This is a genomic window from Acinetobacter sp. AKBS16, from assembly GCF_002899995.1.
GTDB classification, from domain to species: Bacteria; Pseudomonadota; Gammaproteobacteria; order Pseudomonadales; family Moraxellaceae; genus Acinetobacter; species Acinetobacter baumannii.
On record NZ_POYH01000040.1, the window covers coordinates 1 to 57,671 of the forward strand.

Genomic DNA, 57,671 nt, shown 5'->3' on the forward strand with positions numbered 1-57,671 from the left:
GCATAGCTCAGCGTTGCTAAAATTACAACTTGCATGGCCGATTTTGCACCTAAAACCGAGAGGCTCATGAGTGGAATGATCGCCAAGAAAAACGCTGCACTGTACCAAGGGCGGCGACCGACTTTATCAATCATTAATGCACAGATAATAGAGGCAATCACACCCACGCCCGAAGTAATCCAGCCATAACCTAAACTGGTTTGCAGCGACAGGCCAAAGTGTTGTTTGTAAAGAGATGGCAGCCAAGTCACCATGGCATTATTCACCATATACACGCAAAACCACATGCCCCACAGGGTAAAGGTACGTTTACGGTAGATGCCACGGAACAGCTCACGCCAGTCGGTTTTTGCCATGCCTTGCGGGTTAATTTCTTTAACCACAGGTTCAGGCAAAGTTTTACCGCTTTTAATGGCACCATCTTCAAAGCTTGTAACCACTTGATCGGCTTCTTTAAAACGACCTTTTGAAGCAAGCCAACGCGGTGACTCAGGCAAGAAAAACCGTAAAGGAATGACCAGTAAAGATGGAATTAAGCCAACAATAAACATGACTTTCCAACCGTAAATTGGCATCAGAAAAAATGCCGCCATGCCTGCAAACATAAGACCAAGTGGGAATAAAACTTCATAGAGCAAGAAAAACTTACCGCGCTTTTCTGCACCAATAAACTCATTAATATAGGCACTCGCTACAGGTACTTCGCCACCTGTACCAACGCCTTGTAAGAAACGGAAAATTAACAGTGACATTCCGCTCCACGCAAACAAACAAGAAATGTCCATTGCCACAAACAGTAAAATGGTAAAAGACAGCACTTTTAAACGACCGACTTTTTCGGCAAGAGAACCAAAGAAGATTGCACCGACCAGTTGCCCAACATAGCCCGCGGCAATGATCGCGCCGACATAGGCAGGCGTCAGGTGCCATTCGGTAATGAGTTGGGGTAAAGCAAAGGCAATCGCAAGAACAGTATAAGCGTCGAAAAAGGTCGCGATCCCGATGGTAATTCGCATAAATTGCAATCGTCCGGTGACGGGTAGTCGTTCGAGTCTTGCAATAATTTCCGCATTTTTTTGATGATGACTAATTTGTTCTACATCCGCTAGATTTGTCATCTTATATCTCCTTATCACTACATTCCTCGTAGTTTTGTTGTTCTATTTCGCACTACCTGTTCACCACAGTTTGCATGCTTTTTATTATTGTTTTTAAGAGACATGCCCGATGTTTGGCCTCAGGCAGCGTACAGGAAAAAAAGGCTAGCGTATATGCTAGCCCGAATAGAATTTAAGCAACGGCTTGGGTTAAATCGACCTTGCCAATTCCGGCTTGACGCATTGCATCATGAATTTCTTGCTCAGCACCATCAGGGAGTGGAAGCAGTGGTGAACGGACAGTGGCATGGTCCAAAATTCCGCGAGCAACCAGTGCATGTTTAAGCGCGACCGTGCCTTCCATGTGTGAACCGCGGTGATAAACATTGCGAGTTACTGGTAATAATTGGTCGTGAATAGCACGAGCTTTAGCATAATCTTTGGCTTTACCTGCTTTAATCATTTCAATTAACAGTTCAGGGGCAATGTTGCCGTAGCCCACCAATGCGCCGTCTACATCAAACATGGTGTGAAGCAAATATTCATCGTGGCAGGTCAATACCTGTAAGTCTGGTCGTTCACGGCGAATAATCGGAATTTCGACATCCCAACGGCGCATGTTACGCACACCATTTTTCATGGCAAATACGCCTGGCTGCGCAGAAATATCGAGTAGAGTCTCTAGGTCGTAAGTGGCCTTCGTTGCATCTGGATATTGGAATAAAATAGATGGCAAACCACTTTCTTCATAAATTGCTTTATAGCGGTCTTGCGGTGCGCCTTTTTGATAGCCAAAACGCAACCAGCCATGTGAAGGGTAAATCAAACCTGCCGAAGCACCAGCGCTGACTGCACGTTTTGCTTCTTCTGCTGCAACCGAAGTACCTTCGAGCGTAATCCCTGCGATTACCGGAATTTTGTCATCTACCGATTTAACAAAGCTTTCGATGACCTGCATTTGTTCTTTTTGCGACAAGAATGTTCCTTCACCTGCATGCCCAAGAACAACCAAGCCTTTCACACCATCAATACTGCCTAACCATGAACCTAAACGTTGAATTGCATCATGGTCCACTTGTCCGTCACGGGTAAAAGGAGTCACAGGTGCTGGGGTTAATCCACGTAAATCTAAACTCATAATCGTACTTCCTATACAGTGTAATTAAATATTCTCTGGTTCTTAATCTGACTTAAATCGTGTTGTAGAGAACATGATTGGAGTATAGAAATAGGTGAGCTATGTAGGAATTACCAATTCTTGAATTTCAGTTATACTGAAAATGTATGGCTCAAAATGCTGCCTATTTACGATTTAGGAAGAATCGATGAATTATGAATTATGGAAAATATTTTTAGATGCGGTGGAACTCGGTAGTTTAAGCAAAGTCGCCATGCTGAATAACACCAACCAACCGCAAATCAGTCGGCAAATGAACGAGCTTGAAGCGCAGTGTGGCGGACGTTTGTTTAACCGAACTGGACGCGGTGTCGAACTCACCGATTTAGGCCAGCATTTACTTCCTAAAATTCGTTCATGGCTGAACGTAACCGATCAACTCAATAATGAAATTTTGCACTCGACCGATACCCCGATTGGTACGGTTCGTATTGCCAGTTTGCCGTCTACTGCACATCCGTTGTTATCGACTCTGTATAAAGTCCTTCAAGAGAAATATCCCCTAATTAAGCTGTCGGTGCGTGAAGGGCAAGGGGTGCATTTAGAAAAATGGCTAGAAGATGGCAGTGTCGATTTAGCCATACTCTATCGCTTTAACCCAACGCCTAAACAGGGCGATGTTTACCTTACCCAAGCCGATACCTATTTGGTCGGCTGCGAAGGAGATGCACTCACTCAGGCCAGTGAAGTCGACTTTAAAGAGGTAAGTGAGTTACCGCTGGTCACCTTTTGCAGGCCAAGTAACTGGCGCAATTTTTTAGACCACATGGCCTATGAAAATGGGGTAGAACTAAACATTGTGTTTGAAGCCGACTCGATTAGTTTGCAAACCCATTTGGTTTCCGAGTCTCGCATGTATACCATGCTGGGGCCGCAAGCTTTAAAAAAAGCCAGCCAATACACCTCAATTCAAGCTGCAAAAATTATTAACCCTGCACTCAAGCGTTATATTTCTTTGTCTATTTCTAAACATGGCTATTTAACGCCTGCATGTAAGGCGGTGATGGAAGAAATTAGAAATCTTGCCGATTTGCTCTAAGAGAAGTGCAGCAAAATGAGCGGACAATTAATTCAATTTATTAAACAGTGATTTAAGTTTTACTTGAATTATTGCTTGACTTGTTTAAATGATAATTATTATCATTTGTGAGTTCCTTGTTTTGAGTCCAATTGCTGTGAACAAAACTTCTTTGCTTGTAGATCAGTTATATAGAAGTCACCAAAGCTGGCTTCACCAATGGTTGAGACAAAAATTAGGTAATACTGATCAGGCCGCAGATCTGGTTCAGGACACATTTATTAAACTGCTACAAACGCGAGACGAGCTATTTGGCATTAAGGAACCGCGTGCCTATTTAACGTCGATTGCTAAAAACCTGCTGATTGACCAAGTGCGCCGTAAACGCATTGAACAAGCCTATTTAGATGGCTTGAGTCAAATGGAATATATGCTTGATGCAGTGGCTTCACCCGAAGACCAGATGCAAATTATTCAAGCAATTAACCAGCTTTGCAAAGCACTCGAAGGGGTTTCTGAAAAAGCACAACAAGCTTTTATTTTGCATTACCTCGAAGGCTATACCCATAAAGAAATTGCCGAGCGTTTAAATGTGTCGACCAAAATGATTCAAAAATATTTGGCGAGCTGCTTAATTCAGTGCTACCAAAACAGACCAGACATGGACGCTTGCATTTAAATGGCCATGGATAAAAGCAAACATCACCAATTGGTTGAAGAAGCCGCGCATTGGATTGTTCAACTGAGTTCGGATGATGAAAGCTCACGAAAAACCGCCAAGCAAAAATTTGAAGAGTGGAAAAAAACCAGTGAGCAACACCGCCAAGTGGCTGCCGACATTGAACAGTGCATTGGTTCAATTCAAAAACTTTCTCAAACCAGCGGACATAAAAAAGTCACTAAAGTTGCTCTTAAAGCTGGCCTAAACTCAGGCAAAGCCTATAAACATTTACGTGCAGGAACAGCTTTTGCCGTTGTGTTTGTTGCCATGAGTGGGGCGTTATTTTATTTAACTGACACCACAGTGGGCTATGTGACTGCTGACATTCAAGGGCAATCGGGGCAGTGGACTACGCAAACCTTACCAGATGGTTCACGTTTAATTTTGCGTGGGAAAAGTGCGGTCAATCTTGATTTTAAAACCAACCAGCGAGTGGTTGAGTTGGTGCAAGGTCAAATTTATGTTGATGTTGCCAAAGATAAGACTAGACCGTTTTTGGTCAAAACCAGTCATGGGCAAATTCAGGCACTCGGCACAGCTTTTAGCGTCAGTTATGACCCTTCGGCAACCGAACTCAAAATGTTGCACTCAAAGGTAAAAGTAGAAGCCACACAGGTTAAAACCACCCAATTGCATGCGACTCGTCAGGCCATTGTTGAAGCAGGGCAAGCCATTAAAATGGATCAAAATGGCGTACAAAAATTGCCTGAACTGAATGTTTATAACGAACAACAAAAATGGCAAAAGCATCAGCTTATGGTAGAAAACCTGCCGCTGAATCAGGTGCTACAAGAGCTAGACCGTAACTACAAAGGCAAAATTATTTTTAATGATGCGGCGCTGCAACATGTGCGGGTCAATGCGGTGTTGCCTTTAGACCAAACCACAGAATCGCTTAAGCTTTTAGCTACGGTTTTTCCTGACCTGAAAATTGAGCAAATCACGCCGTTTGTGGTCATGGTTTCTTTAAAATAATAAAAAATTAAATGTATTTTCAATTTTAGGTTCCACTTTTTTGAAAGTCGTTCGTCATAGTAAGTAGAAGCAATAAATATGGATCATTTTAATTTGTTGTATTGAATGATTCTTATTACGATTTACTGGGGCGGGGCAAATGAGAAAAGCGGGAACGGGACAAAAGCGGAATCGATCGATTTTTCGATTCTCAACACTGGCGTTTGCCATGCATGTTGTGTCGATGGGTGGGCTTGTTGTATTTCCTATGCAGCAGGCCTATGCAGAAACAGCCGGAGTTAAAAGCTATAACATTCCCGCCGGCCGTCTTGCTAACGTACTCAACCAGTTTGCCGAACAATCGGGTACTTCAATTGCAATGGATGCCCAACAACTCCAAGGGCTACATAGCCTAGGCTTAAAAGGTAACTTTGCAGTCGAACAAGGTTTTGAGCAGCTTTTAAAAGCAACCGAATTTAATGCTGTAAAAGTTGGGCAGGGCTACACACTCAGCAAAAAATCTACGCCTCGGGTCACTTCATCTAAGGTTCAGGCCACTAGCCTGCCGCCAAGTAGTGCCGTAATTGAAGAAGATGCATCGGTACGACTCACGCCAATTGTGGTGTATGGCAAAGAAGACCGTGACACAGAAGGCTATAACAAAGTTTATGACGCAAACCGTTCTTCGGTCTATGCGGGCAAAGACTATGTTGAGCGTTTTAAAGGAACTAACCCTGCCGATGTTTTACAAGGCATGGTGGGAGTCTATAGCGGCGATGCCCGTAACAGTGGGGCACTCGACCCGAGTGTACGTGGTGTGCAGGGTGTTGGTCGTGTGCCTTTAACCATTGATGGCACCGAGCAGTCGATTGCCGTGTGGCGTGGCTACAACGGGGTAAATAACAGAAACTATATCGACCCCAATCTGATTGCAGGCATTGAAGTCATTAAAGGCCCATCTTTAGAGCGCAATACCACAACTTCTGTAGGTGGTGGTGTAGTCGTTAAAACGCTAGAGGCCGATGACATTGTTCGTCCAGGTAAGTCTTTTGGTGCCGAGTTAAAAGTAGAAGGCTCAACCAACTCAATCGATCCATCTTTGCCAGACATGAGTAAAGTGGGTCAAAACTACGATGACACAACGCCTTGGATCGACATGAACGGGTCAAAATATGACCCCGATATTTATAAAAAGAACCGTACCAGAAGTGATAACTCTCATTTTTCGGGCGATGACTTAGCGGGCCGACTGGCAATTGCCACCAAGCAAGACAAATTCGATTTACTGGCAGTTTATGCAGTACGTGAGCGCGGCAATTATTTTTCGGGGACACATGGCGCGGGCTACTATAAACGAGCGACGCCAGACAGCAGCCTCGATTTTATTCCTTACTTTGCTTATGCCTATCAGCCGGGCGATGAAGTTCCCAACACTTCAAGTCATATGGAGTCGTGGTTGTTAAAAGGGACCTATCGCCCAACAGATGATCAGACCCTTAAACTGACTTACCGAGATACCAAAAATATTTTTGGTGAAATTATGCCGTCTCGAATTGTTTGGGGTATTACGCCTGACTTGGGTGTTCCGCAGTGGCCTTTAAGCAATATCCACTCTAAAGCTTATAGCCTCGAATATAAATTTAAGCCTGAAAATAATCGCTTGATTGATTTCTATGCCAATATTTGGCAAACCGACACCGAAAGCCAGACATACACACGTGGTGGATGGCCAACCACAATCGATTTTAGAGATAACACCATTATTAACACGGCAATAAGCCATTCTGACAATACGCGTAAGGGTATTACAGTCAGTAATAAAACCCGTTTATTAGACCAGCTTGATTTGACGCTCGGCGGAAGTTTCTTAAAAGAAAAATTAACATCTGACGATGTGTATGGTGAATTTGGCCCAAGTTATTCGCTCTATCAGGCACTGCCACGAGCAGGGCGCCGTGAGGAAAAAACGTTCGACTTTAACTTTAATTATAGACCGCTATCTTGGTTAAGTTTTGATGCGGGCATGCGTTATCGTTCATATTGGGCTGTTGATGACTTTTTAAATAAGTCTTTGCAAAGCGAGATTGACCCGAGTTTAAATCCGCTGTTTACCAAAAAAAGTAGGCTTAAAGAATATACCTTTGAATATCAAACCATGCCTGAGAGTTACACCTCTACCCAGCAGCGTTTAATCAATGTTTTAAAACAGCGCTATGCCACAAAAAATCCTGAGTGGGATGGGCAGCTCGATACTGTGCCTGCCTCAGAGAGCACGTTGTATAACATGATCTGGTCACAGAAAAATACGCTGAGCTGGAAAGCCGATGCGAATGGGCAATTGTCGCTTGCCGATAATCCTTTAAACCAGCTTAATGCCTCTGGCCAAAAGTACGTCGTAACTGGCGGGAACTTTATGTCGGTGGTAGACCAAGTTCCAGTTGAGTCTGCCGATAAAGTTAAAGATAGCGGCTGGGCACCGCAGTTAGGTGCCTCAATTCACCTTACGCCAAACAGCAGAATCTATGCACGCTATGCAGAGGAATATCGCTTACCAAGTTTGTTTGAAAGCACTGTCGGTTTTTCTGCCATGTTGCCATATCAAGCAATCAAACCTGAACACGCTTTTAACTACGAAGTAGGGTATGTCTATGACATGCGTGATTGGTTTAGCACAGCGCGCAATGCCGACATTAAGCTCGCCTATTACTACAACAAAACCAAAAATGTGATTGAGCGTGACCAAAACCTTATTTTTACCAATATGGATGAACAAAAGCTGTCAGGTCTAGAGCTACAAAGCCGTTTTGATAATGGCGGTTTCTTCACAGACTTGAGCGTGGCCTATAACTTAAAAAATGAAGTGTGTGACACCAATAGTGCCATTAACAAAATGATTTTAGGCGGCACGGTTCAAACCGAGCAGGGCTTTGAGTTCCGTGAACCGTATCAGCGTTGTGTCGATGACGGTTTCCCAAATGGCTACTTGGTAACAATGGCTACACCTGAACTGAGTTTCCACGGTTTGCTTGGCGCACGCTTTTTTGATGAAAAGTTAGAGCTCGGTGCACGTGCAACATTCTATAAAGCTTATGAAAGCCCGCTACGCAAAAACAATGATGCTAGCGTTAATAAAGGCTATTACCTCAATGTGCCTTTGGCTTGGGATGACACGTGGATTTTTGATGCCTATGCGCGTTATCAGGTTGATGACTACAACACAGTTGAGTTTGTCGGCAGTAATCTTTCTAACCAGTTTTATATCGATCCTTTAACTCGTAGTGCCATGGCCGCACCCGGCCGAACGATGAAAATTAGTTGGACCACTAAATTTTAAACAGAATTTGATTCCCTCTACACATACATAAAAGGGGAGTCAGGTAACGGTAAATAATAATATTGAATGATTATTATTTACAGAAAAAACCGAGTAGGTTTGCAGCTGGGCCTACTCAATAAACTAAAAATAGCGAAATCGTTATTTTAAATTAAACAATAACTTAGTTTTAAAAAAGATGGAGTAACAACAAATGAAAATCTCTCAATTGTTCTTGGGTCTCGTTGCTTGTTCAACTGCATTTGCTTATGCAGGAATTGATGGTATTTCGAGTAATGAAAGTAACATCAAAATCGGTGCTGCTGCCAATGCAAGCCATCCGGGTGGTGTAGCAGCGGTGTCGGTTCAAGCTGCGGGTGCGCCATATAACGCTTTTACAGGTTTTAGTTCGTTAAAAGGTTTGGCTCAGGCTTTTGCTGCTCAGGGAACGAGTAACACCAATGTAACGGTTGGCAGCAAAACCTTTAATATTTCGCATATTCCAGTGTCTGCAATGCCACCTTCACACAGTGCATTAGGTAATTTTAACTTTGGTCAGGTGGGCACACAGGAAGTCTATTTTGGTGAATGGTGGAAAGCGGGCGACACGCCGGCAAGCGCGAGCCATACCGTTTACTACGCGGGTGATAATACCAATACCACTGTTCCAACCGCGGGTACTGCAACTTATACCGTTGCAGGGATTAACGGCTCTGGAAGCAATCTGTTAAGTGGTACGTTCACGGCAAATTATGGCGCGGGTACACTTGAAGGAACACTTACTGGAACTGGTACGGCTGTTTCATCATTAAGCCTAGATGGTGTGGCATTTAACCCGGGTACTGCTGCGTTTGCAGGTTTGGCAACGGCTAACGGTACGGCTGGTATCGACAACTCTGGTGTGGTGCAAGGTCAATTCTTTGGTGCAAATGCTTCGGCTTTAGCGGGTATTGCCCAGTTTGATAACGTGTCTTACAACACTGCATTTGGCGGTGCTAAAAATTAATGAATGCAAAAGGAATCTACACACGTAGGTTCCTTTTGTTTTTTGGGCTTTTGCTTGGTTGCTTCAGGTTTATTGTTTTATGAAACGAACGCTTTTGTGCTGTCTGACATTGTTGAGTTGTCCATTTTTATATGCCGACGAAGACACACAGCTTCGTCTTAATCAAAGCTTGGACCAAACGCTTTTACAAGAACAGCGACAGTTTCACGAACAGGGAACAATTCGTAGTACCGAGCAATTACCTAAACTTCAAATTAATGGACAAGAATATAGTGTTGAGCAAAATCCGAATGATCTTGCCAAGGCGTTATATTTGGCAGTCATGCAAAAACAGTGGCTCAAAGCCACGGTTTATTTAGAACATTATAAAAAATATGTTGGCTACGATCGGGCTTTAACCGACTTTGCCGAAGGGGCAGTTGCACGTTCTCAGGGTCAACTGAAATTGGCTGAACAAAAATTTCAAAGCAGCCTAAAACAACAACCTCATAATTTAATTTGTGAACTTGAGTTAGCGCGCGTGCTGTTTGAACAACAGAAGAATAAGGAAGCAGCACGCCTTTTTATTTCCATTCAAGACCAACTTAAACAAAGTGATCCTGCGGTAATTCCGTCTGGAGTTTTAACAACAGTAAATACTTTTGTTCAGGCACTAAAAAAGCGAGACTCTTGGCAAGGCTCGGTTTCAGCGGGTTACACCTATGTCAGTAATTTAAATAGTTCGTCTGAACAGAGCAAAACATGGACGCTTTATGGCAAAGATAGTAAAGGTAATATTATCCCAATTGAGCAAGTTACTCGTGGGACGCCTAAAGCTGAGTCGGCAACGGGTTTAGATTATGAAGCCAGTCTTATAAAACGCTATGCGATTAAGGGGCATCATGGCGTGGCTTTACGTGCGCTGGCGTTTGGACAATCCTATAACGACCACGCGGCATTTAATGAATCTACCATCAACATTAATACAGGCTACAGCTACTTTGACTTAAAAAATCAAATTGGGGTGAGTCCGCTATTTGAACATAAACGTTATGGCAATGATGGTCTTTACAATGCATGGGGGGCGCGTGCCGAATGGATGCATTTTATCTCGGCAGATAAAGCTTTCAAGCTTGAGGCTGAGAGTAAAGATTTAAATTATCAGAAATATAAAACCCTAGATGGGGTAGAAAGTTCAGCTTTTGCTACTTTCTGGAAGATTTTTCCAGACCAGTGGACTTTTTTTGGTGGTCTAGATGTGCTCGACCATTCGACCCAAGAAAAATACATGGCTGCCTACCAACAGCAAGGTGTGCGATTGGGCTTAAGCAAATCTTGGAGTACAGGATTTAATACCACTTTGCTGAGTTCTTATCGTTGGCGTGTGTTTGATAAATACGCAGAAACTTTCTTAGCTCGTCGTCATGATTTCGAACAGAACTATACCTTTGTTGTGCAAATGCCGCGCTTTGAGTTTTATGGCATGACACCCAATTTAACCTATCGCTATAACCATAATAAAAGCAATGTCGATTGGCTGTATTCCTACGATAAACACAACATTAGCTTCAAGCTTGAGCATCGTTTTTAGGGAATAAGCCATGAAATCAAAATCATTATTCCCTACCCATAAGCCGATTGTTATGTTGCCTTTACCACAAGGGCCGAAGCATTTTTATAAGTTTTTAATCGTAGTGGTGGTGATTGGACTGCATGTGTTTGCTGTCTGGATGCTGAGTCATTTAATTGAACCTTATACTTTTAAGGCAACACCCAAAGTAGATGCATTAAAAGTAAGTTTTGTATCATTGGCACCTGCTAAAAAGCCATCGGTTGAAAAGACTGAAAGCCAACCTAAAAATAGTGTAACACCTCAATCTACTTTAAACAGTTCGGTATCTCATGCGCCCGATCAGCCAAAATACTCGCCTACAAATGTTCAAACATTAGCGTCAAAAACTGCTTCTAAAGAAGTTGTGCAAAATAATTTAAATGACAAACAGCAAGCACAACCAAAAACGACTTTAAATAATTCAACTTCACTCCAACCAGCGCAGCGTACAGAAATGCTGGTGACTCATACCGATAAAAAACTGAGTTCGACAGACTTTGAACAAACGCAAACTGAGCAGTTGACACAAAACGCCAATAGTGAAATTAAAAGTGGTGGGGTCAAAACACCCGCAATGCAGCAAGAATATTCCAAAGCCCCTAGCACTCAAGTTGAACACGATGACGTTGTTCAGGTGAGTAGCGTGGATGTGCTGAGTTTTGGCGGGCTTGACTATGATGACCGTGAGTTAAAACAACAAAATCGTTTGGTTGAGCTTCGGATTCGCATTAATGAAAAAGGGCAGCCCATCAACATTCAATTACGTCAAAGTTCGGGTATTCAAAGCCTTGATGAACGGGTCATACAAGCTGCACGTAAATCCAGATTTAAACCCCACAAAATTAACGGTCGAGCCGTGACCATTGTTGTGGATTTTCCAGTCCAACTCAAACTCAATCGGGGCCGTTAACCGATGAGTAATATCCATTTTGTAGGAGAAAGATGATGAATTCATCTACAGAACAAATCATTAGCAACAGTTTGTCTTTACGTTTGAAACAAGAAACTGCTGCTGAACACGAACGTATGCATCAATTAATGTCAGAGGCAAAGGTGTTTTCAAGTAAAGAAAAATACGCGCAATTTACTTTGTCTCAATATTACTTTCAGCGTGAAATTGAACATCTTTTTGAGAAAGAGGGTGTAGCTGGACTGATTCCGGACTTAGACATTCGTGGCCGCTCAAAACAAGCACTTGCCGATTTAAATGATTTAGGTATTCAACCCAACGGGCAGCAATTACAGAGTGAAAACGTACAACTACCCGAAGCTTTAGGCTGGATTTATGTGTCTGAAGGTTCAACCTTAGGAGCTGCATTTTTATTTAAAGAAGCTCAAAAGCATTTGGGTTTTTCGGAAACGTTTGCTGCACGTAATTTGGCTGCCTATCCCGAAGGGCGCGCGAAAGTCTGGAAACGTTTTGTAAAAGCACTGGATGAAGCAGGCTTTGACCAAACCCAGCAAGACCGAGTCGTTCAAGGAGCTTTAGATGCCTTTGGATATTTTGGTCAAGCGCTTGATCAGCTTGATGAATTGAAATAGTAAAAGTGGATAAAGGGAATACCCGATATGGACAAACTCAATCAAGTAAATGTAATCGTAAAACATGAGCAGTCGTTAGCGCCTGCTCAACCAGTCAGTAAGCTTGCCCGTTCTATGTGGGCGCGTTGGGTGTTTATTGGTTTGGCTTGGTTGTGTATTGCGCTTGGCATATTGGGTATTTTTATTCCGGGTTTACCCACTGTCGACTTTATGATTTTGGCGGTTTTCTTTGCTGCTCGAGGTTCTGAAAAACTCCATCAATGGTTTCGAAATCATCGCTATATCGGCCCACTCATTCGTGAGTGGCAAGAACATCGTCGTATTCCCAAAAAGGCGAAATACATCTCGACCTTAAGTATGAGTCTGGCTGCGGGACTGATGATTTGGACCATTCCGCATCCGTGGTTTGTCTATCCAGCAATTTTATGTATGGCTGGGGTATTGGCGTGGATATGGCTTAAAAAATAAAATTATGACTGGCATTTTTGCATGGTACGCATCATGGTTTTTACAAAATCACGCGGTACCTCAGGACTTTGTAAACTCAAACTTCCAAGTTTATTCATAAATTTAGGTGAGTATTGACGTTCTAAACGATGATAAATGCAAGTACAGCTTGCACGGCTATGACCAGCCGCAATACATTTTAGATAGAAATCACGATGAGGACTGTTTTTTTGACCCGCGAAGGCAACAGATACAAATAATAATCCCCCTAAAAAAACTGAAAAATTATAAAGAGACATATTCCTTCTCGTCGTTGTTGTTTTCTTTATCAATCACTCAGCACAACAGCCGTTTGTGCAAAATATTGGCGAAACTTGCGGCTTCATCATAGTTAGAACGGTTTTAGAGGTCAAATTGATTTGCGGATGAGAAGCGTTTAATGTTTTAAAAATAAACAAATTTTATTGTTGCTGTTTTGAAGACAGTGTTGCGTCATTAAACACTCTATGTTTTTACATACTTTTTTGTTTTGATAAATGCTTTAGCTTTGATTTGTTTTTTAAATATTTAAAACATCTTCGTACTAAATTTAATGACTTTAAAATAATAGGATGCTGCTTATGCCAGAGACCTCAATTCAACAAGAGACACAAAGTACATGGGCACTATGTCGCGATCCTGTTTTACTGACGATGGTGGGTGGGGCAATTGATACCATTGGCTTTATCGCGTTATTTGGTTTTTTTACTGCTCATGTGACGGGCAACTTGGTATTGGCTGGAGCTGCGTTGGTGAAAGGCGGTGCCGGTTTATGGATTAAACTTGCGGCTATTCCATTGTTTATTGTGACGGTGGTGATTACCAAACTTTTAATTGACCGTAGTCAGATCAAACACAAAACGCTGTCTTATTTATTTTTATTTGAAGCTATTTTTCTCTTTGCTTTTATGGCTGCTGGGCTTTACTTTGAGCCATTTAAAAATGCCGATTCGATTACGGTTGCAATCACTGGTGGCCTCGGTTTAATTGCTTTGGCGATTCGTAATACATCAAGCAAAACCCTCATTAAAAATATTAGCCCCAGTACCATGATGACAGGCAACACCACCCAGCTTGGGATTGATATTGCCAACTTGCTTAAAAATAATAATGCCGCCAATCGGGCAAGTTTGCTTAAAAGTGCCAGTATTGTCATTGGCTTTGTGATTGGTGCTTTGATGGGGGCGGTACTCTATGTCTATTTTGACTTTTGGAGCGTAGCGCCGTTTATTTTACCCATACTCTATTTTTCTTATTTGGCTTCCCAGCAGAAGTTTAAACAAGCTTAATAAAATAGACGGTCAATTTTATTTTCCAAATAAAGTCCAATCGAAGCTGAGCCGAAATTGTTCGGGCACAGCTTTACAGGCATAATGATGGGTGGGGAAATACATTCGATAAAGGAATGCACAATGACAAAATCCGGCCATTATTTAGTGCTTACAATAATGGGACTGCTGAGCGGTTGTCAGGTCATTCATTTAAAAGAAAGTAACTTAAGCAGCGCTTTAAAAAGTAAAAATGAAAGCATTTTGACCGACAATACTTTAAGTCATCAAACCCAAAACTTGCTGTATTTGGTCAAAGAAAGTGAAACGTCTTGTCTGCAAAACTTCAATGTTTGTTTAAATAAAATTCAGGGATTGTCTGAAAATAGCAGTCGAGAAGAACGCTATGCTGCGCTAAGTGAAATTTATTTGGCAAAAGCTTTAGATGTTGGGCGTAGCAGCCAGTGTAATGTCACTCTTAAAAGTAACAGTTGCGTTGAGCAAGAGTTAGCGCTGTTCGATAAAAGCTTGCGTTATAGTTATGTCTATTTATTTGACTCTGAAGAGTCGCCTTTTGATCGGGTATTTGACCATCGCCAAAATCAGGTACGTATCTTTTATAACGTCGCTTTGTCGAAGCTCATGACCACGTATTTTAATCATTTAAATACGCTTCATTTCCCACCTTTACTAAAAGCAGATGGGCATGAGTACCACGTTAACTTTGATCATGCTGTAGATGTACAGCATATTGAAGTCGATACCTTTCGCTCTAGCTATAACATGAACTTTTCAGGGTTTAATACCGTCAACCGTAAGGATGGTTTAGGTGCGGAATTTATTGTGGGACGTAAGGAGCATGATGTAAATCATGGTTTTATTTTAGATCCCGACGCTTTTTATGCTCACCAGAGTAATCCCAATATTCATTTACCACGTTTCTTTCCAGTCACGGCCATTGCCTACCCAAAACAAAAGGCCACAGCCGATCAGGTCATTGATGGGGCAGAGTTAGAAATTGCGATGTTCGATCCCTACAGGCAAGACCGTGTAAAAGTTGAAGGCGTGGACTATCCGCTCACTGCCAACTATTCGGCGCCTTATGGGCTATGGTTATCGAAATATAATTTAGGTGCAGCAGGCTATTGGTCTTTAATTAATAAAGAAGCCAATTTGATTATGCCGCATTTATATATGCTGGAACCTTTTAACCCCGATAAAAAAATTATTGTGTTTATTCATGGCTTGGCAAGCAGCCCAGAGGCATGGGTGAGCCTAACAAATGACATTATGGGTGATGCCGAATTAAGACAAAACTACCAGGTTTGGCAGGTGTTTTATTCAACCAATATGCCGATTTTTGAAAGTCGTTTTCAGATTTATTCTTTGCTGAATCAGGCTTTTCAAAACGTTGCCAAAGACAGCTACGCTGCACATGATGCCGTATTGGTTGGACATAGTATGGGCGGAGTGATTAGCCGCTTGCTAGTAAGCGATGCAGACGTTTCTGATTTAGCCATGCAAAAAATGAATGAAGCACAGTTAAAGCGTTTAAAAGAAAATCCGGTTATTCGAGAGCGTTTTCAGTTCAAAGATTTGCCCTATTTTAAGCGGGTTGTTTTTGTTTCGGCGCCGCATCATGGTACTGACTATGCTGACCGATGGTTTACCCAAATTGCTCGCCGTATTATTCGTTTGCCTGCCGACTTTTTTATTGCCGTTGAAATGAGAGATGAGAAAAATACAAAACTCAGAAAAGGCTTAATTGAAAATGGAGCGAGTAATTTAAGTCGTTCTTCTAACTTTATGCAGTTGACCCAAGCCATTCAGCCATCGTCCAACGTGGTCTATCACTCAATTATGGGCAACATAAATGGCACTACAGATAAGACAAAAATGAGTGATGGGATTGTGCCGTATCAAAGTTCACATTTGGGTGGGGAGCAATCGGAGCTGATTATTAAAGGTGGGCATTCGATTCAAACTAGCCCTGAGGCAATTTTAGAATTACGCCGTATTTTACGATTGCATTTAAAGCAGTCACAGCCTTCAAAATAGAATTTTTGTTTTTAGAAAACCACTGCTGAAATGGCTCAACAGTGGTTGAAATGATTAATTAAGCTGGTTTTGTTTGAGCGATTTTTTATGCTCAAAGTAGCTGATTGAAAAAATAACCAAGCCGACCAAATACAGCACACCAGACAACAACAGTAAGTCTAAACCTGCGGCATAGAGCAACCAAAGTGCATAGATTGAAGCGACACTTGCAATCGCAATATGCGGAGTGCGTTTGTGGCGAATAGATTCTTTAAGATAAAAAGCCGATACCAGAAAATAAGGTAGCAAAATCATTACCGATGAAATCAATAAAAGCTGAGTGTAGTTTTTATTAAAAAAATACACGGCAATCAAAGAACCTTGCACCACAATAGTGGTCAGCCATAGTGATGAAATCGGTACATTATTTTGGTTATTCTTTAAAAATAGTTTTGGGAATGCACCATTTTTTGCAGCTAGATATGGAATTTCGGTCGCAAATAACGTCCAGCTTAAATAAGACGATGAAACTGAAATAATCAAGCCGATAGTAATAATGATGGTACCTGGTAGACCGATGAGTTGCTGCAAAATGGTCGCCATAGATGGGTTGTGCATGCCTGCAAGCGCTTCACGGCTCACCACACCATAAGCCAATACTGTGACCATGACGTAAAAACTTAATGCCAGCAACACACCTAAAATAGTCGCTTTACCAATGTCATGACGGTTTTTGGCACGTGATGATAAAACTACCGCACCTTCAATACCGGTAAATACCCAAAGGGTAATAAGCATCAGGTCTTTTACTTGCTGCCAAAGGGGAACTTTTAAAGAAAAGTCATTTAAGTTGAGTTTGAATAAATCAAACTTAAAGGCAATGAAGGTAAAGAAGATGAACACCACCATTGGAATAATTTTGGCAATGGTTGCCAGTAAATTCACAATCGCAGCTTCCTTAATACCTCGGCTTACTAACCAGTGCACCAGCCATACAAAAATGCTTGAGCCAATCAGTGAGTAGAGCGTATTACCTTCACCAAAAATAACGTGGTCTTTGCTGTCGGTAAACATGCCGACGCCTGAAAAGGCAATCACCACATAACCAACAATACCAATGGTAGTACACAACCAATAGCCCCACGCCGAGCAAAACCCGATGAGGTCTCCAAAGCCTTCGCGTGCATAGTTATAAATACCGCCGTCTAGATCTGGCCGTTGACGGGTTAAATGTAATAGCGAGAGGGCCAAGAAAATAATGCCGACCCCAGTAATGAGCCATGCAACAAGAAGGGCAGAGCCGTTGGCAACTTGAGCCATATTTTGGGGGAGGCTAAATACGCCCCACCATAGAACTAAAGACCAGCGCTGTAAGAGACAATAATCCGATTTTGGCAGCAGACATGGTATTTATTCTTTAAAAAATTGAGAAAGTTCAGCAATGTGTTCTGGTCCAATACCACAGCAACCGCCCACTAAACTTGCACCTGCTTGCTGCCATTGTTTGGCAAAAGCAAGATAAGCTGGAGCGTCTAAGTCTTTACGAATTTCATCAAGGCCATCGTTAGCAGTAGCGCTTTCATCTTGCGGTGGGAACGCGTTGGCATAAGCACCAATTTGTACAGACTCAGGAATAAGCCCTTTAATTTCATTAATCGCTTGCAAGATCACTTCAGGTTGGCAGCAGTTAAACAACACCGCTTTGGCATTTGACTGCTTTATAAAGTCAGCCACTTGTTGCATGTTTTCGCCTGAACGAAGTAGCGCTTGTTCTTGTTTAATTTCGTCTTGTAGCGTAAATGACACCCAATAGTCTTTACCATCTTGTGGTAATAACGCATGGACTGTTTCAACTTCTTTTAAGCACGATTGAGTTTCAGCGAGCCAAAAATCAACCTCTGGTGCCAATGTGTTAATAATTGGCTCAGCAAGGTTTTTAGCCTGTTCTGGCTGGAACAAGTCGGCACGGTAAGAACCAAATAACGGTGGTAAGCAGCCTGCGATTTTGACATTTTTGCCGCTTTCTTTAACTGCATTTTTTGCTTGTTCAATCGCAACTTTAATTAAACGCACGCCGTCAGTTTCAAAACGTTCTTCACCAATATGAAATGGCACAACCGCATAGTTATTGGTTGTAATGACTTCTGCACCAGCGTTGATAAAGTCGAGGTGGACTTCTTTTACTGTTTCAGGTGCTTCAATGAGTGCAAGAGCAGACCACTCTGGTTGACGAAACGGAGCGCCACGGCGAGCCAATTCACGGCCTAAACCGCCATCTAAAATTTTCATAAATTACAATGTAAAGGGAGAAAAATAATTCAGCTAATCTAGCGTGTAGATGAATGCTATTCAATCGCTAATATGCTCGATATATTTCTAAATAAATTAGATTGTTATGAATATTTTTTCTTAAAAGGAATTCTGTAAATGCTGTTCAGTTTTACTGATGAACTTCATGTGAAAAAGAAAATAGATATTCATGAAGTATACAGACTAAAAATAGTCTTATAGCGCGCCGTATTGCTGCCAACTTTCACCAGTATGCTGTGTTTGATAATACGCTTTGAGTTGTTCAAGCTGCGTAAAATGTACGCCTGACCAAATCAATAAACTAATTAATATGAGTACCTTAGATAAGCGACGAGTTTTACTCAAGTGTGCAAAAGCCAACACAACAAAAAATAGCGCAGGTAAAAATATAAAGAACTGGATAGGGGAGAAAAATAGATGAGCCATGCTGAAATATAGTGCGGCTGCGCTCATGAGCACATTTAAAACAGCACATAGTTTTTGATATTTACCGAGCTTAAATGCATAAGCCGTTATGGCAATTAACAGGGCTGAGCTGACATAAATGGCTGTACCACCAATCATCCACATATAAAACCCGCTTAACAAAAGATAAGCCAGTAGCAAAACAAGCACGAGCTTAAAACAAAACGGTAAGAGGCGAGGTGATGATTTTAAAGGCGTCATAGCGAATCTAAATATCTCAACAGAAGTCTTAAAAAACAAAAGGACGAATCGAAATTCATCCTTTTGATATTTTACTTATACATCATCAAACTTAGTTTGCTTTTGCAACAGGGGCAGCAGCAGTTTCATCGTTTGCAGCTTTGAACGGAGATGTATAGTTCAAGCCAAGTGTAGAGCTTGTGTACTGACGAACTTTGTCGAGTAACACAGGGTCTTTGCTTAAGTCTTGTTTATAAGAAACCACAATTTCATGAAGCTTCTGATTCCACTTACCTTCAGTTTGCTGAGGGAAAGCTTTTTCAAGCAAGTTAAGCATGATGTATGGAGAAGTCGAAGCACCTGGAGACGCACCTAACAATGCAGTTACTGCACCATCTTTAGATGCAAAGATTTCTGTACCAAATTGAAGTGTTGCAGGTTTACCCGGTTCTTTTTTGATGATTTGAACACGTTGACCACCTTGGCTTAAACGCCAGTCTTCAGCTTTCGCATCTGGGTAGTATTTACGAAGTTCATTGAGACGGTCTTCATCTGACATCATCACTTGGCTCACCAAGTATTTAACAAGATCAAGGTTTTCCAAGCCAACAGTGGTCATTGGTAAAACATTGCTTTTGTTTGTTGAAGCAAGTAAGTCAAGTTGAGAACCATTTTTTAGGAACTTGTTTGAATACGTTGCAAATGGTCCAAACAATACATATTTTTTACCGTCGATATAACGTGTATCAATATGTGGTACAGACATTGGAGGCGCACCAAGTTCCGCACGACCATATACTTTCGCTGTGTGCTGAGCAGTAATTGCTGGGTTGTCAGTAATTAAGAACTCACCACCTACAGGGAAGCCAGCATATTGTTTCGCTTCTGGTAAACCAGTAAGTTGCAATAATTTAACCGCGGCACCGCCTGCACCGATAAATACAAAACGTGTTTTAACGTGATCTGTTTTACCAGTTTTCAAATTTTTGAAAGACACCGTCCAAGTTTTGTCATCATTTTGGCTGATGCCAGTCACTTCAGTTGAAGTCTGTAATTTGAAGTTAGGGTTTTGGTTTAAGTGATTCACTAATTGTTTAGTGATTGAACCATAGTTCACGTCAGAACCAACTTCCATACGAGTCGCTGCAACTTTTTGAGTTGGATCACGATCGGTCATGACTAAAGGCGCCCATTGTTTAATCACAGCTGGGTCTTCAGTAAATTTCATGCCTTTGAAAAGCGGGCTTTGAATCATGGCAGCATAACGTTTTTCTAAGAATTTAACGTTATCGCCCCAAACGAAAGCAATGTGTGGAACTGGGTTAATGAATGTTTTTGGTTCAGCTAAAACGCCTTGTTTTACCTGATATGACCAGAACTGTTTAGCAACTTCAAACTGAGAAGCAACTTTTTCAGCTTTGGCAATTTCCATCTTACCGTTTTTCTCTTCGGTATAGTTCATTTCCATAAAGCCAGAGTGGCCTGTTCCGGCATTGTTAAAGCCGTTTGAACTTTCTTGAGCAACTTGATCAAGACGCTCAAACATACGAATTTGCCAATTCGGTTCAAGCTCAGTGAAATAAGTACCGAGAGTGGCACTCATGATACCGCCGCCAACAAGAACAGCATCAACAACTGGCTCATCTTTTGCAGTTTGTACTTGTTTTGACGCAATCGGTCTAAACAAGAAAACAATACCCGCAATTAAAATAAGAATGATTAATACCAGAAGGTATTTCAAAAACTTTTTCATGTAAGGGGGACCTTAAAATAAGTTATTTGAGTCACTTAAGGTGTGAGGAAACCTAGACAGCGTATCCAGACAAAACGGATATAAATGCGAAAGTAAAATTCTCCAAAACAGAGAACTTTGAAAAAAGAAAAATTACTTGGGATTATCGCAAACACTCTATATTTTAGACTAATTTTGCATTGACAATACAATTTTTATAATAAATGGGTTCTATTAAAATCATAAATATGATTTATATTTGATCAAATTAAACTTTTATAAGATTATTTTTAGTTTTAATCTTATTGTAAGTTATTGAAAATAAATTAATAAAATAAATTTGGTTAAACTTGAGCCATTTGAAGGATATGCTTCGATAAAAATAGGTGAATTTTTAATTTATGACCTATTGATGTAATTAATATCCTTGCATGACCTTATTTTTCTGTCATACATACTTCTTATTAATATGAGTGCTATAAATAATAAATTAAGGGCATATTCCTGCATAAGAAATATGCCCTGAATGATTTTAAGACGCTACATAGAATGGTGCAGTCGAACGTGGTAACGCTTCGCGTCCACGAATTTGGTCTGCAATTTTCTCGGCAATCATAATGGTGGTTGCATTTAAGTTACCGGTAATAATCAGCGGCATAATTGAGGCATCAACTACACGCAAACCATTCATACCGTGTACACGGCCTTGACCATCTACAACAGCCATTTCGTCTTCGCCCATCTTACAGCTACAAGACGGGTGGTAAGCTGTTTCTGCATGGTTACGAACAAAGTCATCAAGCTCTGCATCTGTCTGCAAATGTTTGCCCGGGCTAATTTCATCACCACGATATGGGTCAAGCGCAGGTTGATGCATGATTTCACGCGTGATGCGGATTGCATCACGGAACTCACGCCAGTCTTGTTCAGTCGACATGTAGTTAAACAAGATACTTGGATGCGCAAACGGGTCTTTCGATTTAAGTTTGATACGACCGCGTGAAGGCGAACGCATTGAACCCACGTGTGCTTGGAAGCCATGTTCTTTTACTGCATTACTACCGTTGTAGTTAATAGCTACTGGCAAGAAGTGGTATTGAATGTTTGGCCACTTAAACTCATCCGAACTACGGATAAATCCACCCGCTTCAAACTGGTTACTTGCACCAATACCTGTACCATTGAATAACCACTCGGCACCAATGGCAGGTTGGTTATACCATTTTAAAGCAGGGTATAAAGAAACGGGTTGCTTACATTTATACTGTAAGTACATTTCCAGGTGGTCTTGCAAGTTTTCACCCACGCCCGGCAAATCATGAACCACATCAATGTCCATTGATTTTAAGAAGGTACTTTGACCTACACCTGAACGCTGTAAAATTTGCGGTGACGCAATTGCGCCTGCACACAGTAATACTTCACGTTTAACCAAAGCGCGTTGCAAGTTGTTTTGATCAGCACCAATAATGTATTCAACACCAATCGCTTGCTTTTGATTAAACAAGATTTTATTGGTCGTTGCATGAGTCAAAATAGTGAGGTTTGGACGACCTTTTGCCATATCCAAATAACCACGTGCGGTACTTGAACGGCGGCCTTTAGGCGTAACGGTACGGTCCATTGGACCAAAACCTTCTTGTTGGTATCCATTTAAGTCGTCAGTACGTGGGTAACCTGCCTGTACACCTGCTTCAACCATGGCATGGAACAGCACGTTGTTGCCATTTTTTGGAGTAGCCACTGATACAGGGCCGCTATCACCATGATAGTCGTTGCCACCAATGTCACGAGTTTCGGCTTTTTTGTAGTAAGGCAAACAGTCGGCATAAGTCCAATTCTCAAGGCCTTTATGGGTCGCCCATTGTTCTAAATCCATTGCGTTACCGCGGATATAGCACATACCATTAATTAAAGATGAGCCACCTAAACCTTTACCACGACCACACTCCATACGACGGTTGTTCATGTGTGGCTCTGGGTCAGTTAAATAAGCCCAGTTATAGCGACGACCTTGAAGAGGGTAGGCCAAAGCTGCCGGCATTTGTGTACGGAAATCCAAGCGATAATCTGGTCCACCTGCTTCTAGCAGTAAAACGGTGGTATCTTTGTCTTCAGTAAGACGCGCAGCGAGTACATTTCCGGCAGATCCTGCGCCAATAATAATGTAATCATATTCTTTAATATTCATAACTATCCTTTTTTTTACTAACAGTTTGCCTGAGCAATCTATAAAGACTGCTCGGCATATGTGATTTAGGTTGAAGGTTTTAGAGCGATAGGGGCATTAAAAAATGCTTTGATAATCGCCAAGTTCAACTTGAATAGATTTGATACGGGTATAGTGCCCAAGCGTGGTTAAGCCATTTTCGCGGCCCACACCAGATTGCTTGTAGCCACCGACTGGCATCTCGGCAGGTGATTCACCCCAAGTGTTAATCCAGCAAATACCAGCTTCAATTTGGTGAATAATGCGATGAGCGCGGCTAATATCTTGAGTGACCACACCGGCAGCTAGACCAAAGGTCGTATCGTTGGCACGTTGAATCACTTCTTCTTCGGTTTCATAGCTTAAGATGCTCATGACAGGTCCAAAAATTTCTTCTTGAACAATCGCCATTTGGTCAGTGCAGTCGCTAAATACAGTTGGTAGTACATAAGCGCCTTTGGCAAGCTCGCCTTCGGTCGCACGACCGCCACCGATTAATACTTTAGCGCCTTGTTGTTTGCCTGACTCAATGAAAGACAACACTTTTTCCATATGAGGGAAGCTAGTGAGCGGACCGAAGTTTGTGTCTTCAGCCATTGGGTCACCAATACGAATACGTTTTACACGCTCTACAACCGCTTTTTCAAAGTCGGCTAAACGTGATTTTGGAACAAATACGCGCGTACCGTTGGTACATACTTGACCTGAGCTAAAGAAGTTCGCCATAACTGCAATGTCTGCGGCACGGTTAAGGTCAGCATCTTCACAAATAATCAGTGGCGACTTCCCACCAAGCTCCATAGTCACTTCTTTTAGTGTAGAGCCAGCAGCGCTTGCCATCACTTTTTTGCCAGTTTCTACGCCACCCGTAAATGAGATTTTTTCAATCACAGGATGTTCTGTGAGCCATTGACCGATTTCACGACCAGCACCTTGTACCACGTTAAATACGCCGTCTGGTAAGCCAGCTTCTGTATAGATTTCTGCAAGTTTTAATGCAGTAAGTGGGGTTGTTTCGCTTGGCTTGAAAATCATGGCATTGCCGGCAGCAAGTGCAGGGGCAGATTTCCATAAAGCGATTTGGATTGGATAGTTCCAGGCACCAATACCTGCAACTACGCCTAAAGGTTCACGGCGTGTATAAAAGAAACTTGATTCGCGAAGCGGAACTTGTTCGCCCTGAATAGCTGTTGCAAGTCCTGCGTAGTATTCGAGTACATCTGCACCAGTCACAATATCGACGGTAGATGTTTCGCTGTAGGCTTTACCGGTGTCGAGTGTTTCAAGACGGGCAAGCTCATCATTACGTTCACGGAGAATATCGACAGCACGGCGTAAAATACGTGAACGCTCCATAGCGGTCATGGCTGCCCAGATTTTTTGTCCTTGTTGGGCACTTTTTACAGCAGCTTCAATATCTTGTTCAGATGCCTGTTGAAGAGTCGCGATAATTTCGCCGTTGGCAGGGTTAATACTATTAAATGTTTTACCACTGGTTGCTTCAACGTAGCGTCCATGGATATACAATTGATGAACTTGTACATCACTCATTTTGTCTCTCCTGCAAAGGCTTGTTCGCAAATTGCAATTGCGTTTTTACATAATCGTAAGCAATGGAACGGGCCAGTTCGCTGTCAAATTCATTGTGACGGCTTAAACTGCCACGTAGCCATAATCCATCAATCAATGCTGCCAGACCTCTTGCGGCAACACTGGCCTGTTGTTCATCCATTAACTTGAGAAAATAAAACTTCAAGTTGGAGTACAGGCGTTGATCATTAATCTTTTGCAAACGGCTCAGGTCCGGTACATGCATGCTTGCAGACCAAAAGTCTAACCAGACCCGCATTGCTTTTTCATTTACCTGACTAATGTCAAAGTTAGAGTCAATAATTGCCTTAATCTGGCTTTCCGGATGCGAATCTGCTTCTGCTCTGTACTGTTCGGTTTTCCGACGCAAAACATTGAGCATTTCTTGCATACAGGTATTTATTAACCCTTGTTTGTCACCAAAATAATGGCTGACAATACCGGTCGACAACTCGGCTTTTTTTGCAATTTGTGCAATGGTGGTATTGGATAACCCCACTTCATAAATTACGTCGAGTGCAGCGTTCATAATCTCTTCACGGCGCACATGCTCTGGTTTTACTCTGCGTTTTGTCATGATTGTCCACATCAGCACTTTTACGGGTGCTTTAAATTCAGCATGTTAACTTGCAGAGCATCATAGCACTTTTTTTATCATACTTGTTATTGATTGAACGTTCAATCAATAACAAGTATGATGTGTAAAAATCAATGAATTTTTGAATCTTACTTCGGGGTAGAAGAGATAGAATCAGAAGTTCTTACGGATAGGATGATGCGCATAAGTCCGGTACTTATCACGTTATTTTGGAAAAAATACACCGATTGCAAGGAGCAATAAGATGGTGTTGAAAAGTGATGGATATTCTTCAGACCATATTCGGTTAAATCGTTTTGTATTTTGGAGTTCGGCAGTCAGTATCGGCATTTTTGGCCTATTATTTGTGCTGTTTCCAGAAAAAAGTCAGTTTTGGCTGACCTATGTGCAAGAGCAGGTAAACCACTTTTTCGGGTGGTATTACATGTTGGTGATTGTGCTGTGTTTAGGCTTTGTGGCTTGGCTTGCCTTCTCAAGAGTGGGACAGATTCCTTTAGGAAAAGACCACGACAAACCTGAGTTTGGCTATTTGGCTTGGACCTCAATGTTGTTTTCGGCAGGTATTGGTATCGCATTACTTTATTATGGTGTTGCTGAACCTGTTGACCATTTTCTAAGACCGCCAGAAGGTGAGGCCGGTACTATTCAGGCCGCCCGCAATGCCATGACCTATAGCTTTTTGCACTGGGGTATTCATGGCTGGGTACTTTATGCCTTGTTGGGTGTGACCTTAGGTTATTTTGCCTTTAGACAAGATTTACCACTCGCACTACGCTCGGCACTCTATCCAATTTTTGGAGAGCGAGTTCATGGCCTGGTAGGTGATTTTGTCGATGGCTTTGGTATTTTAGCAACCGTAATTTCTTTGGTGACCAACTTAGGTATTGGTGCTTTGGTGTTGGTTTCAGGCATTTGTTATTTAATTCCTGAAATTCCTGATAACTCTGCAACTTTAATTACTGCAGTTTTAATCATGATGTTTGTGGCGACAGTTACTACAGTGGTCGGGATTGAAAAAGGCTTGGCATGGTTATCACGGATTAATTTACGTTTGCTCTATGCCTTACTTTTATTTGTATTTTTAACAGGACCGACCAACCATTTGTTAAATGGTCTTGTGCAAAATACGGGTGATTACCTTAATAATTTTATGGGTAAAAGCTTTGATATGTATTTATACAATCAAAAAGCCAGTGGCTGGTTGGGTTCATGGACTGTGTTTTATTGGGCATGGTGGATTGCTTGGGCACCTTTTGTAGGAATGTTTATTGCCCGCATTTCCAAAGGCCGAACTATTCGAGAAGTGGTTTTGGGTGTATGCCTTATTCCATTAGGTTTTACCTTGGCTTGGATCTCGATTTTTGGAAATACTGCAATTCATTTAATTCTCAATCAAAAACAGAAAGTTTTAGGTGATATGGTTTTAAGTGACCCTGCATTGTCATTATTCAAATTACTCGAATATCTCCCGTTTAATCCGTATATTGCCGGGATTGTTGTTGTAATTTGTTTCGTTTTATTTTTGACACCGGTTGGGTCTGGTACACTAATGATCGCCAATTTGTCCTCGAAAGGGGGCACCAGTGATAGTGATTCACCGATCTGGTTACGCATCTTTTGGTCTGTGGTCATTACCATTGTAAGTATCGGCTTATTATTAGCAGGTAGTTTTAACTCCATGCAAAGTGCAGTGGTGTTATGTGGTTTACCATTTTCAGTCATTATTTTGCTTTATATGTTTGGTCTAGCCAAAGCCTTAAAGCAAGATGATTTTGACCCGAATGTTGCGAAAAAGCAGTTAGCTATTTCAAAAGACATTTCTATTCCATCGAATTGTGACCAGAACAAAGTGACCGAGGTTTTATAACCTTGGTTCATCACATTTATTTATATTTTTTGCGTTCAAAGCAGTCTTTTCATTATTGTTAAATAGTGAAAAGACTAAATTGAATATTTTATTTTTCTTCTATTCCTTGAGGATTGTATGGCAACAGATAATCCAAGAGCAGTTGATGATTTAACATTATCTAAATCTAAAAAAGACCCGCTTAACCGTGTGGTTTTTTATATTTCAGCTCTAATCATTTTAATCTTTTCTCTCGTTACTTTTTTATTTAACGATTTCGCAAATCGAACCATTAACACCGTCCTTGCGTGGGTAACGTCAACCTTTGGCTGGTACTATTTACTGGCTGCAACGCTGTATATGGTGTTTGTAATTTTCATTGCCTGTTCACGCTATGGTGAGATTAAACTTGGCCCTAAACATTCAAAGCCTGAGTTTAGTTTACTGAGTTGGTCTGCCATGCTGTTTTCGGCAGGTATTGGTATCGATTTAATGTTCTTCTCGGTGGCTGAGCCATTATCTCATTATATGCAGCCGCCTGTTGGCGTAGGTCAGACCTATGAAGCGGCACGCCAAAGTATGGTGTGGACGCTGTTTCACTATGGTTTGACCGGTTGGTGTATGTATGCCTTGATTGGTATGGCACTTGGTTATTTCAGTTATCGCTATAACTTGCCGCTTACCATTCGTTCTGCACTTTACCCAATTTTTGGAAACAGAATTAATGGGGCCATCGGCCATAGTGTAGATACTGCTGCCGTCATCGGGACAATTTTTGGTATTGCGACCACCTGCGGGATTGGCGTGGTACAGCTGAACTATGGTTTACATGTTTTATTAGGACTGCCAGAGAATATCTGGATGCAGTTTGCACTCATTGCCATTGCAGTTGGTATTAGTATTATTTCTGTGACATCTGGGGTGAATAAAGGCCTTCGGATTTTGTCTGAAATCAATATTTATGTATCAATTGGTCTTTTACTGTTTATTTTGTTCTTGGGCAATACCGAGTTTTTACTCAATGCGCTGGTACAAAATATTGGTGATTATTTAACTCGCTTCCCAACCTTAGCCTTACAAAGTTTTGCTTTTGAGCAACCTAAAGATTGGATGAGCAGTTGGACCTTGTTCTTCTGGGCATGGTGGATTGCTTGGTCGCCATTTGTAGGGTTATTTTTGGCCCGCATTTCTAGAGGCCGTACTATTCGTGAGTTTGTGTGCGGGACTTTAATTATTCCTCTGTTATTTACCTTAACGTGGTTATCCATTTTTGGTAATAGCGCATTGCACAGTGTTATTTTTGAAGGCAACCAGACTTTAGCTGCAACGGTATTATCTAATCCGGCACATGGTTTTTATGACCTGTTAGCGCAGTACCCGGGTTTTACCTTTATTGCTTCAGTCGCAACAGTGACGGGCCTTTTATTCTATGTGACTTCTGCCGATTCGGGGGCATTGGTTTTAGGTAACTTCACGACCAAGCTTACCCATATTGATAATGATGCGCCGCGTTGGTTAAGCGTGTTTTGGGCAATTGCCATTGGGCTATTAACGCTTGCTATGCTGATGACCAACGGGATTACCGCTTTACAGAACGCAACCATCATTATGGGACTGCCGTTTAGTTTCGTGATGTTCCTTGTCATGGCGGGGCTTTATAAGTCGCTCAGACTTGAAGACTACAGGCATGCCAGTCGAAGTATGAACGCGGCACCTGTGGTGGGTAACGTCGACATTCTCAATTGGAAACAGCGTTTGACTCGGGTTATGCATCATCCGGGAACGACTGAAACCAGACGAATGCTCGATACCGTTTGCAAACCTGCCGTTCAAGCTGTTGCCGATGAACTCATTAAGCAAGGTATGAACGTAGATGTGCAGCAAACACCACTTGAAGATGAAGAGGCGCTATATCATCTCGATATCACTATTCATTTGGAAGAAGAGCAAAACTTCGTTTATCAGATTTGGCCTGTTCGTTATAGCGCACCTAACTTTAGTCAGCGTGTAAAACGAGGCAAACAGTTCTATTACCGTCTCGAAACCTATCTTTATGAAGGTTCTCAAGACAACGACCTTGTTGGTTACAGTAAAGAACAGGTTATTAATGACATTTTAGATAAATATGAAAGACATATGACGTTCTTACATATTAATCGTATTAGCCCTGGGAACCGTCCATTATTCCCAGATCCACAAGCTTAAGGGGAATATGCATGGTTTCACCATATCTGCATTCTTTTGCTTTATTTTTCTCTTTGCTCAATCCTTTTTTAATGAGCATTTATATGATTGGCCTCATCCGCCATTCAGAAACCAAGGTATTTAACAAAGCCTTAATTCAGGGGAGCTTGATTGCTTATATCGTCTTTATGCTGTTTGCATGGGGCGGTGAAGCAATCTTTAGTAAATACCTGAATGTACGCTTTGAAGCTTTCCAGATTTTTGGTGGTCTTATCTTTTTGGTGATTGGTTACCGCTATGTGTTTCAGGGTGCAGATACCATTGGTGAAATGCGCGGTGCACCAGAACATTTGGCTGGCACCATCGCTATGCCTTTTATGATTGGGCCGGGAACCATTAGTGCAGCTGTGGTGACAGGTATTGAAATGTCGATTGGTGCTGCGGCACTTGTGATCGGGTTTACCATGTTTTTAACATGCAGTATTTTGATCTTGATGAAATTTTCACATGATCATTTACGTTACAAACATGCAAAATACATCGATCGCTATTTCGATATTGTCGGGCGTTTATCTGCTTTATTAATCGGTACGATTGCTGTTGATATGATTATTAATGGCGTTACCGGACTGATCAATAAAGTATAGCGAACCTCATATAAAACGATGCTGTGTCATTTAAAATGGAACAAAATGGCATAGCATCTTTTGATTAATTTTGACCGCTCAATAACTGTTTATTTAAGAAAAACTAAAAAATTATTAAAAATAATAGCTTAAAAAATATTCGTTCAAAAAAAGAATTAACAATATTAAAAAATACGATGCTATGTTGTGGATTTAAGCATGTTTTTTTTGTGAATTATCAACCATAATGTTTTCTGAGCTTGTTTGAGACAGAGTTGAGTCATGCCTACATTAGATGAAATGACAACCGTAACTGACGATCAGTCAGAATTAACCATGTCAGTTTTAATGACACCGGACATGGCAAATTTTTCAGGTAATGTTCATGGTGGAACAATTCTAAAGTTGCTAGACCAAGTGGCCTATGCTTGTGCAAGTCGTTATTCAGGCAGCTATGTCGTAACGTTGTCTGTAGACAAAGTAAATTTTAAAGAACCTATTTATGTAGGTGAACTCGTTACATTTTTAGCGAGTGTGAACCATGTGGGACGTACTTCAATGGAAGTGGGTATCCGTGTGGAAGCTCAAAATATTCAAAAGCGTACCGTTCGTCATACCAATAGCTGTTATTTCACTATGGTTGCGGTTGATGAGCATGGTAAACCACGCGAAGTGCCTAAATTAAATTTAGATACCGAGTGGAAACGTTGCCGATTTGAAGCGGCTGAACATCGTAAGGTATTGCGCTTACAAGAGAATCATAATCCTTCTTGTAGCATGTATAAGAAAACTTCTTAAAAAAAAAGATCGAACCGCAGCATGGTTCGATCTTTTTTCTTCACCGAAATTTAACGTCCTGTTTCGTTTCAGTAAAATTATCTCTGAGCTTGGAGGAGAGTGCAGAGATAATTAACGAGTTGCAGGAGCAGCTTCAGAAGCAGAACCTACAGCGTCAGAAGCAGCATTTGCAGTGTTTGCTTGCTCTTGAGTTGAAACAACAACTTTTTCTTCACCAGCAGTGTTATGTGCTTGGTCGTGCTTAGAAGCAGCGAAAGTTGAAGCAGCAGTTAAAGCTAGTGTAGTAGCGAGTAAAGTTTTAGCTAATTTCATTTTATGGCATCCTTAAATTCATTAAAAAATAAATCAAACCTAATCGTTCTGACCTACATCGAACATATAGGGCTGAATGATTAAGCTAGGACACATGCTAAGCCGAGCTTGGGATTACATCAATTAACTTAACAATCTATTACGCCTATCTTAACAATATGAAATATAACGTCCGTTTATGTGCGTCTACTGTAAAATTAAAGCGCTACTTGAGCGTTAAAAATGTGAAAGAATATTTCGTATTGAGTAAAAAAAAAGCAAGTTAGTTACGTAAACAAAACACTCTGGCATGAATTGTGAATGTCCTTAAATAGGATATTTCGTTTAATTATTATTTTTCTAAAGTTAATTTAGATAATTGATGAGATGCATGTCACATATTTGGTGCTTTAGCCTGATAATTGAAAAGTATATCTTCAAAGTGAAAAATTATTTTCATGCTACTTAAACAGTGATATACCTTTCTTAGTTTTTAAACCTTGTTGATTTGAGCCGCTTGTGAAACTGATTGCCCAAAAAACTGTTCCTACCCATATTATTTCAGGGTTTTTAGGGGCAGGGAAAACGACATTATTGCAACATTTATTAAGTCAGAAACCGAAAGATGAAGTGTGGGCTGTCTTAATGAATGAATTTGGGCAAATCGGAGTCGATCAACAACTCCTACCTCAAGATCAAGGTTATGCAGTCAAAGAACTATTGGGCGGCTGTTTATGTTGTAGTAGCCAACTTCCTATGCATATTGCTTTGGCTCGCTTGTTAAGTGAACAAAAGCCAGACCGACTCTTTATTGAACCTACAGGGCTTGGACACCCTTCGCAATTATTTGATCAGTTAACGGAACCACATTGGCAAAACAGCTTAGCTATGCGTGCACTAGTGACTGTGGTTGATGGTAGTCGTTTGCATGACACCAATTGGGTCAAGCAAAACCTATATGAAGACCAATTAAAAGCTGCACAGATTGTGGTGGTTTCTCATGCCGATACCATGACTTTTGAAGATGAACAGGCACTTGTTGAGCTTAAAGAAGAATACCAACCTTATCAGCAACAATGGCTAAAGACTGAACATGGTCAACTTGAACTGGCGCAAATTGATGTGCCTGCGCGTTTAACTGCACGCTCTATACAGCCTTTACTCAAGCTGCAAAAGCAAATGACTGAAGCCGAAGTTGCAAAAGAAATTCACCAACTGCCTTATCATTATGTCGAGTCGGCGCAGGGTTATATGGTCGCGGGTTGGAAATTTCCTAAGCGTTGGAAATTTGAGTTTTATGCTTTGCTCGATGTGTTGTGTGCACAACAAGACTGGCTACGTATTAAGGGAATTTTTAATACAGATCAGGGATGGAAGACCTTTAACTTTAATCCTGAGCAGTTTAACTATAAGTCTGGTGAAGAGGGCATTGATAACCGCATTGAAATGATTAGCCAACATGAACATGACTGGCTGGCATTTGAAACTGAACTATTAGCTTGCAGAATTGAACAATAGAGAACATTGAAATACTTCAATATTCTCTATGAGAGATTTAATTTTTTATATTAAGTACTTGTTTCGCTTGTGCATGATCGATGTCTTTTTCCCAATGGGCAATGACTACGGTCGCTACACAGTTACCAATTAAGTTGGTGCAGGCACGGATAATTCCGATAAACCAGTCTACAGATAGTAAAAGTACCAAACCAATTGCAGGTAAACTTGGAATTACAGAAAGTGTTGCAGCAAGAATCACTAAGGCTGACCCCGGAATGCCGTGTGCACCTTTCGATGTAATAAGCGAAACTAATAAAATAGCCAGTAAGTCGTGCATGGAGAGATTAATATTGCAGGCCTGTGCAATAAAGATCACGCCTAATGTTAAATAAATTGAAAAGCCGTCTAAATTAAAAGAATAACCGGTAGGAATAACCAGACCGACTGTTGAATCTTTAATTCCCAAGTTTTTAAGCTTTTTCATGATTTGGGGTAAAACGGAATCAGAAGAGGCTGTCCCTAAAACAATAGCGAGTTCATCTTTAAAATAGCCGACAAATTTAAAGATATTCAGTCCGGTGAGTTTTAAAATTGAACCCAAAATAATGACAACAAATAAAATGCAAGTCGCATAAAAGAGTAAAACTAAATAACCGAGTTGCAGGAGTGAATCTAATCCAAATTTTGCAGTGGTATAAGCAACTGAACCAAATACACCAATCGGTGCCAAGCGAATAATGAGTCCCATAATTTTAAAGAAGACTTCCGAAAAAGCTTCAAGCGCTTGACGGACCAACTCTGCTAAATGTTTAGGAATTAACAGTAGGGAAATGCCAAATAAAATAGCGATGAGTAAAACTTGTAAAATATCGCCGTTAGCAAAAGCGGCAGTAAATGTTTTCGGAATAATATTAAGTAAAAACTCTGAACCTGTATGCATGTCATGAGCACGTTCGGTATAGGTACTTAAATCTTTAGCATCTAAATGAGTAATATCGATATTCATACCGACGCCCGGTTTAAAGACATAAGCAACAATAATTCCCAAAATTAAAGCAATACTCGTGACCACTTCAAAATAAAGAATCGTTTTTGCACCGACTTTGCCCATTTTTTTAATATCGTTTGCACCATAGATTCCCAGTACCACTACACAGAATACAATTGGAGCAATCAACATTTTAATGAGAGAAATAAAACCATCACCAAGAGGTTTTAAAGCTAGGGGAAATCATGAAAAGCAAGACCTACTGCAATACCGAGGAAGAGAGCGCAGAGGACTTGTAGAAATAAACTACGTTTAAGTTTTTGCCACATAAGTCATAAAATCAAGAGAGGAATACAACCCCTTTCAAGCAAAAAGCCCGCCAACTTTGAAAGTGGTTAGATGTTTTGAAATAAGATGCAAATGGAGAGGATAAGAAGTTTTACATTACTGAGTTTTTTCTATAATTTTTTAATTAAAATCGAGTATTCTTAGCGCCAAATTTTTGGACATATTAACTATGGCGCTTAAAGCAACAATTTATAAAGCAGATCTGAATATTGCCAATATGGATGACCATATTTATGGCGATTATCAACTGACGCTTGCCTTACATCCTTCTGAAACTTTAGAACGATTAATGGTTCGTGTCATGGCATTTGCACGTTTCGCAAGTGATAGCCTTGAGTTTACCAAAGACCTTTTTGAAACCGATGAGCCTGCACTTTGGCAAAAAGACTTAACAGGACAGTTAGAAACCTGGATTGAAGTTGGTTTACCGTCTGAAGATAAAGTGAAAAAAGCCAGTGCCCGTTGTAAAACTGTGGCAATTGTCGCTTATGGTTCACAAGTTGAAGATTGGTGGAAGAGAAACAGTAAAATTAAAACCTTGAGTAATGTTCAAGTTTGGCAGCTAGCACCTGAAAGTACAGCAGAGTTAGAGCAGCTTTGTGAGCGTACCATCCAGCTTCAGTTAAATGTTATGGACAACGAATGGACTTTGTTAAGTGACAAGGGCCAAGCGAATGTTGTGTGGACCCAATTACAGTAAAACTGAAAAGCGCAACAAATTTTACAAATTCACTTGTTAGACTAAAGATCAAGTCTGAGCTGTGAAATTAAACGAACGGGAATATTATGATCACTGAATTAGAAATTATCGATTTAAAAGTAGGCGAAGGTAAAGAAGCGGTTAAAGGTGCCTTAATTACGACTCACTATACAGGTTGGTTAGAAGACGGCACTAAATTCGACTCTTCCCTTGACCGCGGAAATTATTTCGAGTGTGTCATTGGTACAGGCCGTGTGATTAAAGGTTGGGACCAAGGCATTATGGGAATGAAAGTTGGCGGAAAACGTAAACTTATGGTTCCTGCTCATTTGGCTTATGGCGAACGCAAAATGGGTAAAATTATTCCGGCAAACTCAAATTTGATTTTTGAAATTGAATTATTTGATGTAAAAACTCGCGATGATTGAAATCAAACCGTTTAGAGCTCGACTTTATCTATAAGCTTTAAATATAAATATATTCGATATTTATATTTTAGCTTTTTAAATATTTAAGATTATTTTCAGTTTATTTAATTATAAAGGTGAACTGAAAAACTGTTCTGTTAGGGCAGTTTGAACTTAAGGACTAAATAAATAAGAATTTTAGTTCTTAAGTTTAAATTTCACATAAATAATCTATATTGCTATTGAGACGCTATTTCATGATTACCCGCTTTGCATCTCCTTTGTTGAACCTCACGCTTGGCTTGGCTCTAGCAGGCTTGTCAGGTATGGCATTAGCTAACCCACCTAAAATAGATGCTTCAACACTTACGGTCATTGGGTATCATGAAATTACCGATACTAAAAATGCCTTAATTCCTCAATATGCGGTCACCACTCAACAATTTACTGAGCATGTCGATTGGCTGCAAAAAAATGGCTTCCATTTTATTACCGTAGACCAGTTGATCCGTGCTCATCAGGGCAAGGCGGCACTTCCAACCAAGCCAGTTTTATTAACTGTAGATGATGGTTATCAGTCTTTCTACCAAAATGCATATCCTGTTATTAAGGCTAAAAAAATCCCAGTGGTACTTGCGGTAGTGGGTTCATGGTTAGAACCAAAAGCAGGGCAGAAAGTCGATTTTTCGGGTGAAGAAATTCCACGTGATAAAATCTTAAGCTGGGGTGAGCTCAAAGAAATGCAAGATAGCGGGTTTGTTGAAATTGCAAGCCATAGTTATCATTTACACCGCGGTATTACAGGCAACCCGCAAGGGAACTCTGAACCAGCGGCAACGACACGTTTTTATGATGTAAAAACTAAAACTTATGAAAATGACAGCCAATATCAGGCTCGTATTTATAATGATTTAAAAAAGAATAATCAGCTACTTAAAGAGCATGGTATACGTTCACCACGTATTATGGTGTGGCCATATGGTCGCTATAATATGCAAACGGTCCAAATTGCTAAAAAGCTTGGCATGCCAATTACCATCACGCTTGATGATGGCGCGGATCATGCGAAACAATCTCTACAAAATATGAGCCGTATTTTGGTAGAGGGCGGAATGAGTACTAATGATTTGGCTCAAGAGATTAAGAACCGTGAATTAAACTTAACGGATAACAACCGTCCGCAAAAAATCATGCATATTGATCTCGACTATATTTATGATCCGGATCCGCAACAACAAGAACGAAATTTGGGGCACTTGTTAGATCGAATTAATGCGATGGGGGTAAATACAGTTTATTTGCAGGCATTTTCAGATCCGGATGCTAATGGTTCTGCCGATATGGTATATTTCCCGAACCGTCATATCCCAATGCGTGCGGACTTGTTTAACCGTGTAGCATGGCAAATTCAAACCCGTACGCCTGTAAGTCGTATTTATGCTTGGATGCCTCTATTGGCCTGGGAATTACCAAAAACTGATCCGGTATCAAAAGATTTAGTCGTGACAGAGCAGGCAAAAGCTGGTGAACACCTGAATATGGGTTATATCCGTTTAAGTCCGTTCTCACCTCAGGCTCGCCAAACTATTCGTGAGATTTATCAAGATTTGGCCAAGTCAGCGTCTTTCAATGGAATTTTATTCCATGACGATGTCACATTATCTGATTATGAAGATGCAAGCCCAGATGCATTAAAAGCTTATGCGAAACAAGGCTTACCAACAGATTTGGCAAAAATCCGTGAAAACGATCAAGATTTGCAAAAATGGACCGCATATAAGACAAAATATCTAGATGATTTTGCAATGCAACTTGTTGAAGACGTGCGACAATATGAACCGTTCTTGCTTACAGCTCGTAACTTATATGCGCAAGTTGCCTTAAAACCATATGCGGAAAACTGGTATTCACAATCGCTTGAAGAGTCATTAAGACGTTATGATTTTACGGCTATTATGGCAATGCCTTATATGGAGCAGGTCGATAACGCCGATCAATTTTATAAAGACATGATTGATCGCGTGAAAAAATATCCAAACGGCATTAAGAAAACAGTTTTTGAGCTACAAGCAACAAACTGGCGTAACAACGAAAAGGTACCGTCAACTGAAATGGCAGCAACAATTCACTCACTCTATCAGCAAGGTGCAATGCACGTTGCATACTATCCAGATGACCCAATCAAAGATCATCCGGACGTGAACGTGATGCATAAAGCATTTGCTGAAAAATCATCTCGTCTTGTGCCATAGGCGAGGCTGAAACATGACAATCTTTGCTGCTATATGGTCGCATGCCTTAAAATTCGTTTTCTATTATCCATTATTTATGTCGTATTTATGGATGATTGGCGCGATCATTTTCTATTGGAAGGAACGTAAAGCTCCGCCTTATGATCAGCCAGCTCCATTAGAAAGCTATCCTAAAGTTGCTGTGCTTATTCCTTGTTTTAATGAAGGGGATAATGCAGAGGAAACGATTACTCATGCTTTAAAATTGGATTATCCTCATTTTGAAGTCATTGCGATTAATGATGGCAGTTCGGATAATACAGGTGAAGTGCTGGATCGGTTAGCTGAACAACATGAAAAACTCCGTGTTGTTCATCTTGCACAAAACCAAGGTAAAGCCATGGGGTTGCAAGCTGGAAGCTTAATGACCGATGCCGAGTTTTTAATTGGTATTGATGGTGATGCTTTACTTGACCCGCATGCAGCAAAGTGGATGGTTCGTCATTTTCTTCAAAATCCGACTGTTGCAGCCGTGACGGGTAACCCGCGTATCCGTACCCGTTCAACTTTATTAGGTCGTATTCAGGTTGGTGAGTTTTCTTCAATTGTCGGCATGATTAAACGTGCTCAGCGTACCTTTGGCCGTTTATTTACTGTATCTGGTGTTATTACGGCTTTTCGTAAGAGCGCTGTTCACCAAGTGGACTATTGGTCACCTAATATGTTGACCGAAGACATCGATATTACTTGGAAATTGCAACGTGCCGGCTGGGACATTCGTTTTGAACCGAATGCCTTGGTTTGGATTTTAATGCCTGAAACTTTAAACGGATTGTGGAAACAGCGTTTACGTTGGGCAATGGGTGGAGCACAGGTATTAATTAAAAATATTGATGTGTTCACCAAACCAAAATTGAACTTTTTATGGCCTTTAATGTTTGAGCTTTGCTTAACTTTAGTCTGGTCATATTTAATGCTGGCGATGGCTTTATTGTGGGTGGTACATTTTATTTTACCGGTCCCTGCATTAGCCGTTGTGAGCTCTCCATTTTTACCGTATGGTAGCGGTATTTTATTGGGGGCAACCTGTCTCATTCAGTTTGCTTTAAGCAAATGGATGGATAGTCGTTATGAACCGCATCTAGGAAAAAACTATTTCTGGATGATCTGGTATCCATTGGTCTTTTGGCTAATCACCATCTCGGCAACTATTGTGGCATTTCCAAAAGTCTTACGACGTGGAGATGAGAAACGTGCGCGTTGGGTGAGCCCGGATCGGGGCATTCGTGGATGAAATGCAAGAGTCATGAGATTTTAAAGATCGTGCTGTATTGATGTCTGGGGAAAAACCACAGCACTTCGTTAGGTAAAGAGAAATGAAGACAAATTCGTTGATTATTGATTTACGCCGTCAATTGCCATGGCATAAACGCTATGCTTCTACAACAAGCACAGCCATGATGTGGGCGGCTTGGTTGTTGTTGTGGCGTCCATTCGTGTTTATCTGGGTATTGGCAGAGCTGCAAAAAACTCATTTAGTACATCGTTTGTTCAGTGCATTCGGTGTAGGAATTGAACATGGTATTACAGCGCTGATTGCTTGTGCGGTCGGGTTGCTACTCTGGAGTCATGTGTTGCCTGAACGCCGTGTAGAAGGTAGTGAACTGAACATGAAACAGACAGATGACTATGCGCGCTATTTTGATTTGCCTGTGCAAGAAATTGAGCAGGGTCGTAGCCAAAAAATTACGGTCGTTCACCATAATGAATTTGGTAAAATCATTAGAGTTGAATAAAGTATATTTATGAAAGAAAGCCCACATCATGTGGGCTTTCTTTTCACTAATTTCGGTATATCCATAAGTTTTAAACTGTAGAGCGCAGTGCTTGAGTAGGACTTATTTACCTTTAAAAACAGGAGGTCTTTTTTGCAGCATGGCGAAAACACCTTCTTGAACATCTTCTGTTGTGAGTAAAGGCTGAAGATGGTTTTGCAGTTGGTTAAAAGCCACTTCGTAACCTTCATTGACTGCCTCACGAGCAGAGGCGAGGGTCGCTTTTACAGCAAGTGGTGCAGCTTGCGCGATATGTTCAGCAAGTTCTATAGCACGTTTAAGCTCCGTACCTTCTGGACATATTTCTGTAATGAGGTTCATGTCAAAAGCAGTTTTGGCATCAAAAGAGTCACCAGTGAGCAAATAGCGCATGGCTTTGGCCCAACCCGCGGCTTGAGTAAAACGTGCAGTTGCTCCGCCAAAAGGTAAGATGCCACGTTGAACTTCCATTTGAGCAAATTGGGTATTTTCACTCGCAATCGTAATATCTGCATTCAGAAATAGTTCTATACCAGCGGTATAGCAATAACCCTGCACTGCCACTATCAAAGGTTTACTCAGTTTTCGGCCTATTGTGCCCCAAGGGTTAATTTCGTTTTCACTAAAATCAAATACACCCGTAGCGAGTTTAGGCTGTAACTCAACTAGGTCTAAACCAGCTGTAAAATGGTCACCGTGAGCAAAAACAATCGCACAGCGCAGGGCGTCATTATTTTCATATTCGGTGAGCGCTAGTGATAAGTCTTTGATCATGTGACTATCAAAAGCATTACGTTTTGCTGCCCGATCTAAGCCAATTAAAAAAATATGTCCGCGAGTTTCACGGCTGACTTTTCCTTCTTGATTTGACATATTTTCATGCTCTTTTATTTGCCTTTCATTATCTTTTAAACAATCATTGAAAAACTAGCAAATAGAAATTGTTAGCAACTCGATCAGTATTTCTTTTATTTATCTATTGAAATAAATCAATTTCATGCGAAAAGGATAAATCCTTAGACAGAGTCAATTTCCATGATTTATTTAAATTAGCAGTTTGCTTCGCTTTATATTTTTCTCATAATACGCTGTCAAATTGATCTCAATAAGCAGCTTCTCTTATGTCACCTCTAGAAATTTTCGCGGTCTTAATTAGCCTCATTGGAGTTGGATTAACGGTAATCCGTAATATGTGGTGCTGGCTGTTTAATTTCTTTGCTTTTGTCCTATATGCCTATTTGTTTTACGAATTTAAGCTTTATGGCGAAACGATTTTGCAATTCTTTTTTATGGTCGTAAATTTTTATGGCTTTTACTATTGGCTCAAAGGAAAACAGCAAGATCATGACATTCGAATCGAGCCTATTGCAGTTCAAACAGCTATCATTCAAATGATTATTGCCGCGGTAGGTGGCTTAGTCTTTGGTTTGGTTCTTAAAAACTTTACCGATGCAGCGGTGCCGATGCTCGACTCACAGCTTGCAGCATTTAGCTTGCTTGCAACTTACTGGACCAGCCGAAAGCATATTGCGACATGGATCCTTTGGGTATTTGTCGATATTGTTTATGTCGGCATGTTTATCTATAAAGAGCTGTTTTTAACTTCAGCCTTATATGCAGCCTTTGTATTAATGGCAGCTTATGGTTGGTATCAATGGGAAAAGGTCAAAAGAAAGCAGAACTTAGGTGTTGGGCAGCTTTAATTGGGAGAATAAGCATGTTGTTGAGTTTAGATGTTTATAAACAACAACAGTTTGATCAAATTGCTGCAAAAATTATAGCTGAGCCTGCAAAATATATAGATTTTAATTCAGTATCGGATTTTTATAACGCTGCTTGGCTCAAGAACTTTCCACAAGGGACCCAAGTCTCTGCGACAGGTTTAGATGATGGGGCTGAAGAGTTTTATGCAGTAGTACAGTTTAAACAGCAGTACTTAAAGTTTGATATTAAAGAAAATCATTCAACACTGAGTTTTCAGAATATGAATGGTGAAACTTTTAAGTGTAATTTTTAATTGAAGAAATAAGAGTATTAAAAAAAGCGACTTAACGTCGCTTTTTTTAATAGATAAATTTTGAAATTTTATCTGCCGTTGCGATGACTAGAGCAGCGATATCTTCTTTAAAGGTCTTCTCATCATAGGTGGTAATTGGGCAACTCACTGAAAGGACAGCCACCATTTTTCCATTTGATTGTTTGAAAATAGGAGCAGCACAAGCAGCCATGTCATGGTTGTAATGTCCCCAGCTCACCATCGACTTTTGAGTTTTTACATAATTTAATTTTTGCAATAACGCTTTTAAACTGGTTGGGGTAAGTTCTGAGTAACTATCCCAGTCATTAAAATTGCGATAGCGTTGACGTACTTCTGCCTCTGGTAAATCTGACAATAACATTTGACCAATAACTGTAGCATGGGCAGGCCAGCGAGTACCTAAACTAATATTGCTGGTAAACGTACCCATAGATTGAACGTTATTTACAAAAACAATGTGTGTACCTTCTAAAACGGTCAGGTGTACTGCAAGTTTGGTCTGGTCACGTAGTTCTTTCATTAAAGGCGTTGATAAATCAAGTAATGAAAGCTTTGATAAACTGTTAAAACCAAGCTCCATAACTTTTGAATCAAGCGCATATGTTTTTTGTGAAGCCTTTCTTAAGTAACCGCAAGCTTCAAGTGTATAGATAAGCCGAAATGCACTAGAACGGTTCACTTCCAAAATTTCGGCAATTTCTGTAATCGTCATTTCTTGTGCTTGTTGATTAAATGCTTGCAAGATGGCTAAACCACGCACAAGCCCTGGTACTAAATACCTATCATCATTTTTTGTTGTTTCTGATTCTTGCGAATCTTCTTCAATCTCTAGGCTCATTCGTGTCGTTTTCCTATAAATAAAACAGGGTTCGAATTGGGGCATTATGCTTTATTTTAGAACTATTGTAATTATAAAGATTACATAAAACAATTTTTATATTTAAAACATTGTTTCTAACTTGAAACGTAACAAATTATTTAAAATTTATTAATCAATTGATTTTAATATTTATTTTTACTTTGACAAAAATTAATCAAGAGGATTATGCTTAGCTTGTGTTTTGAAAATCAAATTATGTTTTGTATATAAAACAAAATGAGGACGCAAGGTATGAGTTGGATCTCAGTTTGTCAGCAGGGTGACGTTAGCGAAGATGAGCCGAAAGCCGTCGAAGTTGAAGGGAAAAAAATTGGTGTTTTTTTTGTCGATGAAAATTACTTCGCTATCGAAAATGTTTGCCCTCATGCGTATGCCTTATTAACGGAAGGATTTATCGAAGATCAAACTGTGGAATGTCCATTGCACGAAGCAATTTTTGACATTCAGACAGGTGAGCTAAAAAGTGGACCCGGGTGTAGAAACCTATGTACGTACCCAGTTCGTGTTGAAGGACAGGATATTCAAATTCAACTCTAGTCCTCACATGTACAAGGAAGCAGAACAATGAAGACATTTAATGAAAAGTTGGCAAGCTGGATTCATGCAACGCCGGCAACCGAAGCAGGTATCAACAATATTCAAGTTCCAGGTCAATCTGAATTGTTGGTTTGGCAAACACGTTATAAAGAACCGACTCTCTACGAACAAGACTTTGTAAAGAACTTGATTCAGGCATTTTCTGCGGGCGCAACAGAATTAGATGAGGTTGTTTCTGCACTTAATCAGCAAGGTTTCCGCTCTGAATCTGGTGATGAATGGACTTCTGAGAGCTTTACAGAAGAAATGCAACGTTTAGGTTATTGATTCAGGGAAGAATAAAATGAACGCAATCGTATCAACTTCACAAAGCGCTGAAGAATATTTAGAACTTGGTTTACGTGACCAATGGCATCCGGTTTTAGCAAGTTGGGAAGTCGCTGCTAATCCGGTTGGGATTACCCGTTTAGGTGAAAACATTGTGGTTTGGCGTGATGCCGAAGGTCAGGTACATGCGCTTGAAGATCGCTGTCCACACCGCGGTGCTCGTCTTTCACTCGGCTGGAACTTGGGTGATCGAGTTGCTTGCTGGTATCACGGTGTTGAAGTTCGTGCTGATGGTGTGGTTGCTGATGTGCCAGCCGTTCATGAATGCCCAATGACTGGAACCAAGTGTTTAAAGAGCTATCCGGTCATTGAACAGCATGGTGCAATCTTCATCTGGTTTGGTATCGATGCAAATGAACAACCCGCACCGCTTGAGTTCCCAGAACAACTGGCAAGCGAAGAGTGGAGTTCATTCCTTTGCCAAGCAGACTGGAAAGTAAACCATCAATATGCCATTGATAACGTCATGGACCCAATGCACGGTACATATTTGCACTGTACTTCACATTCAATGGCAGAAGGTGAACGTACCGCAGAGATGAAACACCGCACAACTGAAAATGGTTTTGTTTTTGAAAAAGAAGGCCAAACAGGTGTGAACTTTGACTGGGTTGAATATGGTTCGACCGGTGCAAGTTGGTTACGTCTTTCAATTCCTTACCGTAAACAGTTTGGTCCGGGTGGTGAATTCTGGATTGTGGGTTACGCAACGCCAATTGATGCCAATAATACCCGTGTATTTTTCTGGCGCTGCCGTAAGGTGAGTGGTTGGCAACGTAATGTATGGCGCTTCTTATATCGCAATCATTTAGAACAATTGCATTGGGATGTATTGGAACAAGACCGCATTATTTTAGAAAACCTTGCGCCAAATGCACGTGCAAGAGAATTCTTATATCAGCACGACGTTGGGCTTGCACGTTTACGCCGTTTAATGAAGAAAGAAGCTGAGAAGCAATTAAAGAAAATTGCTGCGCTAAATGCATCAAACCGTATCGAGATGCAGGAAGAAGCTCATGGCTAATGTAGCGTTGTTGCAAGGCAAAAAAGTTTTAGTGACTGGTGCTGCACGTGGTTTAGGGCGGGATTTCGCTCAAGCCATTGCCGAGGCTGGTGCTGAAGTTGTGATGGCAGATATTTTGTCTGACTTGGTGCAACAAGAAGCGCAAGCGTTACAGCAACAAGGGCTAAACGTTCATGCAGTAACAGTTGACCTTGCCAATGCAGACTCTATTGAAAATGCGGTTGCAAAAAGCGTGGAAGTATTACAAGGACTAGATGGCCTTGTGAACTGTGCAGCGCTTGCAACCAATGTCGGTGGAAAAAATATGATTGATTACGATCCTGAACTTTGGGATCGAGTCATGAATATTAATGTAAAAGGCACATGGTTAATTACAAAAGCGTGTATTCCACATTTAAAACAATCGGCTGCCGGCAAGATTATTAATGTTGCGTCAGATACAGCACTTTGGGGCGCGCCAAACCTGATGGCTTATGTGGCGAGTAAAGGTGCAATTGTTGCCATGACGCGTTCAATGGCAAGAGAGTTGGGGCAGTTCAATATTTGTGTCAACACATTGTCTCCGGGGCTGACACTGGTTGAAGCAACCGAGTATGTGCCACAGGAACGTCATGATTTATATGTCAACGGAAGAGCGATTCAACGTCAGCAACTTCCACAAGATTTAAATGGAACAGCATTGTATCTACTGTCGGATTTGTCCTCTTTTGTGACAGGTCAAAATATTCCGGTCAATGGCGGTTTTGTCTTTAACTAAGGAGTAGTCAAATGATTACAGGGATCGAGATTTTAAAGTTTGGAGTTGAAGATAGAGCCGCTTCAAACAAGTTTTTGGCAGATTTTGGTTTAAGCCAAAGTACTTCGGATATTGAAGGCACAGATCTTTACCAAACCCAAAATGGCAGCAAGATTTATCTATTTAATTGTGATGATGACCGTTTGCCTGCTGCCATTGAACAAGGTTCAACTTTACGTGAAGTCACTTGGGGCGTTGATAGTCTTCAAGACCTTGAAGACTTGGCAGCTCGTTTGGCCGATGTAGACGGTTTTAAACGTACTGAAAATACAGTTCAGTGTCTTGACCCAAATGGCATGACTATTCGTTTTGAACAAAGTTTTGTTAAGGAAGTTCCTGAACTTAAAACGGAAGGCATTAACCAATACGGCAATATTCAGCGTGTTAATGCAGCAAGTCCTGTTTATGAAAAAGGTCAACCTGTTGCGATTGGACATGTGGTGTTTTTCACACCGGATTTAGCAACTACTGAAAACTTCTATATTGAAAAAGTAGGCTTTCATTTATCTGATGCTTACAAAAATCGCGGTGCATTCTTACGTTGTCGCGGTGAAGGTTATCACCACGATTTATTCTTACTTAGCGTTCCAAATAAACCTGCGGGCCTAAATCACGTTGCATTTGTTGTTCGTGATATTCATGAGGTGATTGGAGGCGGTTTACATATGAACCGTTCAGAGTGGTCAACCTTTATTGGACCGGGACGTCATCCAATTTCTTCTGCTTATTTCTGGTACGTCAACTCACCATTGGGTGGTGCATTTGAATATTACACCAACGATGATTATTTGACCGAAGAATGGCAGCCACGTGTAGAAGAACATCGTCTAGAGCTTTTCACCGAGTGGGCGATTGAAGGTGGTCTTGATGACAAAACCCGCCGTCAGGTGAAGCCTGTTTAACAGGCATTGCTTTACAAGGAAGAAAGGCTATGGAAAAGATTGTAATTGTAGGGGCGGGGCAGGCTGCAGGTTGGGCAGTTAGTACCTTACGTCAAAATGGATATGTGGGTGAAATTCATGTGGTCTCAAATGAAGATCAGGTGTTTTATGAGCGTCCGCCACTGTCTAAGCAAGTACTTTCAAAAGAAGCAAGTTATGAAAGTTTGAATCTGTTCTCTCCAGAACAGGTTCAAGAGTTCAACATTCAATGGCACAAACCGGAAATTGCAACAAAAGTCGATCGCGAGCAAAAGCAGGTTCATTTAGAAAGTGGACAGGTTTTACCCTATGACAAATTGTTGATTGCAACAGGAAGCCGCGCCCGTGTACCCGTCAATACATGGCAGTTCATTCCAAATGTTGTGACTTTACGAAATGTACGTGACTGTGAACGTCTGGCTGAAATTTTAAAGAATGCAAAAAATGTGGCTGTGATTGGCGGTGGCTGGATTGGTTTGGAAATCGCTGCAACCGCACGTAAGCAAGGGAAAGAGGTTCATATTTTTGAATATGGTGACCGCTTATGTGCAAGAAGTGTGAGTCCGGAAGTTTCTGCATTTTTAAAAAATATGCATGAGGCTCAAGGCACAAAAATTCATTTAGACAGCAAGAGCCTTCATTTGGTGGAAGCACCAGATCAAAAAGTTGAAGTGGTGAACCATCCTCAACATAGTCAGTTATTTGATTGTGTTGTAGTGGGTGCAGGTGCCGAAATTGCGAAAGAGTTAGGCGTACACGCTGGGCTCGATGTGAAAGATGGCATTGTAGTGAATTGTTTTGCAAACCTCAGATCAAGACATTTATGCCGCAGGTGATGTCGCGATTCATCCGGGTTTGGGCTATTGCATTCAGTCTTGGGCAAATGCACAAAATCAGGCGATTGCAGCTGCGAAATCAATGCTCGGAATTGAAACTGAATATACCGATATTCCTTGGCTTTGGTCTGATCAATATCACTTTAATATCCAGATTTTAGGAACATATCAACCTGAAAAAAACAAAGAAGTGGTGATTCGCCAAGGTGGTGAAGATCAGGTGAGCTATCTATATCTGGACCATGAAAATCGCTTGCTGAATATGATTGCCATTAATGACTCGAAGTTAATCAAGCTGGCAAAGCGTTGGATGCAAGCCAACACCGTTTTAGATCCAAAATTATTAGCAGATGCTGAATTTAATGTCATGAAGTTAAAACCGTAAACATTAAATCTGGTTCTCATTACCAAATCGAAGGAATGACACATGAGTAATGAAGAAAAAAGTGGATTAAAGCATTGGGTACCTGCTTTTGTCCTTATGGTGTGTGTAGTACTGGCATTTTTCGACAAGATCAGTATTGCGGTTTTATTTTCAGACCCACATTTTCAAAGCTCGATGGGAATTGCTGAAGATAAAGCCAAGCTCGGATGGCTCATGACAAGTTTTTTACTTGCTTATGGTTTTTCATCAGTCTTCCTAAGCTTTTTAGGCGACATTTTTAACCCAAAGAAAATGTTGTTCTGGAGTGTGACTTCTTGGGGTTTACTCATGCTTTGCATGGGCTTTACCACCAGCTACTCAGGCATGTTGATTTTACGGGTTCTACTCGGTTTGGCAGAAGGTCCGCTATTTGCTTTGGCGTACACCATTGTTAAGCAGACTTATACAGACCGTCAGCAGGCACGTGCCTCAACCATGTTCTTACTGGGTACACCGATTGGTGCATTCCTTGGGTTCCCAATTACGGCAGCCGTTCTGGCACACCACGATTGGCACACCACTTTTTTTGTGATGGCTGCGCTCACACTCATTGCAATTTTAAGCATTGTTTTTGGTCTGCGTAACTTACAGCTCAAGAAAACTGTTGAGCTTGAAGGTGAAAGTAAACGTACTAACTTCAAAGGCCATATCGCCAACACCAAAGTACTTGTGAGCAATAGCGCATTCTGGTTGGTGTGCTTATTCAATATTGCCTTAATGACTTATTTGTGGGGCCTAAACAGTTGGGTTCCTTCTTATCTCATGCAAGACAAAGGATTCAACCTCAAAGAGTTTGGGGTGTATTCAAGCTTTCCATTCATTGCCATGTTAATTGGCGAAGTGGTTGGTGCGTTTTTATCTGACAAATTAGGCCGCCGCGCAATTCAAGTATTCAGCGGTTTATTACTCGCGGGCATCTTCATGTATGTGATGGTCATTATGACTGAGCCATTATTGATTATTGCTGCCATGTCTTTAAGCGCTATGGCGTGGGGCTTTGGAGTAGCTGCGGTATTTGCTCTGCTTGCCCGAGTAACCACCTCAAATGTAGGTGCGACAGCGGGTGGAATATTTAATGGGTTAGGCAATTTTGCAAGTGCAATTGCACCTGTACTGATCGGTTACATCGTGATGCAAACACATAGTTTTAATTTGGGAATTACCTTCTTGGCTGCAGTCGCTGTCATTGGGTCGTTGTTCTTGGTTCCTCTTTTAAAACGTTATTAATTCACTGTATAGGAGTTTAAAAAATGACTACACAACAATTCGAATCGTGGAAACAGCCGGAAGGCGCTTCTTTAGAAGATTGGTTAAACACACGTATTGCTCGCTTTGAGACTCGTAAATATGACTTTGAGGCTTTGAAGTTCCAAGCTGATTACGACCCGAAATATCGTCGTGCTCAAATGCGCTATATGGGAACGGGTGCAACTGGTGTTGCAAATGACAGCAACACTGTACCTGCAGAGAACTTTACGTTTTCGACTATGGTGCTACCACCACAGTGTGAAGGTCCTTTGCATATTCACCACGACGTTGAAGAAGTTTTCTTTATGCTCCGCGGCGAAATTGATTTGTTTATTGAGCACAACGGAGAGAAATTCCAGACCCGTTTAAAAGAGCGTGACCTGATTTCAATTCCACCGGGAATCTACCGTGGTTTGTTTAACCCAGGTCAAGAAGACGCCTTGATGTGCGTGATGTTGGGAACAGGTAAACCAACAATTCCTAACTATCCACCAGAGCATCCATTGTCTCAAATCAAACGTTAATTGTTTGATGAAGTGAATAAAAGGAAAGAATTAAAAATGATGACACTCATTGAAAAGTTAGCAGAATTTCCGGTGAAAACGGTCAATGTTCAAGGCCAGCAACAAGCCTATCGGGAAGCTGGTCAGGGCGAATACCTTGTGCTGTTGCATGGCATTAGTTCCGGTTCTGCTTCATGGGTAAACCAACTTGAAGTGCTGTCTCATCATTTTCATGTCATTGCCTGGGACGCACCGGGCTATGGCAAATCAGCTGAACTTTTAACGGATCAGCCCAATGCTACCGACTACGCAAAGCGTTTGGCAGCGTTGTTCGATGCTTTAAAAATTGAAAAAGCGATTGTAGTGGGACACTCATTAGGTGCCTTACAGGGCAGTGCATTTGCTGCACTTTACCCCGAGCGAGTGAAACACTTGGTGGTCGCTAACTTGGCGCAAGGCTACCAACGCCACGATGAACAAACACAAATTCAGGTTTTTGAAAAAAGACCAAAAATGTTGAAAGAACTCGGTGCTAAAGGAATGGCCCAAAGTCGTGGACCTCATTTGATTTATAAACAAGAGCCACAAGCCTTAGCTTTAGTTTCAGAAGTGATGCAGCAGTTGACCTTACAAGGTTTCACACATGCATCGTACTTACTGGCATATGACGAAATACGTAATTATTTAACCGATTTAAAAGTCCCATGCACAGTGATTGCAGGGCAGCAAGATCAAATCACTCCTGCGTTAGGTATACAAGAGCTTGCTCAGGAATTGCAGTTGGAACAGCGCTTCGTCATAGAAGATGCAGGACATTTAAGTTATGTCGACCAACCGCAAGCATTTAACCAAATTATGTTGACGATTCAGAAACAATCGTAAGAGAGATTAAGGATTATGAGCTTCCAAGTTGAAGGAAAAGTTGCAGTTGTTACCGGTGGCTCATCTGGGATTGGGCTGGCTGCTGTTGAAATACTGGTTGCAGAGGGTGCAAAAGTTGCTTGGTGTGGTCGCGATGAAGAACGTTTAAATGCTTCTAAGCACTATATTTTAGAAAAATTTCCACATGCCAATATTTTTACCAAAGCATGTAATGTTTTGAAAAAAGAAGAAGTTCAGCAATTTGCCAAAGAGGTCAAACTCAATTTGGGCAATGTGGACATGCTTATTAACAATGCTGGACAAGGCCGTGTTTCAAATTTTGAAAATACACAAGATGAAGACTGGATGAAAGAGATTGAGCTGAAATATTTCAGTGTTTTACATCCGGTACGGGCTTTTCTTGACGATTTAAAACAGTCGGCAAATGCCTCAATTACCAATGTGAATTCGTTACTGGCATTGCAACCGGAACCACACATGATTGCGACTTCATCTGCACGCGCTGCACTGTTGAATTTAACCCATTCTTTGGCACATGAATTTACTCAATATGGCGTTCGTGTGAACTCGATTTTACTCGGTATGGTCGAATCTGCGCAGTGGAAACGCCGTTATGAGACCCGTTCAGATTTAAATCTGTCATGGGAAGAGTGGACAGGCAATATCGCAAAAAACCGTGGTATCCCAATGCAGCGTTTAGGCCGCCCGGAAGAGCCTGCACGTGCTTTAGTTTTCTTGGCATCACCATTGGCATCTTACACCACAGGTTCGGCAATAGATGTCTCAGGTGGTTTTAACAAACATTTATAAATATCAGGTGCTGTCATGAAAAAGTTGATGATGATTGGTTTTGGCGCAATGGCAGCAGAAGTGTATGCCCACTTGCCTCAAGATCTGCAACTCAAGTGGATTGTAGTGCCATCTCGCAGCATTGAAAAAGTTCAATCACAAGTCACGTCTGACATTCAAGTGATTTCAGATATTGAGCAATGTGATGGTACGCCAGACTATGTCATTGAGGTGGCAGGTCAAGCAGCAGTGAAAGAGCATGCTCAAAAAGTTTTAGCGAAAGGCTGGACCATTGGTCTGATTTCGGTGGGTACTTTGGCTGATAGTGAATTTTTGGTTCAGCTTAAGCAAACTGCCGAAAAATGATGCCCATCTGCATTTACTGGCAGGGGCTATCGCAGGTATTGACGGTATTTCTGCTGCTAAAGAAGGTGGCTTGCAAAAGGTCACTTACAAGGGCTGCAAAAGTCCAAAAAGCTGGAAGGGCAGTTATGCAGAGCAATTGGTCGATTTAGACCATGTTTCAGAACCTACGGTCTTTTTTACAGGAACTGCTCGTGAAGCTGCCATGAAATTTCCTGCCAATGCCAACGTTGCAGCAACCATTGCACTTGCAGGGCTTGGAATGGATGAAACCATGGTTGAGTTAACTGTTGATCCAACTATCAACAAGAACAAACACACCATTGTGGCAGAAGGTGGCTTTGGACAAATGACCATTGAACTGGTGGGCGTGCCGTTGCCAAGTAACCCGAAAACATCAACTTTGGCTGCGCTTAGCGTGATTCGTGCTTGTCGCAATAGTGTAGAAGCAATACAGATTTAAGAAGGATTTGATCATGGCAAAGGAAATTTATATTGCGGGTGAATGGCGATTAGGCCGTGGTGCAGTCATTCAAAGCCTGTTTCCGGCAGATCAGTCGGTAAACGCTGAGCTTTCAACAGCAACGCTTGAAGATGTAAATGAAGCAATTGAAAAGGCAGATCAGGCTTGGCGTGAACCGAGCTGGAGAAACAGCTTACCGCATGAGCGTGCACGTATTCTCTATAAAGTTGCAGACATTATTGAAGCGCGTGTAGATGAATTAGCGAAACTACAAACCCGCGATAATGGAAAGCCTTTAACCGAAACTCGTGGCTTGGTGATGAGCGCGGCGGCAACTGCACGCTATGTTGCTGCGGCATGTGAAACGCTGAACGATGAGCTCACCACTCAGCGTGCTCCAGACTTTATGACCATGAGTGTGCATGAACCAGTGGGCGTTGTGGCAGCCATTACCCCTTGGAACTCTCCAATTGCGAGTGAAGTTCAAAAGCTTGCTCCAGCTTTGGCAGCAGGAAATGCCGTAGTGTTAAAACCAGCAGAAGCAACTTCACTGATTGCTTTAGAGCTTGCCAAAATTTTTGAAGAAGCAGGTTTACCAAAAGGCTTACTCAGCGTGCTAGTTGGGCGCGGTTCTGTGATTGGTGATGCAATTGCTCAGCACCCATTGGTTCGTAAAATTTCTTTTACAGGTGGAACAACCACAGGTCGTCATTTGGCACATATTGCCGCAGACAAACTGATTACCACTTCGCTTGAGTTAGGTGGTAAGTCACCAACCATCGTTTTACCAGATGCAGATGTCGAACTGGCTGCTAAAGGTGTGGCGTACGGTATTTTTAGCTCGGCAGGCCAAGCGTGTATCGCAGGTTCTCGCTTGTTTATTCATAGCAGTCTTTACGATCAGTTTTTAACGCGTTTGGTTGAAATTACCAAAGGCTTACGTGTGGGCCATCCAGAACAAGCGGGTGTGCATTTAGGGCCACTGGTCAATGACAAACATTTGCATTCCGTCGACCGCTATGTACAGCTTGCCAAAAGCGAAGGTGGTCAAGTTTTGATTGGTGGTGAGGCACTTACGACTGGTGACTATGCCAAAGGAAGCTATTACTTACCGACCATCATCACGGGCTTAAATAACAGTGCTCAAACCTGTCAGGAAGAAATTTTTGGCCCTGTTTTAGTCGTTATGAAATATGACAACGAGCAAGATTTAATTGCTCAAGCCAATGACAGTTGTTTTGGTCTTGCCGCAGGTATCTGGACTGAAAGCTACCGTAAAGCTTGGCGTATTGCACGTGCGTTAGAAGTTGGAACGGTATGGATTAATACCTATAAAAAATTCTCGATTAGTGCGCCTTTTGGTGGCTTTAAAGACAGTGGAATCGGACGCGAAAAAGGCCGTTTGGGCATTTTATCGTACATGCAACAAAAGAGTATTTATATGGGGCTGAATGAACAGCCTAACCCTTGGTGCGATTAATAAATTCAAGGACTGAAAACAAATTTTGAGGAACAGACATGACTGAACGTGTAAATGTAGGCGAAGCAATCGCAAGAGTTTTAGAAGCGCACCAAGTTGATAGTATTTATGGTGTTATTTCCATCCACAATTTACCTATTGCCGATGCAGTAGGGCGCCGTGAAAAAATGCGCTTTGTCGCAGCCCGTGGTGAAGCGGGTGCAGTCACCATGGCAGATGCACACTCGCGTTTTAAAGGTCTAGGTGTAGCGTTGACCAGTACAGGTGCTGGGGCAGGTAATGCGGTAGGTTCACTGATTGAAGCAATGAACGCGGGTAGCCCTGTATTGCATTTAACTGGTCAAGTTGAGCGTGAGTATCTTGACCGTGATGCAAGCTTTATCCATGAAACCAAAGACCAACTTACATTCTTGCGTGCATCAAGCAAAGCGGCGTTCCGTATTACCAGTCCAGACAATGCCGTTGGCGTGATTCGTGAAGCCATCCGTGTAGCAACTACAGTTCCAATGGGGCCAGTAAGTGTTGAGCTACCAATTGATGTACAAGCAGCAGAAATTGATTTGCCACTTAATCTTGGGCCAGTCAAAGCACTTGAGTTGCCACAGGCAGAGCAAGCTGAAATTGATCTTCTTGTAAGCGAAATCAAAAAAGCAAAACGTCCAATTTTCTGGATTGGTGGTGGAACTTTAAATAGCGTTGCTGAAGTGAAAGCAATTGCAGATTTAGGTATTCCGGTTGTGTCGTCTACACACGGCCGTGGTGTGTTGGCAGATGATCATCCACGTAGTTTAGGTGCGTTCCATAACTCGGCAGGCGTTGAGCAATTATTAAAAGATGCTGACTTAATGGTTGTGGTGGGTTCTCGTTTACGTAGTAATGAAACCAAAACTTATTCGGTTGAATTCCCTGAAAACATTATTCAGGTAGATGCCAACCCAGTGGCTCAGCAACGTAATTACAAAATCCGCAACTTCATTTGTGGCGATGCCAAAGATGTCTTAACACGTGTGTTAGAACAGCTTCAAGGAACTTCAAAAGTTGATGCCGATTACGATGCTGCTGTAGTAGCGGCTAAACAGGCTGCAATTGATGCGCTGCGTAAGCAAATCGACCAATACGCTTTAATTTGTGATCACTTACGTGCAGCTTTACCTCAAGACGGCATTTTTGTACGTGACATCACCATGTCGGGTAGTACATGGGGTAGTCGTTTATTCCCTGTACAAGCACCAAACCAAAACATCCACTCACTTGCGGGTGCAATTGGGTTAGGCCTTGCAACAGCAATCGGTGCTTCAGTTGCTAACCCTGACAAAAAAGTAATTGGTTTAGTCGGCGATGGCGGCTTAATGCTTGGTATTGGTGAAATTGCAACTATGGTGCAAGAAAACACCAATATGGTCCTAATGATTATGAATGACGGTGGTTATGGCGTAATGCGTGGCATTCAAAATAACTACTTCGGTGGTCGCCAGTATTTCAATGAACTGCATACTCCAGACTATAAACTTCTTGGCGAATCAATGGGTGTGAAAAGCTGGAAAGTGGGTAGTGCAGATGAGTTTAAAACGGTTATTCAAGAGGCTGTTGCTTTTGAAGGGCCAACCGTGATCGAGCTCGATATGAACTCGATTGGACCATTAAACTTCGCAGGTCCACCGCAAAAGAAATTGTATTAACCAGTTTGGATGGTTTAGTACATATGCGATGGGAGCTGCTAAGCCATCCTTTTTTTAGATAAATTTTTTTGTCTAAAAAACAATAAAAACGAAGTTTTACAGGTAAAACAAATAAAGTTCCAGCAGGACGCTGGAACTCAATCAAGGATGTAGAGATGAAAAAGACTTCATTGATCATGGCATTCATTGCACCGCTTACGCTGGGGGTAAGCGTCAATGCATTTGCAAAAGACTCATTGCTTGAATGGAAAAGTGATGACGGCAACGACTCATTAAAGTTAGGTGGGGTGGTTCGGTTAAATCAACGTTATGAAGATTGGGAAGGCCCAAACCGCGGTTTCGGTAAGCTCTATTTTGATATTTTCAGAGTCGATTTAAAAGGTAAGTTTGATGATGCTTACATCAACGCCAGCTATCTATTTCAAGACCAGCAGAAAACATCTATTGAAAAGGCATACGTTGGCTATAACTTAAATGCCAATAACAGCATTGAAGCAGGTCTGGTTTATAAACCTTTTACAATTTATCCCTATCCGCAAAATGGCTGGACCTATCACATTCCATTCTTTTTAGGGTATGGAAATAACATTGCGCCGGGACTTAACTGGAATTATCACGACAAAGATTGGGATGTAAAACTCGGTTACTACCCGCAAATGTTAGAGACCAACTTGCGTTATTCACCTGAGAGTGCAACTTATGATGATTTGGCAGGAAATGCATTTCCATCTCAAAAAGCCTATCAAAATGAAAAGCGCAATCAAATCAATACCCGCATTGTTCGCAAGTTAGAAACCGATTTTGGTAAGCAGGAGTTTGGTGTTTCTGGCGCGATTGCACAGTTACATAACAAAGTGACCGATAAAGACGGCAAATATTATGCAGTCGGTTTGCATACCGAAAACAACTACAATCGCTTTAATTTACAAAGTTCTGTCATTCACTATCAATACGATGCTAAAAATCCGGATGGTGTAAATAGTGATATGACTTTGATGGGGGCGAATGGTTTTACACCTGCTTATTTCATTGCTTCGGAAGGAACCATTGCCAGTTTAAACCTTGCTTATACGTTGCCTGTGACCAATATGGGCAAGCTAAAAGCCATTAAGTTTTATAATGACTATAGTTATCTCGATAAAAAACGTGATGATTGGTCAGACTCGCAAATGAATACCACAGGGATGATGTTTATTGCTTCACCATTTATGGTTTGGGCAGATTATACGTGGGGTAAAAACTCCAACATTATTGGTGGCTCTACAAACTCAACGGGTTATACCTCTGCAACTTCACCAAATAGTGATAAATGGCTATACCGTATTAACTTTAATATCGGGTTTACTTTCTAAAATAAGCAGCATTAAAAAAAACCACGCAATCGGCGTGGTTTTTTATTTAATAAGTGAAAATTTTTAATACCTGTTTTTTTCAAACTTATTCCAAAACACAAAGGCAGTTACAAAGGCCAAAATGGTTAGCGCGAAAATATAATACATCGCACCAATATCACTATATTGGCTGAGCCAATGAACTAAAGGCAGTGTCATACCACCAACAATTGCATACGATAAATTATAAGAAAATGAAATGCCCGAGAAGCGAACAGGCGCGGGGAACATTTTAACCATACTGCTCGACACCATGCCGACAGTACCAGAGCATAGACCCAACAACATATATAAACCAAAAATGGTTGAATGTGCCGCGTGCCCCAAACTGTTATAAAAAACTGCCGCTGTAAGTGCCACAGCAAGCGCACCGACCATCATGACTTTGCCACAGCCAAAACGGTCAGCAAAATAGCCTGCCAAAATACAGCCGACCATTTGCATGATAATAGCTGCACTTTGCATTTCAAAAGTCTGTGCGCGCTCAAAGCCAAACGTACCAGTTAATAAATTTGGCATAGCTAAAATCACCACCACCACACAGCCTGTTAAAAACCATGTAAATAACATACCAATCGCAACGGCTGTTTTATGCGTTTTTAAGACTTGTTTTATAGGCATTTCTTTTGAAATTTCTTTACGAGCCTGCATAGCTTTAAACACAGGCGTTTCTTTTAAATAAGTTCGTAAATAAAGTGCGACCAGACCAAAAATACCACCTGCAATGAAAGGAATACGCCATGCCCAGTCATGGATTTGTCCTTCACTAAAATTCAGCGAAATCCATAAAGACATGAGCGCGCCTAGTAAAATTCCTAAAGATAGCCCAGCGGTGAGTAACCCATTTGCCAGTCCGATTTTTCTTTCAGGTACATGTTCAGACACAAATGTCCACGCGGCTGGAATTTCACCCCCAATTGCAATACCTTGCACCACACGCATGAGTAATAAAAGTAGCGGTGCCAAATATCCGATATTTTCAAAGGTGGGCAAAATCCCGATAAACAGGGTCGGCAGTGCCATCAGTAAAATAGAAAGTGAAAATAACTTTTTGCGCCCGACCAAGTCACCAAAATGGGCCATGACGACCCCGCCTAAGGGCCTAAAAAAGTAACCTGCCGCAAAAATACCGTAAGTATTGAGCATGGCCCAAAACGGACTAAGTGTGCTGGGGAAAAAGAGGTCGGAAATGATTTTGGCGTAAAACACATAAATCACAAAATCATAAAACTCTAAAGCTCCACCCAATGAAGAAAGGGCAAGGGTTCGTTTATCTTCTTTATTAAGATAGTTCGCGTCCTGCAAAGTTAATTCCTGATCCATTTTTTACTTAATTGTTGTAATTGAAGTTTGGATATTAATGGAAAAGTGAAATAAAAGTAAATGGAGAAAATTTGTTCTATAGGGCAACGCCGATTGGACTTACGCAGATCAAAAAGCTTTAAAACAAAAAACGCTTTAGATAAAACAAAAACAGATGTAGGAATGACTTTTCTTTTGGGGCGTTCAGCGACACAATAAAACTTGTCATAGCCAGTTTAATAAGAGATTCAAAGGATGAGTGTGGTTTTACCTGTCGCGAAGCGTGGTGAAGATATTTTAAAACTAATTGCGGCTCCCGTTTCGGCAAATGAGTTAAACAGTAATTGGCTTTATCAGCTTGCTGACGCTATGCATGCAACTATGCTTGAGCGCAATGGAGTAGGGATTGCTGCACCGCAAGTTTATATCTCTAAACGCGTTATTATTGTGGCTTCTCGACCAAATCCACGCTATCCGGATGCGCCTGAAATGAATGCTGTGGTCATGGTAAATCCAGAAATTTTAGAATTTTCGAGTGAAATGTGTTTGGGCGAAGAAGGCTGCTTAAGTGTACCGGATGAGCGTGGACAAGTTGAACGTGCAGAAATGGTGAAGGTGAAATACTTAACACTTCAGGGTGAAGCAGTTGAAACAATTTTTCACGGTTTTCCTGCTCGTATTGTTCAACACGAGGTCGATCAT

At 41.3% G+C, this 57,671-nt stretch carries 49 protein-coding genes and 4 pseudogenes (1 of these 53 running past the window's edge); 38 read left to right on the top strand and 15 right to left on the bottom strand.

Translation table 11 applies throughout. The annotated features are described in order from the left end of the window. Positions 1-1,118, bottom strand: a 1,118-nt coding sequence (locus tag C1642_RS06080; protein ID WP_103236067.1) for an MFS transporter, incomplete at its 3' end; no start/stop codon positions are given. A 172-nt stretch (positions 1,119-1,290) separates the two neighbouring features. Next, positions 1,291-2,235 carry a dihydrodipicolinate synthase family protein gene (locus tag C1642_RS06085; protein ID WP_103236068.1) on the bottom strand — a complete coding sequence of 315 codons (945 nt, stop codon included), beginning with the start codon at positions 2,233-2,235 and terminating at the stop codon, positions 1,291-1,293. 187 nt (positions 2,236-2,422) lie between these two features. Between C1642_RS06085 and C1642_RS06090 the strand changes: the two genes are divergently transcribed. The 9 genes from C1642_RS06090 to C1642_RS06130 all read left to right on the top strand — a co-directional run bounded on the left by C1642_RS06090 (position 2,423) and on the right by C1642_RS06130 (position 12,887). Then, positions 2,423-3,313, top strand: coding sequence for a LysR family transcriptional regulator (locus C1642_RS06090; protein WP_103236069.1), 891 nt, complete (start codon positions 2,423-2,425; stop codon positions 3,311-3,313). 136 nt (positions 3,314-3,449) lie between these two features. Then, positions 3,450-3,971, top strand: a complete 522-nt coding sequence (locus C1642_RS06095) for a sigma-70 family RNA polymerase sigma factor (protein WP_014538316.1) — start codon at positions 3,450-3,452, stop codon at positions 3,969-3,971. Further along, positions 3,972-4,988, top strand: coding sequence for a FecR family protein (locus C1642_RS06100; RefSeq protein WP_001240503.1), 1,017 nt, complete (start codon positions 3,972-3,974; stop codon positions 4,986-4,988). Between the two features lie 139 nt (positions 4,989-5,127). After that, entirely contained in the window at positions 5,128-8,301 is a 3,174-nt protein-coding gene (locus C1642_RS06105; protein ID WP_272244080.1) for a TonB-dependent receptor domain-containing protein, read from the top strand. Positions 8,302-8,494: 193 nt separating this feature from the next. Beyond that, positions 8,495-9,286, top strand: coding sequence for a Slam-dependent surface lipoprotein (locus C1642_RS06110; protein ID WP_002004304.1), 792 nt, complete (start codon positions 8,495-8,497; stop codon positions 9,284-9,286). Positions 9,287-9,389: 103 nt separating this feature from the next. Then, the gene (locus tag C1642_RS06115; RefSeq protein WP_086262524.1) at positions 9,390-10,856 is read left to right on the top strand and encodes a porin family protein; all 1,467 of its coding nucleotides are present in this window, start codon (positions 9,390-9,392) and stop codon (positions 10,854-10,856) included. Between the two features lie 10 nt (positions 10,857-10,866). Beyond that, positions 10,867-11,787: an energy transducer TonB gene (locus C1642_RS06120; RefSeq protein WP_000837760.1), complete on the top strand. Its 921-nt coding sequence runs from the start codon at positions 10,867-10,869 to the stop codon at positions 11,785-11,787. 32 nt (positions 11,788-11,819) lie between these two features. Next, a complete protein-coding gene (locus tag C1642_RS06125) occupies positions 11,820-12,419 on the top strand; it encodes a biliverdin-producing heme oxygenase (protein WP_002000381.1) in 600 nt (199 codons plus the stop codon). A 27-nt stretch (positions 12,420-12,446) separates the two neighbouring features. Next, a complete protein-coding gene (locus C1642_RS06130) occupies positions 12,447-12,887 on the top strand; it encodes a YbaN family protein (RefSeq protein WP_032014063.1) in 441 nt (146 codons plus the stop codon). A 2-nt stretch (positions 12,888-12,889) separates the two neighbouring features. Here C1642_RS06130 and C1642_RS06135 read toward each other — a convergent pair whose 3' ends face one another. Beyond that, positions 12,890-13,165, bottom strand: coding sequence for a hypothetical protein (locus tag C1642_RS06135; protein WP_032014062.1), 276 nt, complete (start codon positions 13,163-13,165; stop codon positions 12,890-12,892). A 321-nt stretch (positions 13,166-13,486) separates the two neighbouring features. Here C1642_RS06135 and C1642_RS06140 point away from each other — a divergent pair, with 321 nt between their 5' ends. Beyond that, positions 13,487-14,194, top strand: a complete 708-nt coding sequence (locus C1642_RS06140) for a YoaK family protein (RefSeq protein WP_032014060.1) — start codon at positions 13,487-13,489, stop codon at positions 14,192-14,194. Positions 14,195-14,317: 123 nt separating this feature from the next. After that, the gene (locus C1642_RS06145) at positions 14,318-16,231 is read left to right on the top strand and encodes a lipase family alpha/beta hydrolase (protein WP_103236071.1); all 1,914 of its coding nucleotides are present in this window, start codon (positions 14,318-14,320) and stop codon (positions 16,229-16,231) included. Positions 16,232-16,285: 54 nt separating this feature from the next. Here the strand turns inward: C1642_RS06145 and C1642_RS06150 are convergent. The 7 genes and pseudogenes from C1642_RS06150 to betI all read right to left on the bottom strand — a co-directional run bounded on the left by C1642_RS06150 (position 16,286) and on the right by betI (position 25,273). After that, positions 16,286-17,615, bottom strand: a pseudogene (locus tag C1642_RS06150) (basic amino acid/polyamine antiporter). Between the two features lie 5 nt (positions 17,616-17,620). Continuing rightward, on the bottom strand, positions 17,621-18,499 hold the full coding sequence (locus tag C1642_RS06155) for a homocysteine S-methyltransferase family protein (RefSeq protein ID WP_103236072.1): 879 nt from the start codon (positions 18,497-18,499) through the stop codon (positions 17,621-17,623). A 216-nt stretch (positions 18,500-18,715) separates the two neighbouring features. Then, positions 18,716-19,186: a hypothetical protein gene (locus tag C1642_RS06160; protein ID WP_103236073.1), complete on the bottom strand. Its 471-nt coding sequence runs from the start codon at positions 19,184-19,186 to the stop codon at positions 18,716-18,718. Positions 19,187-19,277: 91 nt separating this feature from the next. Then, positions 19,278-20,918, bottom strand: coding sequence for a malate dehydrogenase (quinone) (gene mqo / locus C1642_RS06165; RefSeq protein ID WP_000714073.1), 1,641 nt, complete (start codon positions 20,916-20,918; stop codon positions 19,278-19,280). A gap of 511 nt (positions 20,919-21,429) precedes the next feature. Beyond that, positions 21,430-23,088 carry a choline dehydrogenase gene (betA, locus tag C1642_RS06170; RefSeq protein WP_001021934.1) on the bottom strand — a complete coding sequence of 553 codons (1,659 nt, stop codon included), beginning with the start codon at positions 23,086-23,088 and terminating at the stop codon, positions 21,430-21,432. A gap of 96 nt (positions 23,089-23,184) precedes the next feature. Further along, entirely contained in the window at positions 23,185-24,657 is a 1,473-nt protein-coding gene (gene betB, locus C1642_RS06175) for a betaine-aldehyde dehydrogenase (RefSeq protein ID WP_001286303.1), read from the bottom strand. Then, entirely contained in the window at positions 24,650-25,273 is a 624-nt protein-coding gene (gene betI, locus C1642_RS06180; RefSeq protein WP_000166965.1) for a transcriptional regulator BetI, read from the bottom strand. The genes betB and betI overlap by 8 nt, the downstream gene beginning before the upstream one ends. 265 nt (positions 25,274-25,538) lie before the next feature. Between betI and C1642_RS06185 the strand changes: the two genes are divergently transcribed. The 4 genes from C1642_RS06185 (at position 25,539) to C1642_RS06200 (ending at position 30,748) form a co-directional block, all read left to right on the top strand. Further along, positions 25,539-27,161, top strand: coding sequence for a BCCT family transporter (locus tag C1642_RS06185; RefSeq protein WP_000243381.1), 1,623 nt, complete (start codon positions 25,539-25,541; stop codon positions 27,159-27,161). A gap of 117 nt (positions 27,162-27,278) precedes the next feature. After that, the gene (locus tag C1642_RS06190) at positions 27,279-29,345 is read left to right on the top strand and encodes a choline transporter (protein ID WP_000179784.1); all 2,067 of its coding nucleotides are present in this window, start codon (positions 27,279-27,281) and stop codon (positions 29,343-29,345) included. A gap of 11 nt (positions 29,346-29,356) precedes the next feature. Next, entirely contained in the window at positions 29,357-29,971 is a 615-nt protein-coding gene (locus tag C1642_RS06195) for a MarC family protein (protein WP_017816539.1), read from the top strand. Positions 29,972-30,232: 261 nt separating this feature from the next. Beyond that, on the top strand, positions 30,233-30,748 hold the full coding sequence (locus C1642_RS06200) for an acyl-CoA thioesterase (protein WP_001142469.1): 516 nt from the start codon (positions 30,233-30,235) through the stop codon (positions 30,746-30,748). A gap of 111 nt (positions 30,749-30,859) precedes the next feature. Here the strand turns inward: C1642_RS06200 and C1642_RS06205 are convergent, their stop codons facing one another. Continuing rightward, positions 30,860-31,060 carry a hypothetical protein gene (locus C1642_RS06205; protein ID WP_000761577.1) on the bottom strand — a complete coding sequence of 67 codons (201 nt, stop codon included), beginning with the start codon at positions 31,058-31,060 and terminating at the stop codon, positions 30,860-30,862. Between the two features lie 498 nt (positions 31,061-31,558). Between C1642_RS06205 and C1642_RS06210 the strand changes: the two genes are divergently transcribed. Continuing rightward, entirely contained in the window at positions 31,559-32,557 is a 999-nt protein-coding gene (locus C1642_RS06210; protein ID WP_000766451.1) for a CobW family GTP-binding protein, read from the top strand. A gap of 37 nt (positions 32,558-32,594) precedes the next feature. On the opposite strand, the pseudogene dctA reads toward C1642_RS06210, so the two are convergent. After that, positions 32,595-33,856, bottom strand: a pseudogene (gene dctA, locus C1642_RS06215) (C4-dicarboxylate transporter DctA). A gap of 188 nt (positions 33,857-34,044) precedes the next feature. Between dctA and C1642_RS06220 the strand changes: the two are divergent. The 5 genes from C1642_RS06220 to pgaD all read left to right on the top strand — a co-directional run bounded on the left by C1642_RS06220 (position 34,045) and on the right by pgaD (position 39,009). After that, positions 34,045-34,575, top strand: a complete 531-nt coding sequence (locus C1642_RS06220) for a YaeQ family protein (protein ID WP_103236074.1) — start codon at positions 34,045-34,047, stop codon at positions 34,573-34,575. A gap of 86 nt (positions 34,576-34,661) precedes the next feature. Further along, positions 34,662-35,003 carry an FKBP-type peptidyl-prolyl cis-trans isomerase gene (locus tag C1642_RS06225; RefSeq protein WP_000627259.1) on the top strand — a complete coding sequence of 114 codons (342 nt, stop codon included), beginning with the start codon at positions 34,662-34,664 and terminating at the stop codon, positions 35,001-35,003. A gap of 236 nt (positions 35,004-35,239) precedes the next feature. Further along, positions 35,240-37,234, top strand: coding sequence for a poly-beta-1,6-N-acetyl-D-glucosamine N-deacetylase PgaB (pgaB, locus tag C1642_RS06230; protein WP_000632825.1), 1,995 nt, complete (start codon positions 35,240-35,242; stop codon positions 37,232-37,234). 13 nt (positions 37,235-37,247) lie between these two features. After that, on the top strand, positions 37,248-38,507 hold the full coding sequence (pgaC, locus tag C1642_RS06235) for a poly-beta-1,6-N-acetyl-D-glucosamine synthase (protein ID WP_000151614.1): 1,260 nt from the start codon (positions 37,248-37,250) through the stop codon (positions 38,505-38,507). Between the two features lie 82 nt (positions 38,508-38,589). Next, positions 38,590-39,009: a poly-beta-1,6-N-acetyl-D-glucosamine biosynthesis protein PgaD gene (gene pgaD / locus C1642_RS06240; RefSeq protein ID WP_000856365.1), complete on the top strand. Its 420-nt coding sequence runs from the start codon at positions 38,590-38,592 to the stop codon at positions 39,007-39,009. 102 nt (positions 39,010-39,111) lie between these two features. On the opposite strand, the gene C1642_RS06245 is transcribed toward pgaD, so the two are convergent. After that, the gene (locus C1642_RS06245; RefSeq protein WP_103236075.1) at positions 39,112-39,900 is read right to left on the bottom strand and encodes a crotonase/enoyl-CoA hydratase family protein; all 789 of its coding nucleotides are present in this window, start codon (positions 39,898-39,900) and stop codon (positions 39,112-39,114) included. Between the two features lie 248 nt (positions 39,901-40,148). On the opposite strand from C1642_RS06245, the gene pnuC reads away from it, so the two are divergent. Next, positions 40,149-40,730, top strand: coding sequence for a nicotinamide riboside transporter PnuC (gene pnuC, locus C1642_RS06250; RefSeq protein ID WP_005132946.1), 582 nt, complete (start codon positions 40,149-40,151; stop codon positions 40,728-40,730). Positions 40,731-40,744: 14 nt separating this feature from the next. Then, complete coding sequence (locus C1642_RS06255; RefSeq protein ID WP_103236076.1) at positions 40,745-41,044, top strand: hypothetical protein; 300 nt, start codon at positions 40,745-40,747, stop codon at positions 41,042-41,044. A gap of 46 nt (positions 41,045-41,090) precedes the next feature. On the opposite strand, the gene C1642_RS06260 is transcribed toward C1642_RS06255, so the two are convergent. Next, on the bottom strand, positions 41,091-41,903 hold the full coding sequence (locus C1642_RS06260) for an IclR family transcriptional regulator (protein WP_000051057.1): 813 nt from the start codon (positions 41,901-41,903) through the stop codon (positions 41,091-41,093). 273 nt (positions 41,904-42,176) lie between these two features. On the opposite strand from C1642_RS06260, the gene C1642_RS06265 reads away from it, so the two are divergent. From C1642_RS06265 to C1642_RS06330, 14 genes and pseudogenes are all read left to right on the top strand, one after another. After that, positions 42,177-42,482, top strand: coding sequence for a non-heme iron oxygenase ferredoxin subunit (locus C1642_RS06265; protein WP_000118514.1), 306 nt, complete (start codon positions 42,177-42,179; stop codon positions 42,480-42,482). 27 nt (positions 42,483-42,509) lie between these two features. Next, positions 42,510-42,809 carry a recombinase-like helix-turn-helix domain-containing protein gene (locus C1642_RS06270; RefSeq protein WP_000847097.1) on the top strand — a complete coding sequence of 100 codons (300 nt, stop codon included), beginning with the start codon at positions 42,510-42,512 and terminating at the stop codon, positions 42,807-42,809. Between the two features lie 16 nt (positions 42,810-42,825). Then, positions 42,826-43,893: an aromatic ring-hydroxylating oxygenase subunit alpha gene (locus tag C1642_RS06275; protein ID WP_000991783.1), complete on the top strand. Its 1,068-nt coding sequence runs from the start codon at positions 42,826-42,828 to the stop codon at positions 43,891-43,893. After that, on the top strand, positions 43,886-44,650 hold the full coding sequence (locus tag C1642_RS06280) for an SDR family oxidoreductase (RefSeq protein ID WP_000024374.1): 765 nt from the start codon (positions 43,886-43,888) through the stop codon (positions 44,648-44,650). Before C1642_RS06275 ends, C1642_RS06280 begins: the two co-directional genes overlap by 8 nt. An 11-nt stretch (positions 44,651-44,661) precedes the next feature. Continuing rightward, positions 44,662-45,591: a VOC family protein gene (locus C1642_RS06285; RefSeq protein WP_103236077.1), complete on the top strand. Its 930-nt coding sequence runs from the start codon at positions 44,662-44,664 to the stop codon at positions 45,589-45,591. A 29-nt stretch (positions 45,592-45,620) separates the two neighbouring features. Beyond that, positions 45,621-46,830 (top strand): annotated as a pseudogene (locus tag C1642_RS06290) (NAD(P)/FAD-dependent oxidoreductase). Between the two features lie 42 nt (positions 46,831-46,872). After that, on the top strand, positions 46,873-48,096 hold the full coding sequence (locus C1642_RS06295; protein WP_000064049.1) for an MFS transporter: 1,224 nt from the start codon (positions 46,873-46,875) through the stop codon (positions 48,094-48,096). Positions 48,097-48,119: 23 nt separating this feature from the next. Further along, positions 48,120-48,641 (top strand): cupin domain-containing protein, encoded by a 522-nt coding sequence (locus C1642_RS06300; protein WP_000211626.1) that lies wholly within the window; start codon positions 48,120-48,122, stop codon positions 48,639-48,641. 36 nt (positions 48,642-48,677) lie between these two features. Beyond that, positions 48,678-49,502, top strand: coding sequence for an alpha/beta fold hydrolase (locus C1642_RS06305; RefSeq protein WP_103236078.1), 825 nt, complete (start codon positions 48,678-48,680; stop codon positions 49,500-49,502). 15 nt (positions 49,503-49,517) lie between these two features. Further along, entirely contained in the window at positions 49,518-50,312 is a 795-nt protein-coding gene (locus C1642_RS06310; RefSeq protein WP_000009973.1) for an SDR family oxidoreductase, read from the top strand. A gap of 15 nt (positions 50,313-50,327) precedes the next feature. After that, positions 50,328-51,117, top strand: a pseudogene (locus C1642_RS06315) (aspartate dehydrogenase). A 13-nt stretch (positions 51,118-51,130) separates the two neighbouring features. Next, positions 51,131-52,597 (top strand): aldehyde dehydrogenase, encoded by a 1,467-nt coding sequence (locus C1642_RS06320; protein WP_103236079.1) that lies wholly within the window; start codon positions 51,131-51,133, stop codon positions 52,595-52,597. A gap of 38 nt (positions 52,598-52,635) precedes the next feature. Further along, positions 52,636-54,276: a thiamine pyrophosphate-binding protein gene (locus C1642_RS06325; RefSeq protein WP_016141928.1), complete on the top strand. Its 1,641-nt coding sequence runs from the start codon at positions 52,636-52,638 to the stop codon at positions 54,274-54,276. Between the two features lie 155 nt (positions 54,277-54,431). After that, a complete protein-coding gene (locus tag C1642_RS06330; protein ID WP_213064262.1) occupies positions 54,432-55,628 on the top strand; it encodes a hypothetical protein in 1,197 nt (398 codons plus the stop codon). A 63-nt stretch (positions 55,629-55,691) separates the two neighbouring features. On the opposite strand, the gene C1642_RS06335 is transcribed toward C1642_RS06330, so the two are convergent. Beyond that, positions 55,692-56,990, bottom strand: a complete 1,299-nt coding sequence (locus tag C1642_RS06335; RefSeq protein ID WP_103236080.1) for an MFS transporter — start codon at positions 56,988-56,990, stop codon at positions 55,692-55,694. 234 nt (positions 56,991-57,224) lie between these two features. Between C1642_RS06335 and def the strand changes: the two genes are divergently transcribed. Beyond that, on the top strand, positions 57,225-57,671 hold the 5' portion of the coding sequence (gene def, locus C1642_RS06340; RefSeq protein ID WP_000117814.1) for a peptide deformylase. Its footprint extends 36 nt past the window's final position; only the first 447 of its 483 coding nucleotides appear in the window; it begins with the start codon at positions 57,225-57,227; its stop codon lies off the right edge, out of view.

Coding starts and splice junctions, on each gene's coding strand:
- C1642_RS06085 (WP_103236068.1), bottom strand. CDS start 2,235: ATGAGTTTAGATTTACGTGGATTAACCCCAGCACCTGTGACTCCTTTT.
- C1642_RS06090 (WP_103236069.1), top strand. CDS start 2,423: ATGAATTATGAATTATGGAAAATATTTTTAGATGCGGTGGAACTCGGT.
- C1642_RS06100 (WP_001240503.1), top strand. CDS start 3,972: ATGGCCATGGATAAAAGCAAACATCACCAATTGGTTGAAGAAGCCGCG.
- C1642_RS06105 (WP_272244080.1), top strand. CDS start 5,128: ATGAGAAAAGCGGGAACGGGACAAAAGCGGAATCGATCGATTTTTCGA.
- C1642_RS06110 (WP_002004304.1), top strand. CDS start 8,495: ATGAAAATCTCTCAATTGTTCTTGGGTCTCGTTGCTTGTTCAACTGCA.
- C1642_RS06120 (WP_000837760.1), top strand. CDS start 10,867: ATGAAATCAAAATCATTATTCCCTACCCATAAGCCGATTGTTATGTTG.
- C1642_RS06125 (WP_002000381.1), top strand. CDS start 11,820: ATGATGAATTCATCTACAGAACAAATCATTAGCAACAGTTTGTCTTTA.
- C1642_RS06130 (WP_032014063.1), top strand. CDS start 12,447: ATGGACAAACTCAATCAAGTAAATGTAATCGTAAAACATGAGCAGTCG.
- C1642_RS06135 (WP_032014062.1), bottom strand. CDS start 13,165: ATGTCTCTTTATAATTTTTCAGTTTTTTTAGGGGGATTATTATTTGTA.
- C1642_RS06140 (WP_032014060.1), top strand. CDS start 13,487: ATGCCAGAGACCTCAATTCAACAAGAGACACAAAGTACATGGGCACTA.
- C1642_RS06145 (WP_103236071.1), top strand. CDS start 14,318: ATGACAAAATCCGGCCATTATTTAGTGCTTACAATAATGGGACTGCTG.
- C1642_RS06155 (WP_103236072.1), bottom strand. CDS start 18,499: ATGAAAATTTTAGATGGCGGTTTAGGCCGTGAATTGGCTCGCCGTGGC.
- C1642_RS06160 (WP_103236073.1), bottom strand. CDS start 19,186: ATGACGCCTTTAAAATCATCACCTCGCCTCTTACCGTTTTGTTTTAAG.
- mqo (WP_000714073.1), bottom strand. CDS start 20,918: ATGAAAAAGTTTTTGAAATACCTTCTGGTATTAATCATTCTTATTTTA.
- betA (WP_001021934.1), bottom strand. CDS start 23,088: ATGAATATTAAAGAATATGATTACATTATTATTGGCGCAGGATCTGCC.
- betB (WP_001286303.1), bottom strand. CDS start 24,657: ATGAGTGATGTACAAGTTCATCAATTGTATATCCATGGACGCTACGTT.
- betI (WP_000166965.1), bottom strand. CDS start 25,273: ATGACAAAACGCAGAGTAAAACCAGAGCATGTGCGCCGTGAAGAGATT.
- C1642_RS06185 (WP_000243381.1), top strand. CDS start 25,539: ATGGTGTTGAAAAGTGATGGATATTCTTCAGACCATATTCGGTTAAAT.
- C1642_RS06190 (WP_000179784.1), top strand. CDS start 27,279: ATGGCAACAGATAATCCAAGAGCAGTTGATGATTTAACATTATCTAAA.
- C1642_RS06195 (WP_017816539.1), top strand. CDS start 29,357: ATGGTTTCACCATATCTGCATTCTTTTGCTTTATTTTTCTCTTTGCTC.
- C1642_RS06200 (WP_001142469.1), top strand. CDS start 30,233: ATGCCTACATTAGATGAAATGACAACCGTAACTGACGATCAGTCAGAA.
- C1642_RS06205 (WP_000761577.1), bottom strand. CDS start 31,060: ATGAAATTAGCTAAAACTTTACTCGCTACTACACTAGCTTTAACTGCT.
- C1642_RS06220 (WP_103236074.1), top strand. CDS start 34,045: ATGGCGCTTAAAGCAACAATTTATAAAGCAGATCTGAATATTGCCAAT.
- C1642_RS06225 (WP_000627259.1), top strand. CDS start 34,662: ATGATCACTGAATTAGAAATTATCGATTTAAAAGTAGGCGAAGGTAAA.
- pgaB (WP_000632825.1), top strand. CDS start 35,240: ATGATTACCCGCTTTGCATCTCCTTTGTTGAACCTCACGCTTGGCTTG.
- pgaC (WP_000151614.1), top strand. CDS start 37,248: ATGACAATCTTTGCTGCTATATGGTCGCATGCCTTAAAATTCGTTTTC.
- pgaD (WP_000856365.1), top strand. CDS start 38,590: ATGAAGACAAATTCGTTGATTATTGATTTACGCCGTCAATTGCCATGG.
- C1642_RS06245 (WP_103236075.1), bottom strand. CDS start 39,900: ATGTCAAATCAAGAAGGAAAAGTCAGCCGTGAAACTCGCGGACATATT.
- pnuC (WP_005132946.1), top strand. CDS start 40,149: ATGTCACCTCTAGAAATTTTCGCGGTCTTAATTAGCCTCATTGGAGTT.
- C1642_RS06255 (WP_103236076.1), top strand. CDS start 40,745: ATGTTGTTGAGTTTAGATGTTTATAAACAACAACAGTTTGATCAAATT.
- C1642_RS06260 (WP_000051057.1), bottom strand. CDS start 41,903: ATGAGCCTAGAGATTGAAGAAGATTCGCAAGAATCAGAAACAACAAAA.
- C1642_RS06265 (WP_000118514.1), top strand. CDS start 42,177: ATGAGTTGGATCTCAGTTTGTCAGCAGGGTGACGTTAGCGAAGATGAG.
- C1642_RS06270 (WP_000847097.1), top strand. CDS start 42,510: ATGAAGACATTTAATGAAAAGTTGGCAAGCTGGATTCATGCAACGCCG.
- C1642_RS06275 (WP_000991783.1), top strand. CDS start 42,826: ATGAACGCAATCGTATCAACTTCACAAAGCGCTGAAGAATATTTAGAA.
- C1642_RS06280 (WP_000024374.1), top strand. CDS start 43,886: ATGGCTAATGTAGCGTTGTTGCAAGGCAAAAAAGTTTTAGTGACTGGT.
- C1642_RS06285 (WP_103236077.1), top strand. CDS start 44,662: ATGATTACAGGGATCGAGATTTTAAAGTTTGGAGTTGAAGATAGAGCC.
- C1642_RS06295 (WP_000064049.1), top strand. CDS start 46,873: ATGAGTAATGAAGAAAAAAGTGGATTAAAGCATTGGGTACCTGCTTTT.
- C1642_RS06300 (WP_000211626.1), top strand. CDS start 48,120: ATGACTACACAACAATTCGAATCGTGGAAACAGCCGGAAGGCGCTTCT.
- C1642_RS06305 (WP_103236078.1), top strand. CDS start 48,678: ATGATGACACTCATTGAAAAGTTAGCAGAATTTCCGGTGAAAACGGTC.
- C1642_RS06310 (WP_000009973.1), top strand. CDS start 49,518: ATGAGCTTCCAAGTTGAAGGAAAAGTTGCAGTTGTTACCGGTGGCTCA.
- C1642_RS06320 (WP_103236079.1), top strand. CDS start 51,131: ATGGCAAAGGAAATTTATATTGCGGGTGAATGGCGATTAGGCCGTGGT.
- C1642_RS06325 (WP_016141928.1), top strand. CDS start 52,636: ATGACTGAACGTGTAAATGTAGGCGAAGCAATCGCAAGAGTTTTAGAA.
- C1642_RS06330 (WP_213064262.1), top strand. CDS start 54,432: ATGAAAAAGACTTCATTGATCATGGCATTCATTGCACCGCTTACGCTG.
- C1642_RS06335 (WP_103236080.1), bottom strand. CDS start 56,990: ATGGATCAGGAATTAACTTTGCAGGACGCGAACTATCTTAATAAAGAA.